This is a genomic window from Acinetobacter sp. GW821-FHT09D10 (assembly GCF_059416285.1).
In genome coordinates this window covers 57,672-115,342 of sequence record NZ_JBWKOW010000004.1, presented here as the reverse complement: position 1 = coordinate 115,342, position 57,671 = coordinate 57,672, and the positions used below count along the sequence as shown (strand labels likewise).

53 protein-coding genes and 2 pseudogenes (2 of these 55 cut by a window edge) are annotated in these 57,671 nt (G+C 38.9%); 26 read left to right on the top strand and 29 right to left on the bottom strand.

Annotation, left to right across the window (positions count from 1 at the left end):
• From purD to AC07M3_RS11275, 6 genes are all read right to left on the bottom strand, one after another.
• Positions 1 to 216 carry the 5' portion of a phosphoribosylamine--glycine ligase gene (gene purD / locus AC07M3_RS11300; RefSeq protein WP_307008951.1) on the bottom strand. Its footprint begins 1,068 nt before the window's first position, so only the first 216 of its 1,284 coding nucleotides appear in the window; its start codon is at positions 214 to 216; its stop codon lies off the left edge, out of view.
• Positions 217 to 342: 126 nt separating this feature from the next.
• Entirely contained in the window at positions 343 to 1,917 is a 1,575-nt protein-coding gene (gene purH, locus AC07M3_RS11295) for a bifunctional phosphoribosylaminoimidazolecarboxamide formyltransferase/IMP cyclohydrolase (protein ID WP_494567321.1), read from the bottom strand.
• A gap of 85 nt (positions 1,918 to 2,002) precedes the next feature.
• Positions 2,003 to 2,272, bottom strand: a complete 270-nt coding sequence (gene fis, locus AC07M3_RS11290) for a DNA-binding transcriptional regulator Fis (protein ID WP_001086304.1) — start codon at positions 2,270 to 2,272, stop codon at positions 2,003 to 2,005.
• Positions 2,273 to 2,648: 376 nt separating this feature from the next.
• Positions 2,649 to 3,494: a DUF3426 domain-containing protein gene (locus AC07M3_RS11285; protein WP_375038065.1), complete on the bottom strand. Its 846-nt coding sequence runs from the start codon at positions 3,492 to 3,494 to the stop codon at positions 2,649 to 2,651.
• Between the two features lie 22 nt (positions 3,495 to 3,516).
• A complete protein-coding gene (gene prmA / locus AC07M3_RS11280) occupies positions 3,517 to 4,413 on the bottom strand; it encodes a 50S ribosomal protein L11 methyltransferase (protein WP_133746918.1) in 897 nt (298 codons plus the stop codon).
• A gap of 155 nt (positions 4,414 to 4,568) precedes the next feature.
• Entirely contained in the window at positions 4,569 to 4,862 is a 294-nt protein-coding gene (locus AC07M3_RS11275) for a hypothetical protein (RefSeq protein ID WP_494567320.1), read from the bottom strand.
• Between the two features lie 233 nt (positions 4,863 to 5,095).
• On the opposite strand from AC07M3_RS11275, the gene mnmG reads away from it, so the two are divergent.
• Positions 5,096 to 6,976, top strand: coding sequence for a tRNA uridine-5-carboxymethylaminomethyl(34) synthesis enzyme MnmG (gene mnmG / locus AC07M3_RS11270; RefSeq protein WP_005046288.1), 1,881 nt, complete (start codon positions 5,096 to 5,098; stop codon positions 6,974 to 6,976).
• Between the two features lie 376 nt (positions 6,977 to 7,352).
• Here the strand turns inward: mnmG and AC07M3_RS11265 are convergent, their stop codons facing one another.
• Complete coding sequence (locus AC07M3_RS11265) at positions 7,353 to 8,360, bottom strand: helix-turn-helix transcriptional regulator (protein WP_307008959.1); 1,008 nt, start codon at positions 8,358 to 8,360, stop codon at positions 7,353 to 7,355.
• 227 nt (positions 8,361 to 8,587) lie between these two features.
• On the opposite strand from AC07M3_RS11265, the gene AC07M3_RS11260 reads away from it, so the two are divergent.
• The 4 genes from AC07M3_RS11260 to AC07M3_RS11245 are packed head-to-tail and all read left to right on the top strand — an operon-like array spanning position 8,588 to position 12,290.
• Positions 8,588 to 10,138 carry a circularly permuted type 2 ATP-grasp protein gene (locus AC07M3_RS11260; protein WP_092706745.1) on the top strand — a complete coding sequence of 517 codons (1,551 nt, stop codon included), beginning with the start codon at positions 8,588 to 8,590 and terminating at the stop codon, positions 10,136 to 10,138.
• Between the two features lie 22 nt (positions 10,139 to 10,160).
• A complete protein-coding gene (locus tag AC07M3_RS11255) occupies positions 10,161 to 10,757 on the top strand; it encodes an alpha-E domain-containing protein (protein ID WP_494567319.1) in 597 nt (198 codons plus the stop codon).
• A 2-nt stretch (positions 10,758 to 10,759) separates the two neighbouring features.
• Entirely contained in the window at positions 10,760 to 11,539 is a 780-nt protein-coding gene (locus AC07M3_RS11250; protein ID WP_494567318.1) for a transglutaminase family protein, read from the top strand.
• A 16-nt stretch (positions 11,540 to 11,555) separates the two neighbouring features.
• Positions 11,556 to 12,290 carry a proteasome-type protease gene (locus tag AC07M3_RS11245; protein ID WP_004643330.1) on the top strand — a complete coding sequence of 245 codons (735 nt, stop codon included), beginning with the start codon at positions 11,556 to 11,558 and terminating at the stop codon, positions 12,288 to 12,290.
• 59 nt (positions 12,291 to 12,349) lie between these two features.
• Here the strand turns inward: AC07M3_RS11245 and alr are convergent, their stop codons facing one another.
• The 12 genes from alr to ppsA form a co-directional block, all read right to left on the bottom strand.
• Complete coding sequence (gene alr / locus AC07M3_RS11240) at positions 12,350 to 13,420, bottom strand: alanine racemase (RefSeq protein WP_307008965.1); 1,071 nt, start codon at positions 13,418 to 13,420, stop codon at positions 12,350 to 12,352.
• Between the two features lie 32 nt (positions 13,421 to 13,452).
• Complete coding sequence (dnaB, locus tag AC07M3_RS11235; protein WP_003652486.1) at positions 13,453 to 14,898, bottom strand: replicative DNA helicase; 1,446 nt, start codon at positions 14,896 to 14,898, stop codon at positions 13,453 to 13,455.
• Between the two features lie 197 nt (positions 14,899 to 15,095).
• Positions 15,096 to 15,542 carry a 50S ribosomal protein L9 gene (rplI, locus tag AC07M3_RS11230; protein WP_004643328.1) on the bottom strand — a complete coding sequence of 149 codons (447 nt, stop codon included), beginning with the start codon at positions 15,540 to 15,542 and terminating at the stop codon, positions 15,096 to 15,098.
• A gap of 8 nt (positions 15,543 to 15,550) precedes the next feature.
• Positions 15,551 to 15,778 (bottom strand): 30S ribosomal protein S18, encoded by a 228-nt coding sequence (gene rpsR / locus AC07M3_RS11225; RefSeq protein ID WP_003652483.1) that lies wholly within the window; start codon positions 15,776 to 15,778, stop codon positions 15,551 to 15,553.
• A gap of 11 nt (positions 15,779 to 15,789) precedes the next feature.
• Positions 15,790 to 16,173: a 30S ribosomal protein S6 gene (gene rpsF / locus AC07M3_RS11220; RefSeq protein ID WP_003652481.1), complete on the bottom strand. Its 384-nt coding sequence runs from the start codon at positions 16,171 to 16,173 to the stop codon at positions 15,790 to 15,792.
• Between the two features lie 183 nt (positions 16,174 to 16,356).
• Positions 16,357 to 17,235, bottom strand: a complete 879-nt coding sequence (gene cyoE / locus AC07M3_RS11215; protein WP_092706751.1) for a heme o synthase — start codon at positions 17,233 to 17,235, stop codon at positions 16,357 to 16,359.
• A 10-nt stretch (positions 17,236 to 17,245) separates the two neighbouring features.
• Positions 17,246 to 17,575 (bottom strand): cytochrome o ubiquinol oxidase subunit IV, encoded by a 330-nt coding sequence (locus tag AC07M3_RS11210; RefSeq protein ID WP_004643325.1) that lies wholly within the window; start codon positions 17,573 to 17,575, stop codon positions 17,246 to 17,248.
• Complete coding sequence (cyoC, locus tag AC07M3_RS11205; protein ID WP_005306751.1) at positions 17,575 to 18,195, bottom strand: cytochrome o ubiquinol oxidase subunit III; 621 nt, start codon at positions 18,193 to 18,195, stop codon at positions 17,575 to 17,577. Before cyoC ends, AC07M3_RS11210 begins: the two co-directional genes overlap by 1 nt.
• A gap of 4 nt (positions 18,196 to 18,199) precedes the next feature.
• Entirely contained in the window at positions 18,200 to 20,191 is a 1,992-nt protein-coding gene (gene cyoB, locus AC07M3_RS11200) for a cytochrome o ubiquinol oxidase subunit I (protein WP_003652474.1), read from the bottom strand.
• A 3-nt stretch (positions 20,192 to 20,194) separates the two neighbouring features.
• Positions 20,195 to 21,229 (bottom strand): ubiquinol oxidase subunit II, encoded by a 1,035-nt coding sequence (gene cyoA, locus AC07M3_RS11195; protein WP_092706753.1) that lies wholly within the window; start codon positions 21,227 to 21,229, stop codon positions 20,195 to 20,197.
• Between the two features lie 316 nt (positions 21,230 to 21,545).
• The gene (locus AC07M3_RS11190; RefSeq protein WP_133746915.1) at positions 21,546 to 22,301 is read right to left on the bottom strand and encodes an RDD family protein; all 756 of its coding nucleotides are present in this window, start codon (positions 22,299 to 22,301) and stop codon (positions 21,546 to 21,548) included.
• A gap of 64 nt (positions 22,302 to 22,365) precedes the next feature.
• A complete protein-coding gene (gene ppsA / locus AC07M3_RS11185) occupies positions 22,366 to 24,753 on the bottom strand; it encodes a phosphoenolpyruvate synthase (RefSeq protein ID WP_170834047.1) in 2,388 nt (795 codons plus the stop codon).
• A 147-nt stretch (positions 24,754 to 24,900) separates the two neighbouring features.
• On the opposite strand from ppsA, the gene ppsR reads away from it, so the two are divergent.
• From ppsR to pgaD, 5 genes are all read left to right on the top strand, one after another.
• Positions 24,901 to 25,737, top strand: coding sequence for a posphoenolpyruvate synthetase regulatory kinase/phosphorylase PpsR (ppsR, locus tag AC07M3_RS11180; protein ID WP_003652470.1), 837 nt, complete (start codon positions 24,901 to 24,903; stop codon positions 25,735 to 25,737).
• Between the two features lie 386 nt (positions 25,738 to 26,123).
• Positions 26,124 to 28,565, top strand: a complete 2,442-nt coding sequence (gene pgaA / locus AC07M3_RS11175; protein WP_494567317.1) for a poly-beta-1,6 N-acetyl-D-glucosamine export porin PgaA — start codon at positions 26,124 to 26,126, stop codon at positions 28,563 to 28,565.
• On the top strand, positions 28,565 to 30,391 hold the full coding sequence (gene pgaB / locus AC07M3_RS11170) for a poly-beta-1,6-N-acetyl-D-glucosamine N-deacetylase PgaB (RefSeq protein WP_494567316.1): 1,827 nt from the start codon (positions 28,565 to 28,567) through the stop codon (positions 30,389 to 30,391). The genes pgaA and pgaB overlap by 1 nt, the downstream gene beginning before the upstream one ends.
• Positions 30,391 to 31,638 carry a poly-beta-1,6-N-acetyl-D-glucosamine synthase gene (pgaC, locus tag AC07M3_RS11165; protein WP_494567315.1) on the top strand — a complete coding sequence of 416 codons (1,248 nt, stop codon included), beginning with the start codon at positions 30,391 to 30,393 and terminating at the stop codon, positions 31,636 to 31,638. The genes pgaB and pgaC overlap by 1 nt, the downstream gene beginning before the upstream one ends.
• Positions 31,635 to 32,093: a poly-beta-1,6-N-acetyl-D-glucosamine biosynthesis protein PgaD gene (gene pgaD / locus AC07M3_RS11160; protein WP_133746912.1), complete on the top strand. Its 459-nt coding sequence runs from the start codon at positions 31,635 to 31,637 to the stop codon at positions 32,091 to 32,093. Before pgaC ends, pgaD begins: the two co-directional genes overlap by 4 nt.
• 38 nt (positions 32,094 to 32,131) lie before the next feature.
• Here pgaD and AC07M3_RS11155 read toward each other — a convergent pair whose 3' ends face one another.
• From AC07M3_RS11155 to AC07M3_RS11135, 5 genes are all read right to left on the bottom strand, one after another.
• Positions 32,132 to 32,695: an NAD(P)/FAD-dependent oxidoreductase gene (locus AC07M3_RS11155; RefSeq protein ID WP_494567314.1), complete on the bottom strand. Its 564-nt coding sequence runs from the start codon at positions 32,693 to 32,695 to the stop codon at positions 32,132 to 32,134.
• 148 nt (positions 32,696 to 32,843) lie between these two features.
• A complete protein-coding gene (locus tag AC07M3_RS11150; RefSeq protein ID WP_494567313.1) occupies positions 32,844 to 33,848 on the bottom strand; it encodes an LLM class flavin-dependent oxidoreductase in 1,005 nt (334 codons plus the stop codon).
• Between the two features lie 131 nt (positions 33,849 to 33,979).
• Positions 33,980 to 34,492, bottom strand: coding sequence for a glycine zipper domain-containing protein (locus AC07M3_RS11145; protein ID WP_494567312.1), 513 nt, complete (start codon positions 34,490 to 34,492; stop codon positions 33,980 to 33,982).
• Between the two features lie 236 nt (positions 34,493 to 34,728).
• On the bottom strand, positions 34,729 to 35,148 hold the full coding sequence (locus AC07M3_RS11140) for a glycine zipper domain-containing protein (protein WP_005039626.1): 420 nt from the start codon (positions 35,146 to 35,148) through the stop codon (positions 34,729 to 34,731).
• A 195-nt stretch (positions 35,149 to 35,343) separates the two neighbouring features.
• Positions 35,344 to 36,246, bottom strand: coding sequence for a LysR family transcriptional regulator (locus tag AC07M3_RS11135; protein ID WP_494567311.1), 903 nt, complete (start codon positions 36,244 to 36,246; stop codon positions 35,344 to 35,346).
• Positions 36,247 to 36,365: 119 nt separating this feature from the next.
• Here AC07M3_RS11135 and AC07M3_RS11130 point away from each other — a divergent pair, with 119 nt between their 5' ends.
• The 3 genes from AC07M3_RS11130 (at position 36,366) to prmC (ending at position 39,403) form a co-directional block, all read left to right on the top strand.
• On the top strand, positions 36,366 to 37,205 hold the full coding sequence (locus tag AC07M3_RS11130; protein ID WP_494567420.1) for a type 1 glutamine amidotransferase domain-containing protein: 840 nt from the start codon (positions 36,366 to 36,368) through the stop codon (positions 37,203 to 37,205).
• A gap of 294 nt (positions 37,206 to 37,499) precedes the next feature.
• Entirely contained in the window at positions 37,500 to 38,588 is a 1,089-nt protein-coding gene (prfA, locus tag AC07M3_RS11125; protein ID WP_003652455.1) for a peptide chain release factor 1, read from the top strand.
• On the top strand, positions 38,588 to 39,403 hold the full coding sequence (prmC, locus tag AC07M3_RS11120; RefSeq protein ID WP_199989870.1) for a peptide chain release factor N(5)-glutamine methyltransferase: 816 nt from the start codon (positions 38,588 to 38,590) through the stop codon (positions 39,401 to 39,403). The genes prfA and prmC overlap by 1 nt, the downstream gene beginning before the upstream one ends.
• 2 nt (positions 39,404 to 39,405) lie before the next feature.
• On the opposite strand, the gene AC07M3_RS11115 is transcribed toward prmC, so the two are convergent.
• The 3 genes from AC07M3_RS11115 to AC07M3_RS11105 form a co-directional block, all read right to left on the bottom strand.
• Positions 39,406 to 40,245 (bottom strand): ABC transporter permease, encoded by an 840-nt coding sequence (locus tag AC07M3_RS11115; protein ID WP_494567310.1) that lies wholly within the window; start codon positions 40,243 to 40,245, stop codon positions 39,406 to 39,408.
• Positions 40,246 to 40,248: 3 nt separating this feature from the next.
• Positions 40,249 to 41,223, bottom strand: a complete 975-nt coding sequence (locus AC07M3_RS11110; RefSeq protein WP_494567309.1) for an aliphatic sulfonate ABC transporter substrate-binding protein — start codon at positions 41,221 to 41,223, stop codon at positions 40,249 to 40,251.
• A 237-nt stretch (positions 41,224 to 41,460) separates the two neighbouring features.
• Positions 41,461 to 42,489 (bottom strand): AraC family transcriptional regulator, encoded by a 1,029-nt coding sequence (locus AC07M3_RS11105; protein WP_494567308.1) that lies wholly within the window; start codon positions 42,487 to 42,489, stop codon positions 41,461 to 41,463.
• Between the two features lie 170 nt (positions 42,490 to 42,659).
• Between AC07M3_RS11105 and AC07M3_RS11100 the strand changes: the two genes are divergently transcribed.
• The 3 genes and pseudogenes from AC07M3_RS11100 to AC07M3_RS11090 form a co-directional block, all read left to right on the top strand.
• Positions 42,660 to 43,430, top strand: coding sequence for a 3-hydroxyacyl-CoA dehydrogenase (locus AC07M3_RS11100; protein ID WP_447603838.1), 771 nt, complete (start codon positions 42,660 to 42,662; stop codon positions 43,428 to 43,430).
• Positions 43,431 to 43,449: 19 nt separating this feature from the next.
• A pseudogene (locus tag AC07M3_RS11095) lies at positions 43,450 to 43,575 on the top strand (acyl-CoA dehydrogenase family protein); the annotation flags it as partial.
• 7 nt (positions 43,576 to 43,582) lie between these two features.
• Positions 43,583 to 43,702 (top strand): annotated as a pseudogene (locus AC07M3_RS11090) (acyl-CoA dehydrogenase family protein); the annotation flags it as partial.
• 136 nt (positions 43,703 to 43,838) lie between these two features.
• Here AC07M3_RS11090 and AC07M3_RS11085 read toward each other — a convergent pair.
• On the bottom strand, positions 43,839 to 44,417 hold the full coding sequence (locus AC07M3_RS11085) for a flavin reductase family protein (protein ID WP_133746902.1): 579 nt from the start codon (positions 44,415 to 44,417) through the stop codon (positions 43,839 to 43,841).
• Positions 44,418 to 44,588: 171 nt separating this feature from the next.
• Between AC07M3_RS11085 and AC07M3_RS11080 the strand changes: the two genes are divergently transcribed.
• From AC07M3_RS11080 to AC07M3_RS11040, 9 genes are all read left to right on the top strand, one after another.
• Positions 44,589 to 45,365: a HesA/MoeB/ThiF family protein gene (locus tag AC07M3_RS11080; RefSeq protein ID WP_494567307.1), complete on the top strand. Its 777-nt coding sequence runs from the start codon at positions 44,589 to 44,591 to the stop codon at positions 45,363 to 45,365.
• Positions 45,366 to 45,423: 58 nt separating this feature from the next.
• On the top strand, positions 45,424 to 46,722 hold the full coding sequence (locus AC07M3_RS11075; protein ID WP_005039653.1) for an ABC1 kinase family protein: 1,299 nt from the start codon (positions 45,424 to 45,426) through the stop codon (positions 46,720 to 46,722).
• A gap of 15 nt (positions 46,723 to 46,737) precedes the next feature.
• Positions 46,738 to 47,118 (top strand): dihydroneopterin aldolase, encoded by a 381-nt coding sequence (folB, locus tag AC07M3_RS11070; protein WP_004643300.1) that lies wholly within the window; start codon positions 46,738 to 46,740, stop codon positions 47,116 to 47,118.
• Entirely contained in the window at positions 47,075 to 47,512 is a 438-nt protein-coding gene (locus AC07M3_RS11065; RefSeq protein WP_494567306.1) for a 2-amino-4-hydroxy-6-hydroxymethyldihydropteridine diphosphokinase, read from the top strand. Before folB ends, AC07M3_RS11065 begins: the two co-directional genes overlap by 44 nt.
• Positions 47,513 to 47,770: 258 nt before the next feature.
• Positions 47,771 to 49,480, top strand: coding sequence for a potassium-transporting ATPase subunit KdpA (kdpA, locus tag AC07M3_RS11060; RefSeq protein WP_494567305.1), 1,710 nt, complete (start codon positions 47,771 to 47,773; stop codon positions 49,478 to 49,480).
• Between the two features lie 8 nt (positions 49,481 to 49,488).
• Positions 49,489 to 51,528 (top strand): potassium-transporting ATPase subunit KdpB, encoded by a 2,040-nt coding sequence (gene kdpB, locus AC07M3_RS11055; protein WP_494567304.1) that lies wholly within the window; start codon positions 49,489 to 49,491, stop codon positions 51,526 to 51,528.
• Between the two features lie 13 nt (positions 51,529 to 51,541).
• On the top strand, positions 51,542 to 52,147 hold the full coding sequence (gene kdpC / locus AC07M3_RS11050; RefSeq protein WP_494567303.1) for a potassium-transporting ATPase subunit KdpC: 606 nt from the start codon (positions 51,542 to 51,544) through the stop codon (positions 52,145 to 52,147).
• A gap of 38 nt (positions 52,148 to 52,185) precedes the next feature.
• On the top strand, positions 52,186 to 54,840 hold the full coding sequence (locus AC07M3_RS11045) for an ATP-binding protein (protein WP_494567302.1): 2,655 nt from the start codon (positions 52,186 to 52,188) through the stop codon (positions 54,838 to 54,840).
• Between the two features lie 11 nt (positions 54,841 to 54,851).
• A complete protein-coding gene (locus AC07M3_RS11040) occupies positions 54,852 to 55,568 on the top strand; it encodes a response regulator (protein ID WP_494567301.1) in 717 nt (238 codons plus the stop codon).
• Between the two features lie 100 nt (positions 55,569 to 55,668).
• On the opposite strand, the gene AC07M3_RS11035 is transcribed toward AC07M3_RS11040, so the two are convergent.
• Positions 55,669 to 57,093, bottom strand: coding sequence for a glutamine synthetase family protein (locus tag AC07M3_RS11035; protein WP_494567300.1), 1,425 nt, complete (start codon positions 57,091 to 57,093; stop codon positions 55,669 to 55,671).
• A gap of 403 nt (positions 57,094 to 57,496) precedes the next feature.
• Between AC07M3_RS11035 and AC07M3_RS11030 the strand changes: the two genes are divergently transcribed.
• A protein-coding gene (locus AC07M3_RS11030; protein ID WP_080027388.1) for a DUF2799 domain-containing protein crosses the window boundary here: on the top strand, positions 57,497 to 57,671 show its 5' end (the start). Its footprint extends 374 nt past the window's final position; 175 of the gene's 549 nt are visible here — the first part of the coding sequence; it begins with the start codon at positions 57,497 to 57,499; the stop codon falls past the right edge of the window.

Below are 57,671 nucleotides of genomic sequence, written 5' to 3'. Positions count from 1 at the left end.
TGGACCAACAATAATAAGATCAACATTATTTTCTTTAGCAAAAGCAATGATTGCTGGGTTGTCTAAAATATCAAGCTGAACGTTAAGACATTTGTCTTCTGTTGCAGTTCCAGCATTACCTGGTGCAACCAAAACTTGAGTAACATTGGTATCTTGCGCAATTTTCCATGCTAAAGCATGTTCACGACCACCACTACCTAAAACTAAAATATTCATTTTTAATTTGTTCCTTAACTTTAATCCTTTTTCATCCCCCTCATATCCCTCAAGGTGGAGAGTTAGCTCCATTATTGTGGAAAACCCTCCTGAATGAAAGGAGGGTTAGGGAGGACTAAATTTAAATTAGTGGCGGAAGTGGCGCATACCAGTGAAGACCATCGCAATACCAGCTTCATCAGCTGCTGCAATAACTTCCTCATCACGCATAGAGCCACCTGGTTGAATAATGCATTTAATGCCAGCTTTAGCAGCATTATCAATACCGTCACGGAACGGGAAGAATGCATCAGATGCCATTACAGCGCCTTCAACAACCAAACCAGCATGTTCAGCTTTAATGGCAGCAATACGAGCTGAGTTAACACGGCTCATTTGACCTGCACCTACACCAATAGTTTGGCGATTTTTCGCATAAACAATTGCATTTGATTTTACATATTTCGCAACTTTCCAAGCAAAGATGAGGTCATCAATTTCTTGTTCAGTTGGTGCGCATTTGGTTACTACTTTAAGATCATCTTTAGTAATCATACCTAAGTCTTGATCTTGAACTAATAAACCGCCATTAACGCGTTTGTAGTCAAGTTGTGGTGTACGTGCGTCAATCGCAGGTAATTCGCCACAAACTAAAACACGTACGTTTTTCTTAGCGCCAGTAACTTCAAGCACGCCATCAGCAATACTTGGAGCAATAATTACTTCAACGAATTGACGCTCTACAATTGCTTGAGCAGTTGCAACATCTAACTCACGGTTAAATGCAATAATACCGCCGAAAGCAGATTCTGGGTCAGTCGCATAAGCTAAATCATAAGCAGCTTTAATGCCGTCTAAAGAAACAGCAACACCACAAGGATTAGCGTGTTTTACAATCACACAAGCAGGTTTTGCAAATGATTTCACACATTCAAGTGCAGCATCTGTATCTGCAATGTTGTTATAAGACAATTCTTTGCCTTGTAACTGTTTTGCCGTAGAAACTGACGCTTCTTTTGCATTTTCTTCAACGTAAAATGCAGCAGATTGATGTGGGTTTTCACCGTAACGTAAATCTTGTGCTTTGTTCAATTGAGTATTGAACGTACGAGGGAATAAATCAGCTTCGCCTTCGGTCTTACCAACGCGAGCGCCTAGGTAAGAAGCGATCATGCCGTCATATTGAGCTGTATGTTCAAATGCTTTAACCGCTAAATCGAAGCGTGTTTCATAAGAAAGTGAACCAGCAGCTTTTAATTCAGTAATAACTGTATCGTAATCTGAAGCATTTACCACAATACCGACAGAAGCGTGGTTTTTAGCAGCAGCACGAACCATTGTTGGACCGCCGATGTCGATATTTTCGATAGCATCAGCAAGTGAACAGTTAGGTTTTGCAACTGTTGCAGCGAATGGATAAAGGTTCACAACAACAAGATCAATCGGATCGATGTTGTGTTCTTCCATTACTGCTTCGTCTAAACCGCGACGAGCAAGAATACCGCCATGAATTTTTGGATGTAATGTCTTAACACGACCATCCATCATTTCAGGGAAGCCAGTATATTCAGATACTTCAACAACAGCGATATTATTATCTTTAAGCAACTTGTATGTGCCGCCTGTAGATAATAGTTCTACCCCTAAAGCTGCAAGGTTTTGAGCAAATTCGACAATTCCTGTCTTATCAGATACAGAAATCAAAGCACGTTTAATAGTCATGATGTTTAATTCAACAATTTCAAGTCTACGGATTAAAACCAATAAGCATAAAAAAATGCCCACGACGTCGTGAGCATTTTATCATTTATTCACTCATCAAACCGTGAGCTTTTAACTTTTTGCGTAAAGTGCCACGGTTGAGTCCAAGAATCTCTGCAGCACGGGTCTGATTACCACGTGTATATTCAAGAACTACAGATAAAAGAGGTTTCTCCATTTCTGCTAGCACCATGTCATATACCTGAGATGGCTGCTCACCTTGCAATTGTGCAAAATAATGACGAACTGCGCGATCCACGTGGATGCGAAGAGCAACATCAGATTGTGCAGTAAAAATAGGAGATTTGCTATTCATGCGAGTTAATCCGAAAATCAAATACTAGCTTGGATAAAGTAGTATATAAATGTGGTCTAAAAATACGGAGTCCTGTTTTAGATCCTAAAACAGTGACTCTAAAACATAAGAACAATTAGCTTGCCATATTTCTTCGTATTGAATAAAAAATAAGCGTAACAATAGTTAAATATTTGTTACAGCTCCCTCAAAAACAAAAAAAGTTAGGCTATGTGCTTAATGTAGAAAAGCACACATGCTTAACAGTATTTTTTTTGGATTGAGAGCGAGGAGTATATGAGTCAAAGCTTTCGTGGCGCGTATCATACCATTGTCTAGGAAAAAGTGAGCAAATTAACTGCATTTTTTTTTATTTTTTTTTCACTTTTTTTACATTTTAGGGGTGGACAATTTCTAATCGATAATTTAGTAGGCTTTTTTTGCTTCTGTTTAGCTCAAATTGGAATCGGAAAGGGGTATTTGAGGGAATGCGCTGAATACCTCGTAAGTTTTCAACAAGATATTGTTGAGGCGTCAATATAATTTCTTCTGTTTTCTTTGACTCTGTTGCAAAACTCAACTTTAGATTAGGAAGTTCAACACTTTTATCATTCTGATTAAGCAATATGCCTGAAAATTGCGTATGACTTGTGTCAACTTTGCGGAGTTTTAACTTTTCTATATAAATAAGTTGATATTGTTCAGTTGACTTATTGCAGTGCAGTATTCCACATACATAATTAAATGCATGGCTGACGGTTGGGCTTGCATGCATGAGCTTAGGGTTAAACCAGAGAATTTGAAAAGTGAAGACTAAAATTAAAATAAGGTTGGCAGAGCTCCAGAGCGTGTAGTACAACCAGCTATGCTTTTTATTATTGTCTTGTTCTTGTGAAGATGCTTGTTCAGCTAAATTAAGATTGGGTAGAGCGTTAATAGGTTCGTTGTGAAAATAATTTAAGTTGTTGAGATAGGTTAAAAGATCAATATTTGAATTCTCAACTTTTTGATCAAAGATATCTAACACGTGAGAATGTGTCATATATCTAGTTTGCATTGAACCGTTGACTAATGTAGATGAGTTAACCATAACAGGCTGTTCAATATTAATCAGATGGGTGAGTGCATTAAAGCTCGAATCACATTTAGGGCAACAAACCATACCCTGAGCAACAGTCAATTGAGTAAGAGATACTTTATAGACTGTTAAGCATTTAGGGCAGCGGGTTTGTTTTTCATTCATGAGTTAAAATATTCTCAATTTATTATTTGCGTTTTCCTGAAATGCGACACCAATTTTCTTCGCGTTTTTCGACATCTAATATATCAAAAAATTCAGAATAAACACGTGAAACATCAGCAACTTGCTCTTCAATTACACCTGCAAGTGCGAACTCACCGTCAGATTTAAGTAAATTTGCAAACTCCGGCGCAAGTGCCATTAATGGACCCGCTAAAATATTTGCAACTAAAACATCTGCCTGTTGAGGTTTAAACTCTTGATCGAATTCTTCAGGAAGGCCTACATATAGTCGATCTAATACGCCATTAAGTTCAGCATTTTGTTTTGTTGCTAAAACAGCCTGAGGGTCAATATCAGTGGCATATACTTTTTTAGCGCCTAATAATAAAGCGGCTACACCTAAAATGCCTGAACCACAACCATAATCAATGACGATCTTATCTTTAACGTCAGTTTTACCTAGCCATTGTAAGCATAAGAAAGTACTTGCGTGGTTACCTGTACCAAACGCAAGACCTGGGTCTAGCTTAATATTAGTTGCATCAGCTTCTGGTGGCTCTAGCCATTCAGGTACGATCCAGAACTTTTCCCCAATTTGAATTGGCTCGTAATAGTCCATCCAAGCGCGTTCCCATACTTGATCTTCGAGTTCTTCATGACGGATAGGAGCGTCTGGAAGTTGAGCTTTTAAGAAAGCTTCTAAAGTGTCGACATCAATAGGGTCTTGTTCGTCTTGTTGATAAATGCCTGTCACAATCACTTTATTCCATAAAGGTGTTTCACCTGGTAATGGTTCAAGTAAAGCCTGATCTTCAGCATCATCCAGAGTTACGCTTACCGCACCTAGAGACATTAAAAGTGTTTCTGTGAACTCAACTTGTGCTTGATCAACGGTAATGTGTATTTGTAACCACTTCACGAAAAGGACCTAAAAATTTTATTTAAAGGCGTATTGTAGCTGACTAGACAGTTTTAAAAAAGAAAGCGGCCCATCTTTAATGGGCCGACTTTAAAAATACTGAGGAGGTATAGTGGAAAATAAATTGCTTCTTCTATACCTCGTGTCGAAACAGATTAAGGAGCAGGGGCTTTAAATTGTAACTTACCATTTTCATTTGGTTGGCAAGTACCATTAAAGATTACGCCGTTATGGTTGTAAGCTACCCATTCACCCTGACTTTTTTTAGTACAAGCTCTCAGCTGTTTTTGCATCTCTGATTTGCCTGACTCAGCAGCATGATGAGCTGTTTTGGTTGATTTAGCCATATGAGTCGATTTAGCAGTATGATTGGTCGCAGCGTGGGTCAACGTTACGCCTGAAAAACAAAGTAGAGATGCGGTTAAGATTTTTAACATAGTCGTTTTCATTTTGTATTCCTTCTTGTCGCGTTAATTTTAAAGTTATAGAAGTGCTGTACGTTTTTTATTCTAAGATGAATTTATTTTAATAACATTCACTTTGTATTGAGTTCATGAAACAAAATGTCAAATCATGTGGCGTACCGTAAATTATGTGAAGATGATTTTGTAATTATGTACATCAATAAGCAGATAATTTTGATATAATGTTCCGTCTTTTTTTTTCTGGTGTTTTTGTACTCATGCACTATCCTAAAGTTTATGATGTTATCGTTATCGGTGGCGGTCACGCAGGTACGGAAGCGGCCCTTGCTGCTGCGCGTATGGGACGACAGACTTTGCTTTTGACCCATAACATTGAGACTTTGGGTCAAATGAGTTGTAACCCAGCAATCGGTGGTATTGGTAAGTCGCATTTAGTACGTGAAATTGATGCGCTTGGCGGAGCAATGGCTTTAGCTGCCGATAAAGGTGGTATTCAGTTCCGTATTTTAAATTCACGTAAAGGTGCGGCAGTACGTGCAACACGTGCTCAGGCTGACCGCGTTCGCTATAAAGCTGCCATCCGCGATACTTTGGAAAATCAAGCAAATCTTGATATTTTCCAGCAAGCGGCTGATGACCTGATTGTTGAAGGTGATACGGTTAAAGGTGTTGTTACCCAAATGGGTATTCGCTTTGATGCTAAAACTGTTGTGTTAACTACGGGTACATTCTTGGGTGGTGTAATCCACGTTGGTTTACAAAAATCAAGTGGTGGTCGTGCGGGTGATCCCCCTTCAATTGCACTTGCTCAGCGTTTACGTGAATTAAATTTACCTGTGGGTCGTTTAAAAACGGGTACACCACCACGTATTGATGCACGTTCGGTTGATTTTTCAGTCATGATTCCGCAGCCGGGTGACTTCCCATCGCCAGTTATGTCGTTCATGGGTGATGCTTCTATGCATCCTGAACAAGTAAATTGTTATATCACGCATACCAATGAAAAAACCCATGACATTATTCGTGGTGGTTTAGATCGTTCACCAATGTATACCGGTGTTATTGAAGGTGTAGGACCACGTTACTGCCCATCAATCGAAGATAAAATTCACCGTTTCGCTGATAAAGACTCGCATCAAGTATTTTTGGAACCAGAAGGTTTAGATACACACGAGCTTTATCCAAATGGTATTTCGACTTCGCTTCCATTTGATGTTCAGTTCGAGCTGGTTCGTTCTATTCGTGGTATGGAAAATGCCCATATTTTGCGTCCAGGCTATGCGATTGAATACGATTATTTCAATCCACAAGCTTTGAAATTCACTCTCGAAACTAAAGCTATTAACGGGTTGTATTTTGCTGGCCAAATTAACGGTACAACAGGTTACGAAGAAGCAGGTGCCCAAGGTTTACTTGCTGGCTTAAACGCTGCGCGCCGTGCTTGGGAACAAGAAGAGTGGACACCTAAGCGTGACCAAGCTTACATGGGTGTATTGGTTGATGACCTCATTACTTTAGGTACTAAAGAACCATACCGTATGTTTACCTCACGTGCTGAATACCGTTTGATGTTGCGTGAAGACAATGCGGATCAACGTTTGACGACTGTTGGTCGTGAACTTGGTTTGGTTGATGATGTGCGTTGGGCTGCTTACTGTGAAAAAATGGAAGCGGTTGAGCGTGAAACTTCTCGTTTACAACATTTGTGGGCGGCACCAAATAACCCTATGGGTAAAAAATTCGTTGAGATGACAGGTGCTGACTTAAGTAAAGAATGTAGTGCAATTGATTTGCTTAAACGCCCTAATATTAACTTTGGTCAAATTGCCGAACTTACTGGTTCTGAAGTTTCGGAGCACGTGGGTGAGCAAATCGAAATTGCTGTGAAATACGAAGGTTATATTAACCGTCAGCATGAAGATGTGGCTCAGTTAAAGCGTCTTGAAGAGACCAAAATTCCTACCGATTTTAATTATGATATTGTGTCTGGTTTATCTCGTGAAATTACCCAGAAATTAAAAACGGTTCTTCCGGAAACATTAGCTCAAGCGAGCCGTATTCCTGGTGTTACACCAGCAGCTGTTCAACTTGTAATGATCACAATTCGTAAAAATAATATGATTAAGAAAACAGCTTAATCTTTTAAATGCAAAAAAGCCCAGTTAAGACTGGGCTTTTTTATTTTCTGCTCAAAAATATATGAAAACTTCCTAAGGAAGAAAATAGATTTCGCTTCCTTTTTTTCTTATTTCACATATTTCAAGCAGCCAGTTATATTAAATTCACGTTCAAACAAGAGGGCTTTAACCATGACAATGAAATCAATTCGCTACAATAGAGATGAAATGGCATGCCAATGCTTATGTTCAAAATAGCGCAAAAGAAAGAGCAGGTCAGTTTTGTAGGGGGAGAACACATTGATCTGAAAACAAGTATAAATATAAGAGCCAATATAAAATTAAGAAAATTATAATTCAAAATCTAAAGAGAACCTTATGGTTCTCTTTTTTATATCTATTTATTCTCAGATTCAATTTCTCGTACAGCATTGTGTACTTGTATAGGCTCGATATGCAGTAACTTCTTGCCAAAACTACGCAACCACCACACAAGTTGAGATGTAAAAGGTACGGTAGCGGTAACTTCTACAATATTTTCTTCAAGTGGAACTATAGTTTGGTCCTTACTTAACTGACTTTCATAGAAAGTTCGAGCAGTTTGCTCTGTCATCGTTAATGTGAGTTGAATTGACTCAGTTGGCTGCTTGTAGTCCACTCTAAAGCCTAAAGCGCCTGAATCTATATAATGATCAATATCAAAATTGACAGGATGCAGTGCTCGACTATCTAAGACTTTTGCTGATTTAAAACGGTGCAAGGCAAATGTTTGAACTTCAGTTTTGTCATGTCGTGTGCAAATTAAATAAATTACTGCACCTTTTTGTACCAAAGCCAAAGGATTTAAAATATAAGTTTTATCCTCGCCCTGATTTACTCGTGCCCGATAAATACATTCTATTTGTTTGTCTTGGAGTAGACCTTCATAAATTGCTTGTTGGGCATTTCGGTCCACTACAGGCGGAATAAGAGGTTGGCTTGCTGGTACGATGCGTACTCGGTTAATCCATTGCCTAACATTATTTTGTGTAGAGAGACTGCGTTTAGCCAAATCAAACCAAGGCCCCATCTCATCAAGCAGACTTGGTGGAAGTAAGTGTTTAAGATGCTCCTCAACCATCATAAATGTTACTGCCTGAGAGCTAGTCATGTGCGGTAAGCTCTGAATAGGTGCGTCGGATTGCCACCGCCAGCCTTGAGGTACAGCCTTATTACTTTCTATTGGAAAGCGCTGAGCAATTTGGTTTAAATCACGCTGAATAGTCCTTAAACTGATATCAATACCTTCACGTTCAAGCATTTCCTGTAACTCCCGCGTCCCGATCCATTTACCGGTAGGGAGGCGAGATAAAATCTGCCATTGGCGATATAAACTATTTGAAGTTTCTTTTTCTATTACAGACATAAGCGTAATACATCTATATCCAACTGCTTTGGTGTCAACACAATAAAAAATCTTTACACATTTAGCAAGTTTGTCAGATTCGGTTTATAGGTCCTTTTACAATCGATGTTAAGATTTAGAGGAAGAAAGTTATAACAAAGCACCGTAAAAATATTAAAGATATATAAATGGCACTGAAATTGCTTATTTAAAAATGAAATATAGATAAATGATAAGACGAGGTGGTTATGTCAGAACAAGAGCATGAATTACATATAGATAATGATTTTTTTATACAAGAGCAGACGACTAAGGCGATCATTAACCCAACCTCTTTTTTAGAACATATTTCCGTACAAACCAACCTATTTGAGCAGCTAAAATCACAGTTTTTTAATGAGATGCTTGACGATGTAACATCAAATGGTGCGGCTTCTAAAAAAATTGAGCAATGGTTGAGTATCCGTACTTTAGATGAATTAAAAGAATTGAATGCTCAAGCGAAGCAACATTTTCTTTATCACGGCATTACTTTTAACGTATATGGTGATAAAGAAGGTGCAGAGCGAACAATTCCTTTTGATTTAATTCCAAGGGTGATTGAAAAAAAACAATGGGAGAAAATAGCTTCGGGCTGTGCACAGCGTGTTAAAGCTTTAAATTACTTTTTAGATGATATTTATCATGGACAACATATTTTGAAAGAACAGCTCATTCCCGAAGAGCAAATTATGGGGAATGATGCTTTTCAGCCACATATGCTTAAACATTCTCTGAAAGGTAAAATTTATTCACAAATTAGTGGAATTGATATTATCCGTGATGGTGAAGGAGAATTTTTTGTATTGGAGGATAATTTAAGAACACCTTCTGGCGTATCTTATATGATCGAAAGCCGAAAAATTAGCCAAGAATTGATGCCAGAGCTATGTGCAACCAATAATTTACAGGGAATTGAGCATTATCCAAAACTTTTAAAAGAAATATTGCAGGAGAATTCACCTGCGGACAGACCTTTTATTGTGGTACTAACACCAGGACGTTTTAACAGTGCTTATTATGAGCATGCTTTTTTAGCACGTGAAATGGATGTACCACTGGTTACAAATCGGGATTTATTTGTAGAAAATGATCAAGTTTTTGTTAAAACTATTCGTGGGCGTCAAAAAGTAGACGTAATTTATCGCCGTTTAGATGATGATTTTCTGGATCCGTTAGCATTTCGACCGGACAGTGCGTTAGGTGTGGCGGGTCTTATGTCTGCTTATTTGCAAAAAAATGTTGTTATTGCAAATGCGCCTGGAACAGGTGTGGCTGATGATAAATCTATTTATCCTTATGTGGATCAAATGATTCAATATTATTTGGGTGAAACACCAATTCTAAAAAATGTACCTACTTATCAGTGCCGTAAAGATGAACATTTAGATTATGTACTTTCTAATCTGGACCAGCTAGTTGTTAAAGAAGCACAAGGGTCGGGGGGGTATGGCATGTTAATTGGGCCTCAAGCAAGTTCGTGTGAAATTGATGACTTTAGAAAAAAATTGATCGCCACACCTCATATGTACATTGCACAACCTACCTTGGCCTTATCTGTTGCTCCAACTTTAACTACATCTGGGGTGGCTGAACGTCATATTGACTTACGTCCATTTGTATTGAGTTCACCTTATCGTACAGAAATAGTGCCAGGTGGTTTAACAAGAGTGGCCATGCAGGCTGGCTCTTTAGTCGTAAATTCGTCCCAAGGTGGCGGCATAAAAGATACATGGGTTGTCGAAACATTACATTCCTAATTGTGGGTTAAAGAGGAACTTTATGGTTTTACTCAATTCGAGTGCGCATCAAATATATTGGTTGGGTCGATATTTAATGCGAGTTAAATTTGCTGCCTCTCATTTACCCTTTACGCAAGATGAGAAAGCAACAAAATTTGCAGCAGCATTTGGTTTAGTCATAGAAAATGCTGAATTACTAAATCACTATATGTTAGACAAGAAGCAAACATTTTCATTACTGAACCAGCTCGTTATTGCTAAAGATAATATTCAGGCACTAAGAGGTATATTGTCATCAAATGCTTATGCAGAATTAAATAATGTTATTAACACGCTTCACCCCCAAGCTGAGACTTTGAGAAAAGCTGTTGAACAATGTACTCAAATATTAGAAGCGGAGAATGAAGATATTTGTTTATTTCTGCATTTAGGTCAAAAAATAGAGCAATTTGATATAGAACTACGTTTTGGGCAGGATTTATCAGTGCTCGTGTCAGAGCTAGATGTTGTGGTGCAACGGCTTGTTAGCTTAGGTTGGGAGAATATAGATCAAAATTGGCAAGTACTAAAGCATCAGCTAACTTGGGACGCTTATTATACTTTTACACAGCAGCTGGAAAATATGTTTGAGGTCTGATTATGAAATTGATGGTGAATCATCAAACGCATTATAGCTATACTGAAACTGCTCAAAACAGTATTCAGTATATTAAAATGATGCCTCAAACATCACCGCATCAACATGTTATGAATTGGGCGATTAGCGTGCCGGGTGACAAAACGATAAAAAGGGACATATTTAACAATGTATGGATGACGGCTAGTCAGCGTTATCAATACCAACATCTTACATTTATGGCTCAAGGAATCATTGAACTTCAAAATGTAGAGCTAGGTTGTGTAAATCTATCTACACCGACAAATTTGTTTTTGCAGATGACAAGTGCAACCCGATGTGATTTGGCAATGTTGGACTTTGCCAAAAATATTGTGGAGGTCAAAGACCGACAGCATATTGCATTATTAAGTGAACATATTTTGCAGAAAATACTCTATCAGCCTGAAAGTACTTCGGTTCAGACAACTGCAACTGAAGCATTTCACGCTGGGCAGGGTGTATGCCAAGATCATGCTCATGTTTTAATTGCGATGTGTCGTGCGCTACAATTACCGGCACGTTATGTTTCTGGTTATCTATTTGATCAAAACTATCCGCACCTTGCCAGTCACGCTTGGGCGGAAGTATTTTTAGAAAATCAGTGGTATTGTTTTGATGTAAGCAATCAGTTGTTTACACCCAAACATCATATCTACCTTGCAGTAGGCCGTGACTATCTTGATGTGGCACCTATTCGTGGTGTAAGAGAGCAAGGTGGGGTGGAAAACATGATGTCTGTGGTTCAGGTGTTGGCATGTTGAATGTAAAGAGAATGAAATGACCTATTGTTGTGCGCTTAGATTGGAACAAGGTTTAGTGTTTATTAGTGACACGAGAACTAATGCAGGAGTTGATCATATTTCTGTGTTCCGAAAATTGCATACTTTCGGCGTTACTGGAGAGCGTTTCATGGCCTTACAAACAGCAGGTAATTTGGCGACAACACAAGCTGTTATAGGTCATTTGCAAAATGCTCTCACATTGCAGCAAGAACCTAACTTATATAGTGTCAATACGATGTTTGAGGCGGCTGAACTGATTGGTAAAACCTTAAAAAGTGTTTTAGAAGATATTAGTTCAGACACTCAAGAACAAATGAATTATGCGTGTAGTATTTTAATAGGTGGGCAAATTAAAGGCGGTGAAATGCAGCTTTATAATATCTATCCGCAAGGTAATTTTATTTGTGCAACTACGGATACACCCTATTTCCAAATAGGAGAAAGCAAATACGGAAAACCTATTTTGGATCGTGCTCTATATTATGCGATGCCGCTAGATGATGCATTACGTTGTAGCCTGATTTCTTTTGATTCAACCTTGCGCTCAAATGTTTCTGTTGGATTGCCGCTTGATGCATTGGTTTACAATAAAGATAGTTTCATTATTCCGGTGGGTAAACGAATTACCGAAGATGATCCGTATTTTTCACAAATTAGTAAACAATGGTCCGATACTTTACGCCGTGGTTTGCAAGAATTGCCAAAACCGACTGATGATTACTGGCGATAAAATTTTTAAAAGCTGATAAAAAAATCCAAGCATGCTTGGATTTTTTTATATTTTATTATTTAACTGCTTTTACGAATAGGGCGATTACTTAAGCGACAGAGTAATTCATATCCTATTGTTCCGTTTGCATCGGCGACATCATCAACTAAGCGGTGTGTTCCCCAAAGTTCGACTTGAGAACCTAATTTAACTTGAATAGCTGTAACGTCAATTGCAAGCATATCCATGCTGACTCTGCCCACTACAGGACATAATTGCCCATTAATCGCTACATAATTTTGTTTAATATAAGCTCTCGGGTATCCGTCACCATAGCCAATAGAAACTATTGCAATATCCATTTTTTGTTGCGCACAGAAGGTTGAACCATAACCTACATGTTCTCCAGCTTGAATGTGATTCAATGCAATCACTTCTGCTGTAAAGGACATGACTGGTTTTAGGTCAAGATCATGTACTGTTTTATCTGCAAAAGGCGAAGCGCCGTAAAGCATAATGCCCGGGCGAACATAGTCAAAATGTAATTCTGGCCATTTATAAATAGCAGCAGAATTACAGCAAGATGCTAAAACTGGATCACAAGCTTGTTTAACCTGTAAAAATTGTTGTTTTTGTTGCTCGTTGAGGGGATGGTCCACATCTGCATTTGCGAAATGCATCGCTAGTACACAGGTAAAGCCTTCAGATTTTAAAGTTTTAATGACCTCAATAATTTCAGGAACTTTAAATCCTAAACGGTTCATGCCGCTATTGAGCTTAATCCAGACTTTTAGGCCTTGAGCGATGTATTCTTGCTTATGTTTAATTAACCATTCAAACTGCTGTTGATGGTGAATCACACATTCAAATTTTTGCTCAATTGCAATAGGCATTTCATCTTCAGAAAATGCCCCTTCAATTAAAGTAACAGGTTGTTGAAATCCAAGTTCGCGAATTTCTAAACCTTCTTGTAGGCAGGCGACACCAAAGGCATCTGAGGCATTTAAGGCTGCTAAACAGTCTTTGATTCCATGTCCGTAAGCATTAGCTTTCACCATACTTACAATTTTTGAATTTGCTGCGAGTTGTTTGACACGGTTTAAATTATATTGAAGCGCATGGCGATCAATATAAACTGTTGCTTGGCGCACCCTCATTTACTCCTTTGGGCTAGAGATAGAGTTTATTCTTCATCATCATATTGGCTGTAATACTCAGGAGAGAGATTACTAAATCGAGTATATTGACCTTCAAAGGCAAGACGAACTGAACCAATTGGACCGTTACGCTGTTTACCAATAATAATCTCTGCGGTACCAGCTTCTTTCGACTCTTTGTTATAAACCTCATCACGGTAAATAAACATAATCAAGTCGGCATCCTGTTCGATCGCACCAGATTCACGTAAGTCTGACATTACTGGGCGCTTATTTGGTCGGTTTTCCAGACTTCGGTTGAGCTGGGAAAGTGCGATAACAGGGCAGTGCATTTCTTTTGCTAAGGCTTTCAAGCTACGTGAAATTTCTGAAATCTCACCCACACGGTTATCACCCATGCCAGGAACTTTCATGAGCTGTAAATAATCGACCATGATACAGCCGATTTTACCATCATGCATTTTGGCAATGCGTCGAGCACGGGCACGAAGTTCCGTTGGAGGTAGGGCAGAGGAGTCATCAATATACAAATGCATTTGTTGAAGCTGCAAAATGGTGCCAGTAACTTTGGTCCATTCATCAGCATCTAAGTTCCCCGAACGTAAATGTCCTTGGTGAACTTTACCCATTGCAGAAATAAGACGCATCGCAATTGAGTCTGCTGGCATCTCCATTGAGAATACCAGAGCGGGTAGCTTGTTATATTGTAGAACGCTTTCAACCAAATTCATGGCGAAAGTGGTTTTACCCATAGATGGACGTGCAGCAACAATAATTAAGTCACCAGCTTGCATACCAGATGTTTTATTATCAAGTTCTAAGAAGCCAGTGGTTAAACCAGTAATATTGCCATCTAGTTTTGAGAGTTCATCAAGTTTACTAATTACATCAGCGGTGACAGAGCTAATAGATTTAGGACCTGCATCTTTTTTATTGTTATTGTGCTGTTCTGCTAAAGAGAAAATACTGGTTTCTGCTAGATCTAGAATCTCACTAACACCTCGACCTTTTGTGTCATAAGCATTTTGTAAAATTTCAGTACTGACTTTAATCATACTACGAAGCGTAGAGAACTCTTTAATTTTGGTGGCATACGTTTCTAAGTTATAGAAGCTTGATGGGGAGTCAGCCATAAGCTGCATTAAATATTCTTCGCCACCAATAGCATCAAGTAAATTTTGTTTTAAAAGCCAATCGTTAACTAAGACCGCATCATAAGGTGAATTTTCTTGTGCGAGTTTTTCGATTGCACGGTAAATATATTTATGGCGAGTCGCATAGAAATCATTTTCTTTTAACATATCACTAACTTGCTCGAAAGATTCGGCAACTGTCATTAGTGCAGCAAGTACAGCTTGCTCAATGGCTAAATTGTGTGGGGGAGTGCGAAACTCTTTAAGTTGGCCTGATTCACTCGTCTTATTTTCTGTTGGAGATGAACGGGTTAAAGAACTGGCATTCGCCTGAGACATAATTAGACCTGATGATAAGAAAGGTGTACGCAAATAGCCTGTGAGGCCGAGAACTATCTTAAAACAAAATTAAATAAACTACCTAATTAAAAAACCAATTAAACTAAAGAACTGATCAGGAATTAATATATCTTATTTTAAAAGTAGGGCACATAAAAAAAGAGCATGCAAAAGCATGCTCTTTTTTTGGTGAGAAATTACTCAGATACGATAGTAACGAGAACTTCTGCAGCAACATCATGATGCAATTGGATTGCGATGTTGAATTCACCAGTGTGACGAAGTGCGCCATTCGGTAAACGAACTTCTGCACGGTCAACTGCAAGACCAGCATTCGTTAAAGCGTCAGCGATGTCACGAGTACCGATAGAACCGAAGAGTTTACCTTCGTCACCAGCTTTAGCAGTGATAACGATATTAACTTCATTCAATTGTTCAGCACGTGCTTGAGCAGCAGCTAAAATTTCAGCTTCTTGCTTTTCAAGTTCAGCGCGACGAGCTTCGAAAGCAGCAGTGTTAGCTTCAGTAGCTGCAACTGCTTTACCTTGAGGGATAAGGAAGTTACGGCCGTAACCAGCTTTAACTGATACTTTATCGCCTAATTTACCAAGGTTTTTAATGCGTTGTAATAAGATAACGTCCACAGATCACCTCACTTATGGTTGTCAGTGTACGCAATCAAAGACAAGTAGCGAGCTTGCTTGATAGCAAGTGCTAATTGACGTTGATAACGAGCTTTAGTACCAGTGATACGGCTAGGAACAATCTTGCCGTTTTCAGTGATGTACTGTTTTAAAGTATCGATATCTTTGTAGTCGATGTACACAACATTCTCAGCTGTAAAGCGGCAGAACTTGCGACGACGGTAAAAACGTGCCATTGATGTTCTCCTTATTCAGCTTCGTGAGTAACTTGCTGTGCTTCTTCGCGTTGAGCTTTACGCGCACGCTTTTCTTCAGCACTTTTAGCAAGCAATGACTCTTCAGTGATTGCGTGTTCACGACGGATGATAAGGTTACGAATGATCGCGTCGTTATAACGGAATAATTCTTCTAGCTCATCAAGCGTAGTTTGACCACATTCAACATTCATAAGAATGTAGTGTGCTTTGTGAATTTTGTTAATTGGGTAAGCCAATTGACGACGGCCCCAATCTTCTAAACGGTGAATTTGACCTTCAGCTTCTTTGATCTGAGAGATATAGCGTTCAACCATACCTACAACTTGATCGCTTTGATCTGGGTGTACTAAAAGTACGATTTCGTAATGACGCATTGTCAGCTCCTTACGGTTTAAACAGCCCCTAATAAATAAAACATTAGAAGCAAGGAGTCATAACTTAATAAGTTATGTCGCAAAATTTGCGAAGGCTGAATTATAGGTAAAAATGCGACCAAAAACAAATCTTTTGATGAGAAAAGTAAAACTTCTTTACTATAAGAGAAAATCCTCCCTTATTTAAAAGAGAGGAAGATTTGGAGCAGGGGATTGATAGGTAAAGCTAAAGCTCAAACTTAACAGGGTAATTAATATGACCGAGTAGAGAAAAAAACGTTTAGCCCAAAGTTGGTCATTTTCAGCTTTAAATCCAATAATTGATAAATATAACCAATACGCTGTTAGTGCATTAAAGGTTATTAGAAAAAATATATTGGTATAGCCAAAACAATATAAACCATTCAATACGGCTGCAAACAACAGAATATAAATGACACATTCTACTTTCGTGCGATAAATAGAGCGTGCAACTGGCAGAATGGGGATTCCGGCATTTTTGTAATCGTCAAAACGATAAATAGCAATTGCCCATGAATGTGGCATTTGCCATAGCGCATAAGCCAAAAACAAAAGTAAGGCGGCTACATCAAAATGATGAGTTACTGCTGTATAACCAATAACAGGAGGACTCGCCCCGGAAATACTACCAATTACGGTTTGATGGATTGAGGTACGCTTTGTCCACAAACTATAAAAACCGACATAGACAATAAAACCAATCATTGCAAACAAAAAAGCGTAAGCATTTACACCGAACCACAAAATACTAAAACCGATAAGTCCAAGAACAAATGCATATATAAGTGCAACAGTAGGAGAGATGGTTTTTTTGACCAATGCGCGGTTTTGCGTACGCTGCATTTTGATATCGATGTCTTGGTCTATAACATTATTTACAACACAACCGGAAGCTACAACTAAAGTTGTTCCAAGTAGGGTGAGTAGTAATAATAAGATGTCTATAGAGCCTTGGGCGGCTAAGAAAAAGCCGCCCAAGGTGGTAATGAAATTACCGAAGAGAATTCCTGGTTTAGTCAGGAATAGATATTTTTTCAACATGTCAATCAGTTTAGATCATCATGTTGTAGTGAAGGTAATTCATAATCCACACAGAACCGATTAAAAGTACCGCGATACATAAGATTGTGTAGATGAATGCAATCATATTCCAGCGTTGTTCAGATGATGTATTCATGTGTAGGAAGTACACAAGCTGTACAAGAACCTGAGCAACAGCAGCGATTGCAATTACTGTAACTAAGATGCCACGACTGAAACCACCCGCCATCACCATCCCGAACGGGATGATGGTGAGGATAACAGAAAGGATAAATCCAACAGTGTATTGCTTAAAGTTACCGTGTGACGCACCTGCAGCATTATGGTCATGACTACTCATTAGAGAACTCCCAGTAAGTAAACGACGCTGAATACACAGATCCAAACGATGTCAAGGAAGTGCCAGAACAAGCTTAAGCAAGCTAGACGACGTGTATTCGGTAATGTCAAACCTTTAGTTTTGATTTGATACATCAAGACCAACATCCACACTAAACCAGAAGTTACGTGGATACCGTGTGTACCAACCAAAGTAAAGAACGATGATAAGAATGCACTGTGAGTTGGACCATGACCTTCTTCGACAAGGTGATGGAACTCATAAAGTTCCATTCCAATGAACGTTGCACCAAAAAGGAATGTAATAAATAACCAAGTGATGACTTGATTTACATTCTTTTTATAAGATGCAAGTACAGCAAAACCGAAAGTTACCGATGAAATCAATAAGGCAAATGTTTCAGTTAACACGTAGCCTAATGAGTCATGGAACAGGTCATATGCACTTGGAGTTCCTGGTGGAATATGACTGCTTAATACAGCGAACGCAATGAAGAGTGATCCGAAAAGAATCAAGTCACTCATCAAGTATGTCCAGAAACCAAAGACCGTTAAGTCGGTATCATCATGTTCATGATGACCATCGTGGCCGTGGTTGTCGTGATGAAGTACTTCAGCCATTTCCTTAGTCCTTCTTCAAGTGTTTTTCAAGTAAAGCATAGCGTTCGTTTTCAATACGCTCAACTTCAGCAGCAGGAACATAGTAATCAACATTCTTAGTGAATGAGCTTACGATCAAGCTAACAACAGCTGAAACGAATGAAACAACAACGAGCCACCAAATATGCCAGATGAGAGCAAAGCCAAGGATCGTAATGAACATTGCAATGACAAAACCAGCAGCACGATCAGTCGGCATGTGGATGTCTTCATATTTAGTGTTACGTGCGTATGCTACACCATTTTCTTTGTCAGTCCAGAAACGGTCAATACCGCTTGCATCTGGTTCATGCGCAAAGTTATAGAACGGAGCAGGGGAAGAAGTCGCCCATTCAAGCGTACGTGCATCCCATGGATCGCCTGTAAGGTCCATGTTGTCCTTACGTTGTAAGAAACCAACAATGATTTGCATTAAGAAACATGCAATACCAATCGCAACGAGAACAGCACCAAATAATGCAATTGCAAGGTAAGGATCCCATTCTGGGTTGTCATATGTATTCAAACGACGAGTCATACCCATGAAACCAAGGATATAAAGTGGCATGAATGCAAAATAGAAACCGAAGAACCAGAACCAGAACGCAGCTTTACCCCATGCTTCATTGAGCTTCCAACCAAACATTTTTGGCCAGTAGTAAATGATGCCGGCAAACATACCAAACACCACACCACCGATAATTACGTTATGGAAGTGAGCGATCAAGAATAATGAGTTGTGTACAAGGAAGTCCGCAGGTGGAACAGCCATAAGTACACCAGTTAAACCACCAATACCAAATGTGATAAGGAAGCCAAGCGTCCATAACATTGGAGTAGTAAAGGTGATGCGACCTTTATACATGGTGAATAACCAAGAGAAGATTTTCACACCAGTAGGAATCGCAATAACCATGGTCATTATACCGAAGAACGCGTTAACGTTCGCACCAGCACCCATGGTAAAGAAGTGGTGAAGCCATACAACGAACGCAAGAACAGTAATCGCGATAGTTGCATACACCATAGACTTATAACCGAACAACGCTTTACGAGAGAAGGTTGCAACGATTTCTGAGTATAGACCAAATGCTGGTAATACTAGGATATATACTTCAGGATGACCCCATGTCCAGATCAAGTTCACATAAAGCATTGGACTACCGCCAAGCTCATTTGTGAAGAAATGGAAGCCGAAGTAACGGTCTAGAGTTAACATTGCAAGTGTACCTGTTAATACAGGGAACGATGCGATGATTAATACAGCCGTACAAAGTGAAGTCCACGTAAAAATAGGCATATCCATCAATTTCATGCCAGGTGCACGCATTTTGATGATGGTAACGAAGAAGTTAACACCAGATAAAAGCGTACCTAGACCAGAAACCTGAAGTGCCCAGATATAGTAGTCAACACCTACACCAGGAGAATATTGAATGCCAGACAGAGGAGGGTAAGCCATCCAGCCAGTCGCAGCAAATTCACCTAATACAAGTGAAAGCATCATCAAACCAGCAGCACCGGCGAATAACCAGAAGCTTAAAGAGTTCAATAATGGGAAAGCAACGTCACGAGCACCAATCTGTAAAGGTACAGAGATGTTCATCATACCAACAACGAGACCCATTGCTACGAAGAAGATCATAATTACACCGTGTGCGGTGAAGATCTGGTCGTAATGGTCTGGATGTAGATAACCTTCGCCGCCGCCTTTAGCGAGGAAAAGTTGTAGACGCATCATAATTGCATCGGCGAAACCACGCAAAAGCATGACTACAGATACAAGAATGTACATGATACCAATCTTTTTATGGTCTACCGTAATAAACCACTCATTCCACAAATATCCCCATTTTTTGAAATAGGTGATACCGCCAAGCACAACAATTGCACCAAGTGCCATAAGGACCATGGTGACAAGCACGATTGGCTCTGTCGGGATAGAGTCCCAACCCAGTTTACCAAAAATCATATCCATGTCTTATTCCCCTTGAGCAGCGTGTTCAGCTGTTGCATGCGCAGCAGAGTGGTCAACACCATGATAGTTACTCATATAGTGGTTGATAATTGTTTCAAACAATTTTGGTTCAACTGAAGAGTAATAAGTCACAGGGTGTGGCTTAGTCGGGAACGGTTTCATAGCTTCAGCTTTAGCAAGCGCTTCTTGATCACCAGCGGCTTTAGCACGATTTACTAAATGCTCGATTTGGTGCTTAGAACGGTCACCATCACGTAAGGTTGCCAATTCAGCTTGGTCAAGCGTAGTTTTTTGAACTGCTTCTGGGTTAATGGTAGAACCATTACCTGCTTTAACAGCTGCTACCCATTCGTTGAATTGTTGCTCTGTAACACTATGCGCCTTGAAACGCATTTGAGAGAAACCGTAACCTGAGTAGTTAGAAGAGAAACCACGATATACACCAGGTTCATTTGCTAACAAATGAAGGTGAGTTTGCATACCTGCCATTGCATAAATCTGGCCGCCTAACTGTGGAATGAAGAATGAGTTCATTGTAAAGTTAGAAGTGATTTTAAAGCTTAACGGAGTTTTTTCAGGGAAACGTACTTCGTTAACTGTTGCAATGTTTTGTTCAGGATAAATAAAGATCCACTTAAACTGCTCAGCAACAACTTGAATAGTTAAAGGTGCTTTATCTGATTCTAAAGGACGGTATGGGTCATACTTGTGGGAACCCCACCAAGTTAACCAAGCTAAAATACCAATAATAATGACAGGGATACCCCATACTACAACTTCAATTGTAGTTGAGTGTGCCCATGTAGGTTTATAGTCTGCATCTTTATTTGACGCGCGATATTTCCAACCAAACCATAATGCCATGATGATTGAAGGAATCACCACAAGTAACATTAAATAGATCGCAGTCATCATAAGGTCACTTTGACCTTGACCAACTGGACCTTTAGAGTTTAGAAGTACCATATCACCACCACACCCAGTCAAAAGTGCGGCAAGCGTTGATAAAGACAATACAGCTAAAATCGTTTGTCTCATTTTACAACCTCGGTGAAGAGTCCCATTCCCTAATTAAATATGGGATAGCGATTAAAGTGTCGCATGATTGAGAACGCTAATCCTTAAATTTAGACTTCTCAATTATATGACACCGCTACGTTGTAGGGCATTATGCCTCATATCGACAAACTAAGCTATACATAAAGCAGCCTGAAATAATTGTTTTAAAACCCGATTTTTTTTGTAGGGTATTTAATCTGTATGGAGCTTTTATTTAAATATCAACTCTCTATAGAAAAAATGGAGGCGAGGTGCCTCCATTTTTTTAGACTTTAAATCAATGAGTCATTTGCTATCATTTGATCACTTTTGTTCTTGCAATTTTGTCATGTAGCGCTTGGCGTTTTTGCCCTAATGCAAATGCATAGTCAATAATTGTACTAATAGGCATAAACAGTAAATTTAAAATGATAAAAACAATACTTCTTAATAAGAAGATGCGAGTTAAATTAACTTTACCATTGCTCTCGGCATCTACAATTTTAATTCCAACAATTTTCTTACCTATGCTTTGCCCAAACTTTGTTAAAAGAAAGGCTTGAATTGCAAGCATGATTACTACGTAAACAAGCATAGAATGCCAAGCTTCTATAGGGATTAAAGTGAAAAGCTGGTGTTGTAGTTCTGCTGCTTTAGTTGAAGCAACTTCAGTTGATTGCATTTGTTTTTGCAATTCAAATAATTGCTTATACTGAGATTCATTAAAGAAAAAAGACGGAATTGCAGCTATTGGTAACCAAAGCAGTAAATCAATAATTTTTGCCAAAGCTCGAGATGGAATAGAGGCAAGTTCGTGAATTTTAGGCTCTACACGAATTTGACGAATCGTTTCATTAGATGAGCTATTTGTGTTTATGACAGGTGCAGAATAACCGATAGGTTGATATACAAGTTTACCTTGGGTTAATTCTCCTAAAGCTTTCCATTCTGTCATGCCTTCATGCCAAGCTAAATCAGTTAACAAAATTTGTTGGCTAGCCAACATTTGATTTACTTGCTCTAAAGTGTAAGGCCCAGCTTGTTGATTATTACGTGCCAAGTAAATTTGCATAAATAAAAATTCTCTGTTCTAAAGATGAAAAAAGACCCACGGATGGGCCTTTTTTTATAACATATTAGATTTGTTTGATTTTTTCTTCAGCAAGGAAGAACCATGTATCTAAAACTGAGTCTGGGTTAAGAGAAACAGACTCAATACCTTGTTCCATTAACCATTTTGCAAGATCTGGATGATCTGAAGGACCTTGACCACAGATACCTACATATTTACCAGCTTTACGGCAGGCATGGATTGCCATTGAAAGAAGTGCTTTAACTGCTGCATCACGCTCATCAAATAGATGTGAAACAATACCTGAGTCACGGTCAAGACCTAGTGTTAACTGAGTTAAATCATTCGAACCGATAGAGAAACCATCGAAATGCTCTAGGAATTGTTCAGCTAATAGGGCGTTAGTTGGTAATTCACACATCATGATTACTTTTAAGCCGTTCTCACCACGTCTCAAACCATTTTGTGCTAGTAACTCAATAACGCGTTTTGCTTCAGATACAGTACGTACAAAAGGAATCATGATTTGAATATTGGTTAGACCCATTTCATCACGAGCTTTCTTGAGTGCACGGCATTCTAATTCGAAACAGTCACGGAAGTTATCAGATACATAACGGCTTGCACCGCGGAAACCGAGCATTGGGTTTTCTTCTTCAGGCTCGTATAACTTACCGCCAATCAAGTTTGCATATTCATTTGATTTGAAGTCAGACATACGAACAATAACTGGCTTGTCACCGAACGCAGCAGCAAGAGTCGCAATACCTTCAACCAATTTTTCAACATAGAAATCTACAGGTGAAGCATAACCAGCAGTACGAGTCAGAACTGCAGCACGAGTTTCACGAGGTAGGCTATCAATGTTGAGTAACGCTTTAGGATGCACTCCGATCATACGGTTAATAATGAACTCAAGACGAGCAAGACCAATACCTTCATTTGGAATTTGAGCAAAGTCAAACGCGCGGTCTGGGTTACCTACATTCATCATAATTTTGAACGAAAGCTTAGGCATAGATTCAATTGAGTTACGTTGAACTTCGAAATCTAAAGCGCCTTCGTAAATGAAGCCAGTGTCACCTTCAGCACAAGAAACAGTTACTTCTTGACCATCAGTCAATACTTCTGTTGCGTTACCACAGCCTACAATAGCGGGTACACCAAGTTCACGTGCAATAATTGCCGCGTGACATGTACGACCACCACGGTTAGTAATAATTGCCGCGGCACGTTTCATTACCGGTTCCCAATCAGGGTCGGTCATATCTGATACAAGAACGTCGCCTTCTTGAACTTTGTCCATTTCTTTAATTGAGCTAATAATGCGGACTTTACCAGAACCAATACGTTGACCAATTGAACGACCTTCACAAAGAACAGTGCCTCTTTGTTTAAGAAGATAGCGCTCCATTGTGCCTACATTTTGACGGCTTTTTACAGTTTCAGGACGAGCTTGAACAATATAAATTTGACCATCATCGCCATCTTTTGCCCATTCGATATCCATTGGCGCACCGTAGTGCTGCTCAATAATAAGCGCTTGTTTAGCTAGCTCTTGTAACTCATGATCATTTAAAGCAAATTGTTGGCGCTCTTGTTTCTCAACATCAACAACTACAACAGATTTACCAGCAGAACCTTCTTCACCATAAATCATTTTCTGGTGTTTTGAACCAAGGTTACGGCGTAAAACTGAATGTCTACCAGCATTTAATAGTGGTTTAGATAAGTAAAATTCATCTGGGTTAACTGCACCCTGTACAACCATTTCACCTAAACCATAAGATGCTGTGATAAACACAACTTCGCGGAAACCAGACTCGGTATCAAGTGTAAACATTACACCCGCAGCGCCAGTTTCAGAACGAACCATACGCTGAACGCCTGCAGAAAGTGCAACGACGTCATGGTCAAAACCTTGATGTACACGGTAAGAAATTGCACGGTCATTATATAAAGAAGCAAATACTTCTTTAATCGCAATAAGAACGTTATCAATACCGCGAATATTCAAGAAAGTTTCTTGCTGACCTGCGAATGAAGCATCTGGTAAATCTTCAGCAGTTGCAGATGAACGAACGGCAACCGCGATTTCTGGGTTGCCGTTAGAAAGTGTTGTAAAAGCGGCGCGAATTTCTTGTTCTAGGCTTGCAGTGAGTGGAGTCTCTACAATCCATTGACGAATTTTAGCACCTGTTTCTGCAAGAGCATTTACGTCATCAACATTGAGTTGAGCAAGTTCTGCTTGAATTCGAGCGTTAAGACCGCTTTGATCTAAGAACTCACGATAGGCATCAGCAGTAGTTGCAAAACCGCCTGGTACCGATACACCAGCATTTGCTAAATGACTGATCATTTCACCCAAAGATGAGTTTTTCCCACCTACGAGTTCGACATCGTGTTTCCCTAATTTTTCTAGACCGATTACGCGCGCTTCCAAAGTTTTCACTCCACTTTTGCAGTATTAATGTCTATCTTGGCATGAAATTATAAAAATAAAGTGCTTAGTTGAGAATTATACTAAGCGACAGTCATGTAAGATCAGTTTACTATAAAGATTATATAGTACTAAGACAAATGTTTAAGGAGAATTTTAATGTCAGAAAGTAAACAATTTAAGCGAAGCGTTTTTTTTATTTCTGATGGAACTGCGATAACTGCAGAGACTCTTGGACATTCGTTATTAGCACAATTTCCCAATGTAGATTTTGATATTCATATCATGCCGTATATTGCAACCGAAGAGGCTGCAATGGAGATTGTAGTCGAGATTAATCGATGTCAAACCAAAGATGGTTGTCTGCCTTTAGTATTTGATACTTTAGTTGATCCACATGTGCGAGAAATCATTAATACTGCTAAAGCAGTTAATCTTGATGTATTTGAAGGTTTAATCAGTAAATTAGAACAAGAACTAGGTACGCCACCCACCACATTAGTTGGACAGACACATGCTGTGACTGATTCTGAGTCTTATAAAGCCCGTATTGATGCTGTTCATTTTGCGCTTGATAATGATGATGGAGCGCGTACTCGCCATTACGATAAAGCCGATTTAATCTTAATTGGAGTTTCTCGTTCGGGGAAAACGCCGACCTCTATTTACTTATCGCTTCAATTCGGTATTCGTGTTGCAAACTATCCATTAACAGAAGAAGATTTGGATGATAACCGTTTACCAGCAGTACTAAGACCACATCGTAATAAATTGTTTGGTTTAATGATTGATGCTGAGCGATTAGTTGCGATTCGTAGTGAGCGTAAGGCTAATAGTCGTTATGCAAGTTTTAGTCAATGCCAAATGGAACTTAGAGCAATTGAAGGAATCTATATTTCAGAAGGGATTAAATATTTAAATGTGACTGAAATGTCGATTGAAGAAATTTCAACGCGTGTTTTGCAGATGACAGGATTAAAACGTCGTATTGGTTAATTTAATCAACTGCTTATTTTAACCATTCGATTTATGTATATTAATTTATAAATAAATTGAGTGGTTTTTAAAAATATAAATACAATAAAAATAAAAGTTTTAAATATAAAACCAAACATTATTAAATGTTTTTATTGGTTACAAACCTGTACTTCTTTTGCAATTCATTTGTAAATTTAAATAATACTATTGAAAAGAAGTGTATGTATTTTATTGTGCTGAAAAATAGTAATTATTTAATTTTACTAAATATTTTTAAAAAACAACCAAAAAAAATCCATATTTAAAAAATGTTAACTAGATCACACTATTTTGCTGTTGTGTGATTATTTATTTATTTTTAATTATACTTTCCCACCTCGATATGGGACTATCCGATTATCAAAATGCTAAAAAAATGTGTTTTTTCATTGGTATACATCTTGCCTCTCAATTTATATGCTGCTCAAGTGGATGAATTGAGAGAGCAAGCTATTCACACTTATAAAACTGGACAAACTCACCAAGCAATATTTCAACTGGATCAATTGCTAAAAACTTATCCGCATGATCAAAAATTGCTAGCTGATTATTTAGTTGTAATGTCAAATGAAAAAAAAGATCTAGTAAGTTTTTCTCAGCATTTAGCCAATATTAATTCGGTTACTTTTCCACAATATGGACAGTTACCTTTAATACGTAATTTTCGTGATTTTAAACACTTTAAAAATGCGATTGATTGGTCGAATAAATTTAATATTCAAAAAACACTTGATGGGCAGATTTTGTTAGCGGTTTTATACGCTGAAGCTCAGGATGTTGTAAATGCCAAAGCACAGTTAGCAAAAATTAATAGTAAAAATCTGAAGACTGATCAGCTGGTGCAAATAGCTTACGCCTATCGTCTTATCAATTTACCTGTAGATGCTTTATCTGCAATTGAACAAGCATATAAGCAACAGCCCAAGTCTTTTGCAGTTTTGCAAGAATACAGTTATGACTTAGCGGCTGTGGGGGCTTATAACAAGGCTCAGCAGTTATTGCTTGCCAGCGATAAAAATGCAGAAATAGAATCGTTACAACACTGGCTACAAGTCAGTGAGTTTTCTCAACGTGTAAATAATGCAATTGCTCGTTATAAATATCTAAATCGAGAAGGCATGTCAGATAGCGAAGGCTTTGCTGAGCTTGATGCTGTGTTGAAGCAAGGCGAGCAAATGCAGCCTTTGATTCAACCTTCAGATCCTAATTATTTAAGATTCCATTATGACTATATATATGCGTTAGATTTCCGTGGGCGTACTCGTACAGTCCTGGATCAATTTACTAAATTAAATATACCTTTAGAAAAACTACCTGCCTATATTCGCCATGCAATAGCTGATAGTTATTTAGCTGAAAGACAGCCACAGCAAGCTGAACTTGCTTTTAAAACCTTGCTTACTGAAAAAAACTATCCAGATATGACGGTATATACTGGGCTTTATTATTCGTATATCGAACAAGAAAAATATAAACAAGCTGAACAATTTTTGAGTGAGGTTGATCGACTTGTTCCAATGTATAAATATAGTCAGGCAAAAGGGGTAGACAAAACAAGTCATCCCGACCGTGATGACTATATTACTTTACAGGGTATGCACTTAGCTTATGCAAATCATCTTGATCAAGCAGAAAAGCATTTTCAAAAACAAGTAGATCTTGCACCTGCCAATGAAGGTCTAATTAATAATCTGGCTCGTGTTGAGCGTTGGAGAGATAAACCTCTACAGTCCAAGCAAACTATTTCTCGTTTAAATGGTTTAACACCAGTTGCCAAAGACACCCGAATTAACCAGATGCAAAATGCTCAGGCTTTAGGGGATATTCCGGAATGGCGTAAAAATACTGAAAGTCTTTTGGAATATTACCCTGAAGATGGTGGAGTAATTAAAAGTCGGAAAGAATTAGATGACCGCAATAGACCGACAATTTCTCACTCAACTACTTGGGGACAAAGTAAGGCAGATAGTAGTAGCGATTCTGTGAGTGGTCAGAATGGTTTAAAAGACCGTGAAATGGAAACTCGTCTTAATAGCCCATGGATCAAAGATAATTATCGTTTATTCGCTTGGCATCAAGATCGTTACGGAGAGTACCGTTTTGGTGATGTGCATGACCAACGCTATGGTGTTGGGGCTGAGTGGCAAGCAAATCGTAAGGCATTGTCTGCAATTTTGTCGCAAAGTACAGATGGTGGACAAGCAGGTGTTCGTCTCGATTGGTCGCAATGGTTAAGCGACCACTGGCAGTATCAATTGCAATATGACAGCCAAGCTAATATTCCATTACAGGCAATTGATGCTGGTGAAGATGGACAAGCCTACCGTGCTGCTTTGACATGGCAAAAAGATGAGTCACGTCAGATTGGGGCGAGTTATGGTCTAACTGATATTAGTGATGGTAATAAACAACAAGAATTTTCGACTTTTTGGCGCGAACGATTATTTGATGCGCCGCACCATATTACCTATGGGACCGTTCGTGGATTTTATGGCAGCAATAGCCAAGATCAGACTGCCTACTTTAGTCCCAGTAACCATTACAGTGCTGAGTTAAATTTAAGTCATGACTGGGTAACTTGGCGAGAATATGAGCGCTCATTTAAGCAGCATTTTGAAGCTGGAGTGGGACTCTATAAACAAGCAGATTACTCGGCTAGACCAACATACTCTCTGCAATATCAGCATCAATGGCAGCTCTCGCGGACTTGGCAACTTAATTATGGAATTGGTTGGCAATATCACCCATACGATGGTCATGATGAACAGCATACCTATGGTATTTTCGGATTTGAAGGGCGCTTTTAATGAATAATATGATGTCAAAAATGTTGAGCTTTGTGTTTGCTTCAACATTATTACCCGTACAATTTTCCCATGCCCGCATTGAAACTGAACTACCAAAAAATCATACGGTTTCTTTAACTTTTCATGATGTGCGAGATGATGTGTTAAAGGAAGGTGACAGAGATGTTTATGCAATTCAGACAAATAATCTGGCACAGTTTCTAGATTGGCTGAGTCAATCTGACTGGAAGCCGATTCGTTTAAAAGACATTGAGGAAGCTCGTAAGCAAGGTAAAGAATTGCCTCATAACTCTATTCTACTTACTTTTGATGATGGGGCTTTAAGTAGCTATAGCCGAGTATTTCCATTACTTAAGCAATATCAGATTCCGGCAGTTTTTGCTCTTCCGACCAGTTGGATAAATGGCAATACACAGGCAGGTTATGAAGCTTATGGTCAGGGTAACTTGATGAACTGGGCTCAAGTGCGCGAAATGCAAGCGTCAGGTTTGGCCGAATTTGCAAGTCATAGTGATGATTTACATCATGGCATATTGGCTAATCCTCAAGGCAATGAGCAACCTGCTGCGACTTCTTATGCATATTTAAAATCGCTGTCTCGTTATGAAACAGATGCAGAATATCAACAACGTATTTTGCAAGATTTGAAAAAATCCTACGCCGTTTTGAAAAAAGAAGTCGGTGTTAGTCCCAAAGCAATTATTTGGCCTTATGGTGCCGTGAATGAGCAATTGGAAAAACTAGCGCAGCAGGCAGGCTTTGAATTTTCTTTCAGTTTGGGGCGTGATGGTATGAATCGGGTGAGTGATTCAACGTTTAAACGAAGCTTGGTTATAAATAACCCTACAGCTGAGCAGCTCACTGAAGGCATGTTAAATATTCTGAACTTCGAAGAGTCAGATTTATTTAAACAGCCTCGTCACTTTGTGAGTATGGATTTAAAGCAGTTAGCAGCCCCACAAAACACCCAAACAGATGAAAAATTAGGGCAGCTATTATCAAAACTGTATAGCTTAAAAAACAATGCCTTAATATTAAAACCTTTGGAAGACAAAGACGGGGACGGGCAATATGATGTTGCTTATTTCCCTACAGATAAAATGTCTGTTCAACAAGATATTTTAAACCGTAGTTTATGGCAGGCTCAAACTCGTGCGGGTCAAGCAGTAATATTAGAATTACCAGCTTATCCACAAAAAAGTAAGCCGTTTTTAGCAGTAGATTTGGCTAAAGATATTGCAAGCTTAAATAGTAATTTAAGTGGTATTCAGCTTAATGCGGGCACATCTTTAAATTGCGAAATGCAAGCAGTAACCGTTCAAGAGAATAGCTGTATTGAACAATCAAAACATCTTGCTCAACTTAGCCAACTTACCAAAAAAGCTGTAAAGCCTTATTTAAATATGAGTAACCAAGGGCAGTTTATTTTATTGCTTACTCCTGATTTAGATCATGTAGAAAATCTACCAGCGCTTTTAAAAACACTTTTATCGCAACATGATTTAGTCAATTTAAAGTTCGATATGATTGGTAAGGAAAAGCAATTTAATCAGGTGTTAGCACTTTTAAACACGCTTGATGAAAAAGATAAGCAAAGAATTATGCTGACTTTAGTGTTGCCAGAAAATGCCTCAAAGACGAGTTGGGAAGAAGTACAGCAAGGGCTTTTTTCGATTCAGCGAACAGGGATTCAGAAGTTCGGTATAGATGGTTATAGTTTTGAAAAATCAAAAGATGTACATCAGTATTTATATAATCCACTTAGTTTGAATTATAGCCCTGTCATGTATCAGCCTTTTGCTGGATTAGTAGAGGGGAAAAAGTAATGAGAGTATTACTCGATATTCTATTTGCTTTTGCCTTTTTATATCCTTTACTCATGGCTTGGACATGGATGGTGGGAGGACTTTGGTTCTTTTTTAAAAGGGAATATCGCGAACAGACTCTTCCTGAACCAACCAGTGAAGGGTGCAGTATCATTATTCCGTGTTTTAACGAAGAAGCGCAGGTGCGACAAACTATTCGTTATGCACTGCAAACTAAATATCCTAATTTTGAAGTGATTGCCGTCAATGATGGGAGTAGTGATAGAACAGCTGAAATCCTTGATGAATTGGCAGCGCAAGATTCACGACTTCGGGTTGTACACTTAGCAGAAAATCAGGGTAAAGCCGTAGCGTTAAGATCGGGAGTACTGGTCAGTAAATACGAATATCTTGTTTGTATTGATGGGGATGCATTGTTACATCCGCATGCTGTACTTTGGTTAATGCAACCATTTATTAACTTCCCGCGAATTGGTGCTGTAACGGGTAATCCACGAATTTTAAACCGATCAAGTATTTTAGGAAAATTACAGGTTGGCGAATTTTCTTCGATTATTGGTTTAATTAAACGTGCACAGCGTACATATGGTCGTATTTTTACAGTGTCTGGTGTTATTGCAGCATTCCGTAAAACAGCGCTCGTTCGCGTTGGGTTTTGGTCTGACGATAAAATTACCGAAGATATTGATATTTCATGGAAGCTACAACTGGACCATTGGGATATCCAGTATATTCCACAAGCGCTTTGCTATATCTATATGCCTGAGACATTTAAAGGCCTATGGAAACAGCGTCTTCGCTGGGCACAAGGTGGGGTAGAGGTTCTTTTAGAATATATTCCACAAATGTTCAAATTGCGCGTACGTCGTATGTGGCCAGTGATGCTTGAAGCTCTTGTGAGTATTATCTGGTCTTATGTCATGATTCTAATATTTATTCTGTTTTTTACAGGGTTATTTATTGAATTACCTTTGCAATGGCAGATCAAAACGCTTATGCCACAGTGGTACGGTGTAATATTAGGCGGAACCTGTCTGATACAGTTTTTGGTGAGTTTGTGGATTGATCAGCGTTATGACCGTGGTCGCTTCTTTAGAAACTATTTCTGGGTAATCTGGTACCCGCTGTTTTTCTGGTTACTTACTTTATTTACAAGTGTTGTCGCGGTACCAAAAACTTTATTTAACACTAAAAAACGTGCCCGCTGGGTGAGCCCAGACCGCGGCTTCCGTGGAGATAACCCATGAAACCTGAAGAAAATAAGGATATAGAGCCTTTAGATATCCCTGAATATATTGACCAGCCGGAATACGTCAAAAATAAAACAGCAAACTATACCTTACAAACCATTGGTTGGTTTTGTTTGATGTGGTTGCTTTTCCCGTTGGTTTCACTGTTCTTATGGGTTTTTGAAGGGCACCTAATTTATGATTATGTCTGGGTCGATCATTTATCAGAAGTTAAGACCTTACTTCATTTAGCATTACTCATCGGGATTAGCGCGCTCATTTTAATTTTGTGGGCGAGTTATAACTGGATTCGGTTCAGTGGTGAAGACCGTCGCGCTAAAGCACCGAATAGTTCTGTTGAACTGTTAGCAGCGCAATTTTCGGTTAGTCCCGAGATCTTAAGTGAATTGCAAAAAAAACAACGCATCATTTTGCATTACGATGATCACGGCAATTTGCAAAAATATGAGTAAAAGAGAAAAAGCATGGTCTAAAACCATGCTTTTTATTTTTATGCAGTTATTCTGATAATGATGTCGATTGGTTGTTCTATACCATCCATGCTGTGAATTGATGTATTGGTAACTTTAACAATGGGCCAAGTTTGTAATTTACAGTTGGCTTTTTGGAGAGCTGAATAATAACTATCAGATTTAAAAAATACTTTTTTAGTCGTTGCAGTATTGGGTGTTAAAAGGCGCTTAAGCCATGTTTCATTTACTTGAGTCTCAAGAAAACGTAAGGCCAAAATACTTTTTATACGATTGTTAAATAATCTCCGGTTTTTAATAATGAGTGGATGGGTAATTAACTTGTGTGTGCCCATTTGACTATGGGGCAAAATAAAGTGAGGTGTAATTTGAAATACAGTCACAAATTTTGCTTGTTGGCAGATTTTTTCAAGATGGGTCACGGTATCTTGATTTGTACCAATAATCGCGACAGATGAATGTGAAAAATCAAACTCTTTAATTGAGGTTGACGGAATAACTTGACCAGCAAAGTCTTCAAAATCTTGAGCCGTATTTTGAAAAATTACTGATTTTGAAGCGTTATTTTTAATATTAATACTCATTTTCCAAAAGTCCTTTTGGTTTTTCAATCATGATGTTTTTATCGTTTTAATATAAATAACCAAGCAGGAAGTTGGGGTAAAGTCTTTTCAGATAGATGGTCACCCCATACTCGAAATCCATTCAAGTATGGGAAAGCGAAGCAGAGTTTTAATGTTCTGTTTTTACATTTATGAGTTGCGTAAAACTATCTAGACGCTTCGCTGTGTCGTATATATCACATGTAAAAATAAACTCATCAACATCGTATGTCGCTAAAAGTTTTTGTAAACCAGTGCGAACAGTCTCAACCGAGCCAATTTGTGCCATTGCATAGAAGTTTTCAACAGAAAGCTGTTCTGCTGTATTCCATAGTCCCTGCATTGATTCAACTGGCGGTTTAAGTTTTAAGCTTTCGCCACGAATTAAGCCTAATACACGTTGGTATGCACTTGTTGCTAAAAACTGTGCTTCTTCATCCGTATTTGCGACAACAACAGGTACACCCATAGAAACGTAAGGTTTATCTAAATAAGTAGAAGGCTCAAAGTTCTCACGATAGAGTTGGATGGCTTGGCCTAGCATACGTGGTGCAAAATGCGACGCAAATGAGTAGGGTAGACCAAGTTTTGCAGCCAATTGCGCACTAAAAAGGCTAGATCCAAGTAACCAAACAGGAACATGTGTATTTTGCCCTGGAGTTGCAATAATCTTTTGTCCTGCTTGAGGTACATCAAAATATCTTAGGATTTCGACAACATCTTTTGGAAATTGATCTTCTGTTTCTTGATGCCCACGACGTAAAGCTCGCATGGTGAGTTGATCTGTACCAGGAGCACGGCCTAAACCTAGTTCAATACGATTTGGATATAAAGTAGCAAGTGTTCCAAATTGTTCTGCGACAACTAAAGGAGCATGGTTAGGAAGCATAATCCCGCCTGAACCTAAGCGAATATGCTGTGTATGTGCTGCAATAAAACCGAGTAAGACAGCCGTAGCAGAGCTCGCGATTCCATCCATGTTGTGATGTTCTGCAAGCCAGAAACGTTCATAACCTAATTTCTCTGCATGTTGTGCTAATTCTAATGCGTGACGTAACGAAAATTCGATGGTTTTATCATTACGAATAGGAGCAAGTTCCAAAATTGAAAACTTGGTATCTTGAAGTGATCGCATGCGATATTCTCGAATAAGGGTATATCGAAATACTACGATATATAGGGATTAATGTATATCGTTTTTTTTCGATATTAGGTCTTATCTTTCAATAAAAAAGCACCCGAGGGTGCTTTTCATGCATGTACAAATTAGCGATTTTTATACCAGCCACGATGTAAACCATTGTCATGACGGCGATGGCCACCTTTACTATAGTAACGACGGTCACCATCGTCATATCTACGATCATCTCGATCATAACGGCTACCACGATCATAGCGATCATTGTAGTCACGATCTTCAGAAACTTTACGACCTAGCGCTGAACCACCCGCAGCACCTACCGCAGCACCGATGTAACCACCGTTGGTACCGCCCATGTTTTTACCGACTGTATAACCAGCGCCACCACCTAAAGCACCACCCAAGGCAGCTTCAGTACGATTGCGACGGTCACTCGCTGCGGCTGCACCACCAGCACCACCTAAAGCAGCACCAATTGTTGCGCCTGTTGTACCACCCATGCTTTTACCAATTGCCGTACCCACAACACTACCTAACGCAGAGGTTGCAGCAACACGGGTACCATTATCTGCATGTGCAACTGTCACTATAGACGATGTTGCAATTAATGCACTAGCTAACCAAATATTCATTTTCATCTTGCAGCTCCATGTCCTTTTTACTGAAAGGACAGTATTTTTATCTTGAGATAAATGTAATCAAAAATTTCGTGATAATTATGGAGAACCCCAAAGGCGATACGCTAGTTTTGTGTCTGTTTGTATTGTTTCTATTAATTTGTGGATAAATCCTGAGCAAAAGAGAGGTGGTGAATATTTGTTGGTCCTAATAAAAAAGCACCCGAAGGTGCTTAGTGACGTTTCATCAAATTTGATTAGTGATGACGACGGTGTTTTTTCTTCCAGTGCTTAGAAGATCTGTCAGCATCGCGGTCTTTAGAAATCTTATTACCTAAAGCAGAACCACCCGCAGCACCTAGAGCAGCGCCAACGTAACCGCCATTTGTACCGCCCATGCTTCTACCAACGGTATAACCAGCACCACCACCTAAACCACCACCAATTGCAGATTCTGTACGGTGACGACGGTCACTTGCAACTGCTGCACCACCAGCACCACCTAAAGCAGCACCAATTGTTGCGCCAGATGTACCACCCATGCTTTTACCAATTGCAGTACCAGCGACACTACCTAAAGCAGAAGCGGCTGCTACATGTGTTGTATTGTCTGCATGAGCTACAGTAACCATAGAAGTTGCTAAAACAGCGCTACATAACCAAGCATTTAATTTCATTTTTTACTCCGTGTCCTTAGCAGCAGGACCCTAATCTTTTGTTACGGCAAATGTAACAAAACACGTTTCTTAAAATATGGAGAACCATCAATTCATTATTGTAGTTTAGTGTCAGGTTTGTATGTTTTCTATTAAAATAGAATATTTAATACTCATATAGATAAATATGAGTCTCATTTAGTTTTAATGAGTTCATTATTCGTGAACTGAACATAGAAAATTGATCAAAGCTCTGGTGGCAGAAGACATATGTTTATGTTGTACGTACAGTAAAGAGAAGGGACGTGAGTGACCAGCATAAGTCTCAAGTAAAGGTTGTAATTTTCCTTGTTGAATTTTTTCGTTAACAATAAAGCTGTAACTCTGACATATCCCTAATCCACTTTCAGCAAGAGAAACTACGCCTAAAATATCTTCTTTTACTAAAATCTGATTTGTTGGTGTCCACTGAATTTGGTGATCACCATTTTTAAAGAACCATGGGGTTATCTTGCCACTACTCGGTAATTCAAAGGCAATACATTGGTGATGATTTAATTCTTCCAAAGTTTGAGGGACGCCCATACGTTTTAAATAATTAGGTGAAGCAACAAGTTGAAGCGGAGCCAGTTCGAGCGGTCTGGCTACAAGAGAGCTATTAGGGAGATGGCCTTGACGAATGGCTAAATCAAAACCCTCAGCAATTAAATCGACGTTTCGATTAGATATACTCATTTCAATTTGAATGTCTGGATATTGCAAAAGAAATTTTTCTAATAAAGGTGGTAAGCGATAGTGTCCATAAGTTGTAGGAACGCTTAATTTGATTTTTCCAGAAATTTGCAGTTGTTCACCTTGAACCACACGTTCTGCATGGTCGATTAGCTGAAAAGCGTGCTGCATTTTCTCATAATAAAGTTGACCTGCTTCAGTCAAGCTTAAATGACGAGTAGTCCTTCTAAAAAACTGAATACCTAACTTTTTCTCCAGCCGCGTAATTGTTCTACTAATGACTGAAGGCGTTGTGGACAAATAAATTGCAGCTGCACTAATAGAAAGCTTTTCGGCCACAATTAAAAACACTTCAACATCGGCAAGATGGTCAAATTGACGAGACATTTTGTCCTCAAACGCAAAAAAGATTTGTAAATGTGGTTGTTTTTCTACCTTGCTGGCAAAAATAGAATATATCCATCCTAGTTATAAATCCAGCACAAGGCCGGAATGAAGGTTGAATGATGAAATCTCTAAATAAAATAATGCTCGCAGTAGTGACCGCTTCGGCAGCATTGAGTGCAAATGCTGCTCATGTATTGGTTGTATTGTCTGATGAAGGGCAGTTAGAGCTAAAAAATGGTCATATTTTTAAGACTGGTTTTTATTTAAATGAGTTAATGCAGCCTACAAAAATGCTTTTAGATGCAGGGCACACCGTAACTTTCGCTACACCAAAAGGGAAAGCCCCGACGTTAGATGAGTCATCAAATAGGGCGATGTATTTTAATCAAGATGAAAAAGCATTAAAGCAATATGAAGGCTTATTGCATGATCTAAAGTTAACGTCGCCTCAAGCATCTCCAGTTTTGAGTCTGTCGCGTATTGAGCAAATTGGGGTTGATCAATTCGATGCTATTTATATTCCAGGTGGACATGCACCTATGCAAGATCTATTAAAAGATAAACAACTTGGGAAAGTTTTGACAGCTTTTCATAAAGCTAGAAAACCTACAGCGCTGGTTTGCCATGGCCCTATTGCATTGATGTCAACGTTACCTAATGCTTCTGAAGTCGTTCAGCAACTTGAGCAAGGCAAAACCGTAAAAACTGCAGAGTGGATTTATAAGAACTATCGGATGACTGTGATTAGTAACCAAGAAGAAGAACAAGCGAAGGCTTTGTTAAAAGGTGGTGAAATGAAGTTCTATCCACAAACGGCATTACAGTCAATTGGTGGTAAATATCAAAGTAATACGAATGCTTGGACTCCAAATGTCGTGGTGGATCGTGAACTTATTACAGGACAAAATCCAGCCTCGGCTGTTCTGGTGGGTAAAACATTATTAGAAAAATTAAAATAAATAGAGATGGTAAAGAGGTTTTATGAATAAAGCCTCTATTGCCTTATTGGGTGAAAAAGGTGACGTGTATTAATTTCTATAAAAAAGCTAAATTATAGGCGAGTAAATAAATCTCATCTGAAATCATTATATTTATAAGTTGTTACTTACTGTGAAAGTTGATGAATTGGCTGATTATATATGTCATTTGAGCGGCATAATCTGTAAACTATGCGCTATTTTTACGATTTTGCTTATCTTCTATATTTACATAGCGTTCGATAAGCTTTTTGGACTTTTGAGATATTTCCTCTTATGAAAGCGTCACTCCGTTTACGACTTGATCAACTCTGTGATCGACATGAAGAACTTACCGCGTTGCTTGCAGATGTGGAAGTGATTTCCGATAACAAACGTTTCCGTAAATTGTCTCGTGAACATAGTGATTTATCTGAAATTACCGAAGTTTGGGGCAAATACCGTCAAGCAGAAGAAGATATTGAAACTGCTGAATTGATGAAGTCTGACCCTGACTTTAAAGATATGGCAGAAGAAGAAATTCAAGCGAATAAAGCGTTGCTTGGAGAGTTAGAAAGCCAGCTCAATATTTTGATGATTCCAAAAGATCCAAATGATTCTAATGCAGCTTATTTAGAAATTCGCGCCGGAACGGGTGGCGATGAGGCTGCAATTTTCTCTGGTGACTTATTCCGCATGTATAGTAAATATGCCGAGACACAAAATTGGCGTATAGAAGTACTTTCTGAAAATGAAGGTGAGCATGGTGGCTTTAAAGAAGTCATTTGCCGTGTGGACGGTGATGGAGTATACGGTCGCCTAAAATTTGAAAGTGGTGCACATCGTGTGCAACGTGTGCCTGCAACTGAGTCACAAGGTCGTGTGCATACATCGGCTTGTACAGTTGCGATCTTGCCTGAGATTGATGTCGATACAAATGTCGAGATTAACCCAGCAGATTTGCGTATTGATACTTACCGCGCATCTGGTGCAGGTGGTCAGCACATTAACAAAACCGATTCTGCGGTACGTATTACTCACATTCCAACAGGTACAGTTGTTGAATGTCAGGAAGAACGTTCACAACATAAAAACAAAGCCAAAGCGATGGCATTATTAGTTTCACGTTTAGAAAATGCGAAACGTGCGGCGGCAGATGCAGCGACTTCTGAAATGCGTCGTGACTTAGTGGGTTCTGGTGACCGTTCTGAACGTATCCGTACTTATAACTATCCGCAAGGTCGTATGACTGACCATCGTATTAACCTCACTTTATATAAGTTAGATGCCATTATGGAAGGTGATTTAACTGAATTACTTGATAGCTTGCATCGTGAATATCAAGCAGATCAGCTTGCAATGCTTGCTCAGGAAAATGGCGGCTAATGAACATTGCTCAAGCGCTTGCAATTCGTGGTGAGCCTGACAGTTATGAACGTCAGGAAAATGCTTGGTTACTTGAGCATTTTCTAAAAATCAATTCGCTTGAATTAAAGTTTAAACTTGAGCAAGAGTTAACAATTCAACAAGAGCAAGACTACTTGGCTGGGCTTGAGCGTATTCAAAATGGTGAACCTTTAGCTTATGTAACAGGTTCACAGCCATTTTGGACGCTCGATTTAAAAGTAACATCTGATACTTTAGTACCACGACCTGATACTGAGGTTTTGGTTGAAACCGTTTTAAATCTAAATTTGCCAAAGAATGCAAATATTGTGGATTTGGGAACGGGAACAGGCGCGATTGCACTTGCATTAGCGAGTGAACACCCAGATTGGCAAGTAACGGCAACTGATATTTATGCACCGACTTTAGAAGTTGCAAAAGAGAATGCGCAAACCCATGGATTACAACAAGTGAAATTTGCTTGTGGTGCTTGGTTTGATGCTTTAGACAAACAGCAATTTGATTTAATTGTTTCTAATCCGCCGTACATTGACCCTGAGGATGAACACATGCAGGCTTTGGCGACAGAGCCACGCCGTGCATTGGTTGCAGATCATCAGGGACTGGCTGATATTGAAATTATTATTACTCAAGGAAAAAACTGGTTAAAACCACAAGGCTGGATTGTTCTTGAACATGGTTATGATCAGGGACAGGCTGTTCGAAATATATTTGCTGAGCATAGTTTTAGTGAAATTAAAACCATTCAAGACTACGGCCAAAATGATCGAGTCACTTTGGCGTGCTGGATTTAAAGTTATTTTTGTAGTGTATCGCGCCAACGTAACAACCAGTTTTCTATAATTTTCATTAAGGTATCGGTCAATTTGCCCAATAGGGCTAATAAAATAATTGCAATAATGACAATATCAGGGCGGGATGTTTCTCGACCATCACTGAGTAAATAACCGATTCCTTGAGTGGCTGCAATCAGTTCAGCTGCAATCATAAACATCCACGATAAGCTTAAGCTGTTGCGTAAACCGGTTAAAATTCCCGGAGATGCTGCCGGCAAAATAATAGATACAATACGCTGAAAAGCATTAAGCCGATAAACTTTTCCAACTTCAATCAGTTTTTTATCGACGTTATGAATCGCTGCAACCGTATTGGTATAGGTTGGAAAAAAAGCGCCGATTGCAATCAGCGTAATTTTAGAACCTTCATCAATTCCTAACCAAAGTAATAACAATGGAATCCATGCAAGACTTGGAATTGATTTAATTGCTGAAAAAGTTGGTTCCAAATACGCTTCGGCTTCTTTACTTAATCCAACCCAAATTGCAAAAATTAACCCTAAACCACTCCCTACAATGAAACCTACTAAAACACGCCATGTACTAATATAAATATGGGCAAAAAGATCACTGTGAGCTAAATCCAAAAAAGATTGCCACAAACTACTTGGCGCGGGTAGTAAATAAGCATCGACGTAGCCATTTCTGACTAAAAACTCACAACCCACTAAAAAGATTACGGGAATGAGCAGTGCTTTAAACCAACGTGTAAATTTATTGTTTAAATGCTTTTTTTGAGATTTTAAAGCTTGCTGAGCTAAGAAGTGATTTAGCTCAGCTTTGTTAAATGAATCACTCATATACTATTTCACGACTTTTTGAGCAAAGCGAGGATCTAACAACTGATCAACCACTTGATTGACGTTGGTGCCTTTTCTGACCAAGTCTTCTTCTGTCAAAATTTTCCCCGAACGTTTCAGTGCTTGTGCTTGAGTTGCCGATGGAATGCCTTGATCAAAGTTGGTTCGGCTCAATTGTAGTTTAGCTACAGGTAGAGGGAGTTTTGATTCTTGAGCTAAAAGTGCTGCCACTTTATCAGGATTAGCTTTTGCCCATTTTCGGGCTTGTTCATAGGCTTTAATCACTGCTTCAACCGCTTCAGGACTTTGCTTTGCAAAATCTTCTTTAACACTCAGTACGCTATAGCTGTTAAATCCAATATTACGATAAAGTAATTTGGCGCCTGACTGAATTTGAGCCGCAGCCATTAACGGATCAAGCCCAGCCCAAGCATCTACTTGACCACGTTCTAAAGCAGTTTTTCCATCAGGATGTTGTAAATGAACCAGTTGCACATCGCGTTTACTTAGGCCTACTGTGTCTAATGCCTGTAAGGTAAATAAAAACGGATCTGTGCCTTTGGTTGCTGCAATTTTCTTACCTTTTAAGTCTTTTAGATTTTTAATTGGTGAGTCTTTTGCTACCACAAGAGCGGTCCATTCTGGCTGGCTTTGTACATAAACAGTTTTAATTGGGCTGCCATTCGCTCGACTTAATACAGCTGCTAACCCCGCGGTAGACGCAAAATCGATGCTATTGCTGTTGAGATATTCTAGCGAGCGGTTACTGCCTTGGCTAAAAACCCATTTAATTTGAGTATTTGGAAGTGCTTTTTCAAGAAGTTTTTGATCTTTTACGACTAAACTGGTTGGTGCATAGTAGGCATAATCAAGTTTAAGTGTGGTTGGAACTGCTGCAAATGCAGATGAAACAAATACAAGCCCCAATGTTGATGCCAACAAAGTGTCTGGTAGAGAAAATTTTGATTTTAAAGACATAATAAAAATATAACTGGAATAAATAATAGATCATCCTTCCATGGCTTTGATGGCTTACAAACTTAGTTATTTTGATTTATAAATCAGATTGAAAGATAAAAGTTTAGATAAAATTATAACTCACTGTTTTTATAGTGATTGTTGAATTTTAAGTAATGTACTTATCTGAAATATTGAATTTAAAAGATATAAATATCATAAGCTTAATCATTATTTTTTAAGCTTGCGATATTTATATTATTGCTTGTGTGAAGTTAAATTATTTCGATAAGCGCCTGGGCTGACGCCAGTCCATTTTTTAAAGGCACGGTGAAACGCACTTGGATCTTGGAAGCTTAAGTCTTCACTAATATCTTGAATTGAATCGTTGGTTTTACTTAAACGTTCAACAGCAATATCACAGCGAATTTCATTTTTAATTTGCTGGTAGCTGACGCCTTCATGTTTCAGTCGGCGTTGAACTGTAGCTTCAGAAATATTGAGCTGTTGTGCAACATCTTTAAGTTCGGGCCATTGAGCAGGATGAAGTTTCAATAAATGGCGGCGAATAAGAACACTTAATGCATTTTCATTTTTAAAGCGAACTAAAAGATTTTGCGGAGTTTGCTCTAAGAAATCATAAAGTGCTTTTTTATCTTTTTTAATTTTAATATCTAAATAGTGAGCATCGAATTCAACTTGATTTATCTCGGCATTAAATTTTATATCTTCACCAAAACGTACTAAATAGTCCTGAATATCTTGGGGTTTAGGGCAACGTAGCGATATATTATTCAAGCCAATTCGCTGATCCACTAACCAGCACATGAGTCCATGCACCAACATTAAAAAGGTCGCGTAGGTAAACATACGTTTGGGTTTTTCACGATCACGAATGACCAAATAGGCTTTTTGCTTGTCCCGAATTAATTCACCCTGTAGATCATCCAGAATAAAATTAAAAAATTTCAAAATATCGTAAAGGGCCTTTTCTAAAGTTTCCGCCGTACTGACAAGTTTAGTAAGTAATTTATAGCTACCTCGACGCATAGGATGACTATCCATACCAAAAAATTCATCGTTCATGGCATTGGCAAGTTCTATCCATAATTGTGCATATGTCGTAACAGGCACACGAGCCTTGGGAGACATCAGCAATTCGGCAGGAATTCCTGCTTTATTTAGAATTATTTGAGTATTTAGCCCTTTGGCATAAGCAGCACCCAGTGCTTCATGTACCAGTGCAATCGAAATAGTTCCTTTACTTAAAGAAGATTGGACAACCATGTCAAAGACTCATATTTTCTTCATATATTTCGAGTGAAATATTTCATATTTAAAATTCGGATTGATCAAAAGCTGCAAACATTTTGAGGCTTTTTGAAATTGTATCGGAAAACAACAACTTTTACTCTCACTACTAAGTTTAAAGAACATTTCTATTAGGACGTTACATAATGAAAATTCAAGGGAAACATTTCGTGATTACAGGTGGTGGCTCTGGTTTGGGAGCTGCAACTGCTGAATATTTGGTGCAACAAGGTGCCTCTGTCACATTGGTAGACATGAATGTAGAAGCAGGCGAGCAGCAAGTAAAACAATTAGGATCAAAAGCTGACTTTGTAAAACTTGATGTAACCGATGAAGCTGCTGCTGAACAGTTCTTTAAGGATGTATTGGTCAAGCATGGCAGTTTGCATGGTTTGGTTAACTGTGCGGGTATTGGCCCTTCGGCTAAAGTTGTGGGCCGTGAAGGTGTACATGATTTGGCGTTATTTTCAAAAACTCTGCAAATTAATGTGACAGGTACATTTAACATGCTGCGCTTTGCGGCAGATGCGATGAGTAAAAATACAGTTGAAGCAGGGGACGAGGACCGAGGTATAATTGTAAACACAGCCTCAGTTGCAGCATTTGATGGTCAAATTGGTCAGGCAGCTTATTCAGCATCTAAAGGCGCTATTGTTGCCATGACATTGCCAATTGCTCGTGAGCTTGCGCGACATGGCATTCGAATTATGACGATTGCACCGGGAATTATGGAAACTCCGATGCTTAAAGGTATGCCACAAAATGTTCAGGATGCTTTAGGACAAATGGTGCCGTATCCGTCTCGTTTAGGAAAGCCAGAAGAGTTTGCTCGTTTAGTTGGGCATATTGCTGAAAATTCATATTTAAATGGTGAAGTCATCCGTTTGGATGGTGCAATTCGTATGGCAGCAAAATAGTAAAAATAAGGACGTTGAAATGATTTTAAGTGCTGAACAAAGTATGGTTCAGGAGATGATGCGTAACTATGCACAAAATCAGTTAAAACCTACAGCTGCTCATCGGGATAAAACCCATGAGTTTCCTGCTCAGGAATTAAAAGATTCATGGTGGCTATGTGAGTGATTTTCAGGTAGAGCGAATTTATCGTGATGTTCGGGTGAGCCAGATTTATGAGGGGGCTTCCGATATTCAAAGTTTAGTGATTGCTCGTGAAGTTACCCAAATTTAAACAATAAAGATATTTAGTTTAAGTGTTAATGCTGCAAGAAACCGCAAATACCATGCGGTTTTTTGCAATCGAAATTTTCTGGTTTTAATTCGATTAAATACACTTCAGAAAGTTAAATAAAACTATATTTTGATGATTAAAGCTGAGCTTTAACTTGCTCACCAATTAAATAAAACGTTCCGCCAGCAATATAGTGCAGGCTTCGAAGTTCTTTTGGTGCATCTTGAAAGTGCCAGTGCCCGTCTTTAAATACTCGAGTGTCGGCCCAAGCACCGACAACAGAACCAATAAATAAATCATGAGCTGACTGATTGTGAGGTTCAGGAATGAGTTTACATACGAGCCATGCGATGCAACCAGATACTAATGGGCTGGTAAGACCTTCTTGATAAAAGAGCTCGGCACCACAATGTTCAAGTTTTTGTGGATCATCTAATTTGCTAATTGTACCAAGTTGATGGGTCATATCGAGCTGCGCATAGCAGGGAACTTGTAGGGTGAAATAACCACTTTGTTCAACAAGCTGACGAGTTTTAGTACTTTTGTCGAGAACAACAGTTACTTTGGCAGGAGTGAGTTCTAATGCACATGCCCAAGCGGCTGCCATTACATTTCGGTCATCTCCATGCTGAGCAGAGACAAGTACAGTTGGGCCATGATTTAACAAACGATAAGCTTTTTCTAACTCTACAGGTGCAATATATGATTGGGACATATTTAGCCTAAGTAATAAAGAAAATAGATATTTCTATTGTTGCAGAAAGCTTGAGAGAAGTAATGTGGTGGATAAAAGTTTAAAGAATAAAATGCCGTTTTTATTTTATACCTTTCCTAATGCCTGACTTAGTCATAAAATCATTTGGCTTCTAAGTGAAAGGATTAACGCGTGACCGAGCTTCAAGATATCGATTTTGTAGAGTTAAGTGATGAAGAAATGCATCTCTATAGCCGTCAGATTTTACTTGATGGATGGGATATAGAAGCTCAGGAAAAACTCAAACTTGCCAATGTGCTTATTGTTGGGGCTGGTGGAATAGGATGTAGCAGTGCAGAGTTACTAGCGCGAGCAGGGGTTGGGAAAATTACACTCATTGATGCCGATACCATTGAGATAAGTAATTTACAACGTCAAATTGCATTTGGTCATGAAGATATTGGACGCTATAAAGCTGAAGTTCTGGCAAAGCGGTTACAGAAAATTAACCCTTATATCTGCGTTGAATACTATAACGAACGTTTAGATGAACATAACATTGATAGACTTGTTGAACACCAAGATGTGGTATTGGATGGGTGTGATAACTTTACAACACGCTATTTGGTAAATGCCGCTTGTAAGAAGCATCAGGTTGCATTAATTAGTGCTTCAGCAATTGGTTTTCAGGCACAAATGTTTATGGTTGAAGGTGATTCAGCTTGTTATGAATGTTTATTTCCTAAAGAACAGCATAGCAATGAAGGCCTACGCTGTGCGGAATCTGGGGTGCTTGCGACTACTCCTGTAATGATAGCGTCATTACAAGCACATCACACTTTGCTCTATTTAGGGCTCAATTCTACCCCTTTAAAACAGAAACTATTACTGTGGGGTGGCTTAAACATGACACAACGCATTGTTAATTTTGATAAAGATATAAATTGCCCAGTTTGTCAGGCAAGTTAATCAGTAAATGAAATAAAATTTGCTACACTCAACCTGAATGATTTGGTTTTGAAGAAATATGAAAAAAAATATTTTGTTTGATGGGCTACGTTCTGTCGCCCGTATTGGTGAAACAGCAGTGGTTGCCGCCAAAGCTGGGATTAAATACGCAACTGAAAAACCAAGTAATGCCAAACTCATGCGGGAAACCTTTGAATCGCTTGGCTCGACTTACATCAAACTTGGTCAGTTTATTGCGAGTACTCCATCGCTTTTCCCTCGTGAATATGTAGAAGAATTTCAAGGTTGTTTAGACCAGACACCAACACTGCCATTTAGTTATATTCAAGGTGTACTTGACTCTGAGTTTGAAGGGCGCGATTTAAGTCAGATTTTTAGCTATATTGATGAAAAACCATTAGCTTCTGCTTCAATTGCTCAGGTTCATGCAGCTAAACTGACTACAGGCGAAGATGTCGTTATTAAAGTACAAAAGCCGGGTGTAGAAACCATTTTATATACTGATTTAAGTGTGGTGCATTGGGCTGCCAAATTGCTTGAACGTGCAGTACCTAAAATCAAATTTGCTGCACTTTCTGAAATTGTCGATGAAATCAAAAGTCGTATGGTGCGTGAAGTTGATTTTATTGAAGAAGCACAAAATCTAGATGACTTTATTGAATATTTGAATATTTCTCAAAACCATGCTGTGACTGCACCTAAGGTTTATCACCAATTTTCAACACGCCGTGTTTTGACCATGCAACGTCTATATGGTGTGTCTTTGACAGATTTTAGTGTGGTGAAACAATACGCAAAAGATCCATCACAAGTGCTGATTACTGCAATGAATACATGGTTTGGTAGTCTCATGCTATGTAAGAGTTTCCATGCGGACTTACATGCTGGAAACCTGATGCTGCTCGAAGATGGTCGAATTGGTTTTATTGATTTTGGTATTGTGGGGCAGTTAAAGCCAGAAGTCTGGACAGCATGTATTGCGTTTATGGATGCGTTGCAAAAGACTGATTATCAAGCGATGGCCGAAAACATGCTGAAAATGGGCATGACACATAACAAAGTTGATGTGGAAGTATTGGCACAAGATTTGGAGCGTTTATTTAATGGCGTATTAATGGCTGACCCACAGCAAATTCTGTCTACCAATCCTGCCGATTTAAACGACATTATGATGGATATGGTGGGTGTCGGTGAGCGCCACGGTATTAAATTCCCACGAGATTTTGCTTTATTATTTAAGCAAATGCTTTATTTCGATCGTTTTATGCGCGTACTCGCACCATATACCGATATTTATGCAGACCAGCGTTTGAAAATGGTTCAAAATATGGAACCTGCTTCGTTGTTAAAGCACTAAGGTCAGTTTAAATTTATGGATGCCATTATTATTGAAGGGTTAAAGGTTGAAACAGTCATTGGTTGTTTCAACTGGGAAAGACAAATCATTCAACCTTTAATGTTGGATTTAACCATCCATAATGATTTGAGCCGAGCTGCACAGTCTGACAAACTTGAAGATACACTCAATTATGCACAGATTTGTGAGTTATCGGCTCAAACTATTCAACAAGCTAAGCCTGAATTAATCGAACATGCAGCACATCTCGTCTTGGAATGTTTGTTCGAAACTTTCCCAACGATTGAAAAAATTACCATTACCATCCGTAAGCCCGCCATCATTGCAGAAGCTAATGCTGTAGGAATTCGTCTTGAACGCACCAGAAATAATTTTTGCGCTCGCTCTAGCGAGTAATTTAGACGCAGAACAACACTTTACTTTTGCTTATACGCAATTGGCAACATTGGGGAAAGTGCAGTTTTCATCGGTTTATCAAATTCCATGCCGAGATGGCATTGGAGATGATTACTGGAATTCAGCATGTCTATTAAAAAGTTCTTTAAATCCTTCACAAATAGAAGCTTTCTTAAAAAAACTTGAATCAGACACAGGGCGTATTCGTCCATCACATCATATTTCTTTAGATGTAGATTTGATTGCATGGGGAACTGATCTAGACCATATGCAATTTAATTCTAAAAAATTACCTTTGGCACTAGACGTAAAAATTCCTTTATATGAATTATGGAATTGTGAAACCCTAAAGTCTAAAGCAGTACTTTATCCGGTAGTCAATTTTAAAGTTTAACGTCTTTTACTCTATATTTTACGCAAATTTTACGCGGGCTTTGAGTTCCTCAATAGAGAATTTACGAGCATTTTACCGATACTGAAATTCACTAAATTAGTGTTATTTCAGGACAATAAAGATGCTTATAAATTCTCAAATGCGCATCTTGCATCAGTCTGGCATTGTCTTATGCGGACTTAAAAAAAATGATATTTCTTTATTTCTCCTTATTTCCAGTTTGGCAAGTCAAGCCATGGGATTTAGAGGAGAATAGCCATGTTAGAACTTATACTTGTTTTATTTATTGCTATTTTTCTAGCATGGTGTCTCAGTAAATATCTATCCAAAGTGATGGCAAATCAGCCGATGTGGGGTGATGGATTATTTCGTTGGATTGAAAATCCTGTTTACCGCTTGTTAGGTGTATCTCCACAACAACAAATGAACTGGAAACAATATTCTCTAGCATTTGTTGTTAGCTGTATTTTTCTTGCAGTGGCTATTCTTGCTATTTTTATGACGCAAGCATGGCTACCATTAAACCCAAATCATGCACCAAATATGAGTTGGGATTTAGCGCTACACACTGTTATTTCATTTTTAACAAACACCAACCAACAGCATTATTCTGGTCAGGCTCAGTTATCTTATTTGTCGCAAATGACAGGTATTGTGGGCCTGCAAGTCATTACACCCATGATGGGGTTGGCTTTGGTTGTCGCGACTTTAAGAGCGTTCTTTTATCAGCGTCCAAGCCATATTGCAGCTGATGTTGCCGAGCAACCAGATCAAATTTTAATTGGTAACTATTGGGCAGATGTAATTCGCCCTACAGTACGCTTTTTGCTTCCACTCTGTTTTGTCTGGTCATTATTGCTCAATAGCCAAGGTGTCCCAGCAACTTTCCAAGGCGGGCCGGAAGTACAGCTTATTGATAAAGCCAACACTGTAGAAACTCAAAAAATTCCTTTAGGGCCAGTCGCACCGATGGTGGCCATTAAGCAATTGGGTAGTAACGGTGGTGGATGGTACGGTCCAAATAGTTCTGTACCTTTAGAAAATCCAACACCACTTTCTAACTTACTAGAAATGATTGCGATTTTACTCATTCCACTTACCGTGATTTTTATGGTCGGGCATTTTACTCAGCGTAAAAAGTTTGCCTACTTTGTTTTTGGTAGCATGCTTTTTATGTCGGTTATTTCAGGTGCAGCAGCCGTCTGGTCTGAGAGTATGTCATCTACAGCATCTCAACTTGCTGTAATGGAAGGTAAAGAGCAACGTTTTGGACCAGCAGCATCAGCGGTTTGGGCAGCTGTCACAACTCAAGTGAATAATGGTTCGGTCAATATGATGCATGATTCTTCTGCGCCGCTTACCGGTCTGGTTGAACTCATTAATATGCTGATTAATGCCATTTGGGGCGGTGTAGGCTGTGGTCTGCAACAGTTTATGATTTATCTATTACTTGCAGTATTTATTGCTGGTTTAATGACAGGTCGTACCCCTGAGTTGTTTGGGCGCAAGATTGAAGCCGCAGAAATTAAGTTACTCGCGATTATTATCTTGATTCAACCTCTCATTATTCTTGCCTTTACTGCATTAACCCTCAGCATTCCTAGTCTATCAGGCATCAGCAATCCGGGACCTCATGGCATTAGCCAAGTATTTTATGAATATGTCTCCGCATTTGCCAACAACGGCTCAGGTTTTGAAGGCCTTGGAGATAACACCGTATGGTGGAACGTCACTTGTAGTATGGCTCTTCTTTTAGGACGTTTCCCGACATTAATTTTACCATTAATGATTGCTACGCGATTAGCTGCAAAAAGGAAAGCGCCTGAAACAGCAGGTAGCCTCCAAGTTGAAACTCCAACTTTCGCCTTAACGCTGATCACGATTGTGGTGTTGCTTACCTTATTACAATTTATGCCAGTTCTTGTCCTTGGGCCAATTGCTGATCAACTTTTGTTGGTTAAAGGCTAAGGAGGCGAGTGAAAATGAATACACAAACTCATGTAAATAGCCATAAAAAAACCATGACGGTACCAAATTTTGAAGTTTGGAAAAATGCATTTGTGAAATTGCTACCACAACATGCAATTAAAAATCCTGTGATGGCAATTGTATGGCTTGGGACAGTGGTTACTGGAATCAGTACCATTTTGGGTTACACCACACTGTTATTTGGTTTGGCAGTAACAGTTATCCTGTTCATTACCATTTTATTTGCCAACTATGCCGAAGCTGTTGCAGAGGCTAGAGGTCGTGGTCAAGCATCTTCATTGCGTGCAGCAAGAGAAAACTTAACCGCTCGAAGACTAAATTCTTTGACCGATCGTCAAGCGACTCAAGTTGCAGCAAGTGAGCTTCATTTAAATGATTTTATTGAAGTTCATGCAGGTGAGCTTGTTCCAGCCGATGGTGAAATTGTAGAAGGTTTTGCCACTATTAATGAATCAGCTGTTACAGGTGAATCGGCACCCGTATTACGTGAAGCTGGAACTGACCGTTCAGGTGTGATTGGCGGGACCAAAGTACTTACAGATCGTATTATCATTCAGGTTACTGCTGAGTCCGGCCAAAGTTTCTTGGACCGTATGATTGCTTTGGTTGAAGGTTCAAATCGTCAAAAAACACCGAATGAGATTGCACTTGGCTTCTTGTTAATGGTGATGACACTCACGTTTTTAATTGTCGTGATTAGCTTGCCGTTTATTGCCAATTATTTGCATGTTGAACTTGATCCAGTCGTGCTCGTGGCGTTATTGGTCTGCCTAATTCCAACAACCATTGGTGGCTTGTTACCTGCGATTGGGATTGCAGGGATGAACCGTGCACTCAAAGCGAATGTCTTGGCTAAATCAGGTAAAGCCGTAGAAGTTGCTGGTGATATCGATGTGCTTTTACTCGATAAAACTGGAACTATTACCTATGGCGACCGTCAAGCGACATCATTTTATCCTTTAACTTCGGTAACTGAGTCTGAATTGAGAGCTGCTGCTTGGGTAAGTTCGCTTGCAGACCCAACACCAGAAGGAAAATCGATTGTTAAATTAGCAAAAGAACAAGGGCTAAAACAGCAAGAACCTGAGCAGGCTGAATTTATCTCTTTTAGTGCATCAACCCGAATTTCTGGTGTGAATTTCCCTAATGGTGATCAAATTCGTAAAGGTGCGTTAGATGCTATTTTGAAATTTGTCGATGAAGATTATTCTCAAGATTTAGAGTTAAAAGCACGTGTTGAACAAGTTGCCAAAAAAGGTGCAACCCCATTGGTTGTCGCAAATCAACATCATGTATTAGGTGTAATTGAACTCTCCGATGTGATTAAACACGGCATTAAAGAACGTTTTGCCCGTTTAAGAGAAATGGGCATCAAAACCGTTATGGTGACAGGTGATAACCCATTAACTGCTGCCGCGATTGCTGCTGAAGCTGGGGTAGATGACTATATTGCCGAAGCAAAACCTGAAGACAAGTTGGCTTGTATTCGTACTGAACAACAACAAGGTCGTTTAGTTGCGATGGTCGGTGACGGAACCAACGATGCACCTGCATTAGCTCAGGCAGATATTGGCTTAGCCATGAATTCTGGTACGCAAGCTGCGAAAGAAGCAGGCAATATGGTCGATTTAGACTCAGACCCGACCAAACTACTGGCTGTGGTTGAAATTGGTAAACAACAGTTGATTACTCGTGGTGCTTTAACAACGTTTTCTTTAGCAAATGATGTGTCGAAATACTTTGCAATTTTGCCTGCATTATTCGCTGCAGCGATTCCACAAATGCAGGTTTTAAATGTGATGCATCTGGCGAGCCCAAGCAGTGCGATTTTATCGGCATTAATCTTTAACGCGATTATTATCCCGCTATTAATTCCAATCGCTCTTCGAGGCGTGAAATTTAAACCTTCAACTGCAACTCAGTTACTACGTCGAAATATGTTGATTTATGGTGTGGGTGGTGTGGTTCTACCATTTATTGCCATTAAAGCGATCGATGTGGTGATTGTTCATTTATTTGGTTTGTAATCTGGAGTTTGAAATGAAAACTTATGTACAAAATTCAGAAGCAAATTTGGGTCAGACCTTAAGAGCATCTTTAGGATTATTAATTTTTACTCTAGTAGGGTGCGGTGCTGTTTACAGTGCTATAGCTACTGGTGCTGGGCAGGTTTTATTCAACGATCAGGCCAATGGTAGTTTGATCGAAATAGATCAGAAAGTTGTTGGGTCAACTTTAGTGGCTCAGCCATTTGTCGGGAATGAATATTTTCATCCACGCCCTTCGGCAGCAAATTATGACCCCATGGCAATGGCGGGTACAAACTTAGCTCGTACTAATCCTGAGTTACAAAAGCAAATCGACGCTCAGATACTCGCGGTGAAAAAACAAGATCACACTGGGAATACACCTATTCCAAGTGATTTGGTGACTAAATCTGGTAGTGGTATAGATCCGCATATTAGCCCTGAAGCTGCTCAGTTACAGGTGGCTCGAGTGGCTCAAGCGCGCCATTTAGATCTTAAAGTTGTGGAAGGGCTATTGCAAAAGCATATTGAACCGATGCAATTTGGTGTATTGGGGCAAGCTCGTGTTAATGTATTAGAGCTCAATATCGCTTTAGATCAATTACAATCTACATATTAACTTAAAAATAAAGTTGTTAGTTTACCGGATGATATCAAGTGCAAAGCAATCGCGAAAATCAGGCTGAGGCCTTATTAAATCATGTTAATAGATATCAAGCCGGTCGACTAACGGTCTTTCTCGGTGCGGCGCCTGGTGTTGGAAAAACCTATGCCATGCTTGCTCGTGCCAAAGAATTGTTTCAACAAGGTACAGATGTTGTTGTTGGTATTGTTGAAACCCATGGAAGAATAGAAACTCTAAAAATTCTAGAAGGCTTGCCCCAAATTGATAGAAAGGAAATGCAATATCAGGGGCATAGTTTAGAAGAAATGGACTTGGATGCTATTTTACTTAGGCATCCCGAAATCGTTTTAGTTGATGAGTTGGCTCATCGAAACATACCAAATAGTCGTCATGAACGACGTTGGCAAGATGTTAATGAGTTGCTAGATGCAGGTATTGACGTATTCACCACCATGAATATTCAGCATTTAGAAAGCCTAAATGATGTGGTGTACCAGATTACTGGCATTAGGGTAAGTGAAACTGTACCAGATAGAGTGTTTGATCGTATTCGAGACATTCGTTTAATTGATTTGCCAGTCAGTGAACTTATTGAAAGGCTCCATCAAGGAAAAGTCTATGTGCCCGATCAAGCAAATCTGGCATTACAAGGCTTTTTTAGCATTTCAAACTTAACTGCACTACGTGAACTAGCAATGCAATGCGTTGCTGAGCATGTCGATTCAGATTTAAAAGAGAGTTATGCCTCTAAAGGTTTGAAGTCTATATCGTTGCAAAACGAATTAATGATTGCGATAGATGGGCAAGGTTCGTCAGAGTATTTAGTACGGGCAGGTTGTCGTTTAGCAGAACGTTATGGGGCTGCGTGGACTGTAGTAAATGTTGCTAAAAGTTTGGACTTTGGGCAGAGTTTAGAAAGTTCATATAAAAAAGAATATATCGAGATTGACCGTGCATTTGAACTGGCTCGACAACTCGGTGGCCGCACAGAAGTAATATATGGCCATCAGGTTGCATCTGTTTTAATGGATGCTGCTGTGGATAGGGGAATCTCAAATCTGGTCATTGGCAAAAGTATTTCGCCGTGGTGGTTAAAGCTATTTAAGAAAAATTTAGCTCAACAATTATTGAATCAAGAAAACTCAATTGCTTTAACCATTTTGCATCCAGAACAGGGCACCAAAAAGACAACTCAGCTTGAAAAGCCATCATTTTTATCACTCAAAGAAAGTATTTTTGTTTTAGTTGTTACGTGTGCCAGTATTTTTATAGCGCACTTTGCTGAAGTATTATTTGGTATTGAAGACTTTTCTGTCATTTTTATTATTTCAGTTTTAATTGTTGCAACTAAAACCAGAATGCTCGTTGCTGTCGTGGCAGCTTTAATCTGTTTCTTGGCTTACAATTTTTTCTTTATTGCACCACGTTTTACCTTGCAGATTTCAGCACATCAAGGTGTGGTTACCGTTGTTGCTTTTTTTGCAGCAGCGTTAATCGCTGGACGCTTGGCTTCTCAATTACGTCAGCAGGTTTTGTCTTTAAAAGCTGCGAATGCCTACACTACGGTGATGCAAGATTTGGCGCGTAAACTTTCTCGTGCAGTGAACCTTGAAGAAGTCATGCAAACAGGACGTATCACCTTAGAAACACAACTTCAAACTAAAGTATGGATTTCTATTCAAGATAGAGTGATTTCATCTGACATAGAGCTAAACGACAAAGAAAATGTCGCAGCAGATTGGTGTTTGAAGCATCAACAACCATGTGGGCGTTTTACCGATACGCTTAGTCAGTCAAACTGGTGGTTTTTACCACTTTTAGAACAAAAAAATAGCCTAGGTATTGTGGGAATTTACTTTAAAGATGAAGTTGTTTCTTTAAATTTTGAGCAAAAGAAGCTGACTGAAAGTGTAATTGAATATATTGCGCAGGCAGCACTTCGAACCCAACTGGTTAATGAGCTTGAACAAGCAAAAGTAACCAGTGAAACAGAGCGATTACGTTCTGCTTTATTATCGTCGGTATCGCATGATTTACGCTCACCACTTGCTTCTATTATTGGAGCTGCTGATACGCTTGCCCATTTTAAAGCAGATATGTCAGAGCAAGACCAGCAAGATTTACTCGAAACCATTCATTTAGAAGGTGAGCGCTTAGATCGTTATATTCAAAATTTGCTTGATATGACACGTTTGGGGCATGAAGGCTTATCTTTAAAAAGAGACTGGATTGGTGTAGATGAATTAATTGGTTCGGCAACCCGCCGTTTGAAGCGTTATAAACCAGATACTCAAGTGTTGGTCGAATTACCTGAACAAACCATTAGTTTATATGTTCATCCAGCACTGGTAGAGCAAGCTATTTTTAATGTTTTAGAAAATGCTGCAAACTTTTCACCTCCAGATGAACCAGTCATGATTCGGGCTTCTCTTTTGTTTGAAGATGAAGTGAAAATAGAAATTGAAGATAGAGGAGCGGGAATTCCTGAAGATGAAAGAAACCGCATTTTCGATATGTTTTATACTATGGAACGTGGAGACCGCGGAAAATTCGGTACAGGTTTAGGACTGACAATTGTGAAAGCGATTATTGGTGCTCATATGGGTACAATAGAAGCATTTTCAGGTCGCCAAAATAAAGGTACTTTAATTCAAATCAAACTACCCATTCATCCAGTAAAAGAATAAGTTGTAAAGTCATGATAAGTTCAGAAACATCACCTGTAGAAACACGTATTGTGATTATTGATGATGAGCCTCAAATCCGTAAATTTTTAGACATTGCTTTAAGAACACAAAAATACAAAACCACGCTCTGTGAGACTGGTTACAAAGGTTTGGAGGCTTTGGCAACACAAGGGGCTGATTTGGTTATTTTAGATTTGGGTTTGCCAGATTTAGACGGTAAAGAGGTGCTTCAAGAGTTACGTAGTTGGTCGAATGTTCCTGTGATTGTTTTATCTGTACGCGCAGATGAATATGAAAAAGTTACCTTGCTAGATGCGGGTGCAAATGACTACATGACCAAGCCTTTTAGTGTGCAAGAGTTATTAGCGCGCATACGAGTCATTTTAAGAAACCAACCCATTCAGCAAGAAGCTCATGTTTATGATGATGGCTACCTTAAAGTTGATGTCATGCAACGTTTAGTATGGATCGAGCAACAGCCAATTACTTTAACTCGCAAAGAGTTTCAACTGTTGACGCTGTTAATGCGCTATCAAGGGCAGCTTTTAACACAACCTCAACTGTTAAAAGAACTATGGGGGCCAACCCATCAGGAAGATACTCATTATTTACGTATTTTAGTGGGCAAGTTGCGCGGTAAACTTGGAGATAATGCAATTCATCCACGTTATATTGCAACTGAACCAGGTGTTGGGTTGCGTTTTTTAGCTAAACAAAATAATTATTAGGTTTATATTAATTAAATATAAAAAAAACCTTAGGGAATTTCTCCCTAAGGGTTCGCTAAATACAGTGTTTCTTTATTTTTATGTCATAGTATTTTTTTAGTTATATATCCCAATGTTGTTCTGCTTCGGTCATTTGACTATAAATATTTTGATATTCAGCCTGTTTAACTGTGTACCAATGCTCTACAAAGTCAGCTCCCAAATATCCTTTTAAAATAAGACTCCCTTTAAATATTTTTAATGCTTCTGGCTGATTGTTGGCTAATAAAATGTGCTCATCAGGAAATTTTAAAAGATGTGCAGGTTTTGGTAGCGGTAACTTATGAGATAAGCCGTAAGACATACCGGCTAAAATCGTAGCTGTAACCAAATAGGGGTTACAGTCCGCTCCTGCAACCCGATATTCTAGACGTTGATTTCTCAAATCTGAGCATGGAATTCGGATTGCGACATTACGATTATTGGTACCCCAATTTGCTTCTAATGGCACATGGTGTCCAATTTTAAAACGTCTATAAGAATTAATATTGGGCGCTAAAATCGCCATAGATGCAGGCATTAATTCAATTAGGCCACTAATCGCGCTGAGTAATTTGGCCGAAAGCTCATCTTCTTCTACTTCTGAACTAAATACATTTTCATGGTATTGATTGAGCATGCTCATATGAAAATGCATGCCACTACCAGCCTTTGCCAAGTTCGGTTTCGCCATGAAACAGGCAGTTAAGTCATGTTTTCTTGCGACTTGTTTTACAATTCTTTTTAAAGCATTAATTTGATCGCACAGCTTTAAAATATCATGAGTGTGTTGAAGGTTTAGTTCGTACTGTCCAGGTGATGACTCTGCAACAATAGCGGTAATTTCAATAGATTGTAGTAGGGCGGCTTTTTCAACTTCTTCTAAGACTTGTTGATAGTTATTTGGTGCATCTATGTCAAAACATTGGTTTTCCAAACATGTTTCAGTGTGATGGTTAGGTGAGAAAAGATAAAACTCCAACTCAGCAGCCATAACTGGAAAATAATTGTCGGCGTGTAACTGATTTAATAATTTTTTTAATATATTACGTGGTTCATATCGACAATCTGAGCCATGTTCTTCTTGCATTGTGAGGAAAAGCTGAGCATTCAATTCAGGGAATGAGGCACTTGGTTGCAAGCTGCCTAAAATGGGCAGGCAAAGTCTGTCTGGTTCACCAATATATTTTCCTAGGCCTGTCTCTTCAATAACTTTTCCATCAAGACTCATTGCATAAACAGAAAGTGGAAAATAACATCCGTTGGAGAGATTTCTCAAACTTTTAACATCAATTCGTTTCCCACGAATATGTCCGTTTAAATCATGTAGACAAATATCAATATGCTGAGTATGAGGGTATGAGTTTAAATATTCATGGACTTCTTTCAAAAATAAATCGGGTTGGAAAGTATCGGCTTGTGTTGGTGGAGTAAAATCGTCTGATATTTTAAAAGCCTTAAGGTGAGAGTCTTGTAAGTTTAAGTTTGGATAAATATGCGTACTCATTATAAAAACCTTGGTGGTTATTTAGCTAAAATCCTACCGCAAGCTGTGAGGTTAATAGCATAAAAAAAGAGTAAAATGATTAAAGAATGATTTTTGGAGTATTTAGATTTTTTGTATGAAAAATCAATTATTTGAGTCTAATTTTTATAATTAAAAATTTAAGTAAAATTAGCGTATAAGGGAGGCTAAGAGTTAGCAAATTTCTTCGAATTTTATTTTTAAATTAAACAATGTTAGGAATTATGGCCTTTCAATTTGGTGAGATGGTCAAACTGATTTAAACTTAAAAGCTTATCCAGTGAGTCGCTTATTTTTGAAGTCTTGAATAGAGCAAGGCCTTTTAGGGTATTTACTGGAATTTTATTTTTGCGTTTTTTAAATTTATTTTTTGAGTTCTCTTAATATGAAAAATATCGGTTTAGCCATTCTAGCCATCAGCCTTTCAGGTTGTGCTGCAATGAGCGTAGAAGAATGTAAGACTGCGAATTGGTCATTAGTGGGTGAGAAAGATGGTTCAAAAGGTTCGTCGCCACGTTTAGATCAATATTACAAAGCATGTGGAAAAGCCAATATTGTTC

Coding starts and splice junctions, on each gene's coding strand:
- folB (WP_004643300.1), top strand. CDS start 46,738: ATGGATGCCATTATTATTGAAGGGTTAAAGGTTGAAACAGTCATTGGT.
- AC07M3_RS11265 (WP_307008959.1), bottom strand. CDS start 8,360: ATGTCTGTAATAGAAAAAGAAACTTCAAATAGTTTATATCGCCAATGG.
- AC07M3_RS11245 (WP_004643330.1), top strand. CDS start 11,556: ATGACCTATTGTTGTGCGCTTAGATTGGAACAAGGTTTAGTGTTTATT.
- fis (WP_001086304.1), bottom strand. CDS start 2,272: ATGAATAGCAAATCTCCTATTTTTACTGCACAATCTGATGTTGCTCTT.
- prfA (WP_003652455.1), top strand. CDS start 37,500: ATGAAAGCGTCACTCCGTTTACGACTTGATCAACTCTGTGATCGACAT.
- AC07M3_RS11210 (WP_004643325.1), bottom strand. CDS start 17,575: ATGAGTAGTCATGACCATAATGCTGCAGGTGCGTCACACGGTAACTTT.
- rpsF (WP_003652481.1), bottom strand. CDS start 16,173: ATGCGTCATTACGAAATCGTACTTTTAGTACACCCAGATCAAAGCGAT.
- AC07M3_RS11150 (WP_494567313.1), bottom strand. CDS start 33,848: ATGCGATCACTTCAAGATACCAAGTTTTCAATTTTGGAACTTGCTCCT.
- cyoB (WP_003652474.1), bottom strand. CDS start 20,191: ATGGATATGATTTTTGGTAAACTGGGTTGGGACTCTATCCCGACAGAG.
- purH (WP_494567321.1), bottom strand. CDS start 1,917: ATGACTATTAAACGTGCTTTGATTTCTGTATCTGATAAGACAGGAATT.
- AC07M3_RS11075 (WP_005039653.1), top strand. CDS start 45,424: ATGAAAAAAAATATTTTGTTTGATGGGCTACGTTCTGTCGCCCGTATT.
- AC07M3_RS11040 (WP_494567301.1), top strand. CDS start 54,852: ATGATAAGTTCAGAAACATCACCTGTAGAAACACGTATTGTGATTATT.
- cyoA (WP_092706753.1), bottom strand. CDS start 21,229: ATGAGACAAACGATTTTAGCTGTATTGTCTTTATCAACGCTTGCCGCA.
- cyoE (WP_092706751.1), bottom strand. CDS start 17,235: ATGTTGAAAAAATATCTATTCCTGACTAAACCAGGAATTCTCTTCGGT.
- AC07M3_RS11145 (WP_494567312.1), bottom strand. CDS start 34,492: ATGAAAATGAATATTTGGTTAGCTAGTGCATTAATTGCAACATCGTCT.
- kdpA (WP_494567305.1), top strand. CDS start 47,771: ATGTTAGAACTTATACTTGTTTTATTTATTGCTATTTTTCTAGCATGG.
- cyoC (WP_005306751.1), bottom strand. CDS start 18,195: ATGGCTGAAGTACTTCATCACGACAACCACGGCCACGATGGTCATCAT.
- dnaB (WP_003652486.1), bottom strand. CDS start 14,898: ATGTCTCAGGCGAATGCCAGTTCTTTAACCCGTTCATCTCCAACAGAA.
- mnmG (WP_005046288.1), top strand. CDS start 5,096: ATGCACTATCCTAAAGTTTATGATGTTATCGTTATCGGTGGCGGTCAC.
- AC07M3_RS11135 (WP_494567311.1), bottom strand. CDS start 36,246: ATGTCTCGTCAATTTGACCATCTTGCCGATGTTGAAGTGTTTTTAATT.
- AC07M3_RS11260 (WP_092706745.1), top strand. CDS start 8,588: ATGTCAGAACAAGAGCATGAATTACATATAGATAATGATTTTTTTATA.
- AC07M3_RS11035 (WP_494567300.1), bottom strand. CDS start 57,093: ATGAGTACGCATATTTATCCAAACTTAAACTTACAAGACTCTCACCTT.
- AC07M3_RS11155 (WP_494567314.1), bottom strand. CDS start 32,695: ATGAGTATTAATATTAAAAATAACGCTTCAAAATCAGTAATTTTTCAA.
- AC07M3_RS11255 (WP_494567319.1), top strand. CDS start 10,161: ATGGTTTTACTCAATTCGAGTGCGCATCAAATATATTGGTTGGGTCGA.
- AC07M3_RS11130 (WP_494567420.1), top strand. CDS start 36,366: ATGAAATCTCTAAATAAAATAATGCTCGCAGTAGTGACCGCTTCGGCA.
- AC07M3_RS11110 (WP_494567309.1), bottom strand. CDS start 41,223: ATGTCTTTAAAATCAAAATTTTCTCTACCAGACACTTTGTTGGCATCA.
- kdpC (WP_494567303.1), top strand. CDS start 51,542: ATGAAAACTTATGTACAAAATTCAGAAGCAAATTTGGGTCAGACCTTA.
- pgaD (WP_133746912.1), top strand. CDS start 31,635: ATGAAACCTGAAGAAAATAAGGATATAGAGCCTTTAGATATCCCTGAA.
- AC07M3_RS11100 (WP_447603838.1), top strand. CDS start 42,660: ATGAAAATTCAAGGGAAACATTTCGTGATTACAGGTGGTGGCTCTGGT.
- AC07M3_RS11285 (WP_375038065.1), bottom strand. CDS start 3,494: ATGAATGAAAAACAAACCCGCTGCCCTAAATGCTTAACAGTCTATAAA.
- AC07M3_RS11105 (WP_494567308.1), bottom strand. CDS start 42,489: ATGGTTGTCCAATCTTCTTTAAGTAAAGGAACTATTTCGATTGCACTG.
- pgaB (WP_494567316.1), top strand. CDS start 28,565: ATGAATAATATGATGTCAAAAATGTTGAGCTTTGTGTTTGCTTCAACA.
- rpsR (WP_003652483.1), bottom strand. CDS start 15,778: ATGGCACGTTTTTACCGTCGTCGCAAGTTCTGCCGCTTTACAGCTGAG.
- pgaA (WP_494567317.1), top strand. CDS start 26,124: ATGCTAAAAAAATGTGTTTTTTCATTGGTATACATCTTGCCTCTCAAT.
- AC07M3_RS11250 (WP_494567318.1), top strand. CDS start 10,760: ATGAAATTGATGGTGAATCATCAAACGCATTATAGCTATACTGAAACT.
- AC07M3_RS11140 (WP_005039626.1), bottom strand. CDS start 35,148: ATGAAATTAAATGCTTGGTTATGTAGCGCTGTTTTAGCAACTTCTATG.
- AC07M3_RS11085 (WP_133746902.1), bottom strand. CDS start 44,417: ATGTCCCAATCATATATTGCACCTGTAGAGTTAGAAAAAGCTTATCGT.
- prmC (WP_199989870.1), top strand. CDS start 38,588: ATGAACATTGCTCAAGCGCTTGCAATTCGTGGTGAGCCTGACAGTTAT.
- pgaC (WP_494567315.1), top strand. CDS start 30,391: ATGAGAGTATTACTCGATATTCTATTTGCTTTTGCCTTTTTATATCCT.
- AC07M3_RS11115 (WP_494567310.1), bottom strand. CDS start 40,245: ATGAGTGATTCATTTAACAAAGCTGAGCTAAATCACTTCTTAGCTCAG.
- ppsR (WP_003652470.1), top strand. CDS start 24,901: ATGTCAGAAAGTAAACAATTTAAGCGAAGCGTTTTTTTTATTTCTGAT.
- AC07M3_RS11275 (WP_494567320.1), bottom strand. CDS start 4,862: ATGAAAACGACTATGTTAAAAATCTTAACCGCATCTCTACTTTGTTTT.
- AC07M3_RS11190 (WP_133746915.1), bottom strand. CDS start 22,301: ATGCAAATTTACTTGGCACGTAATAATCAACAAGCTGGGCCTTACACT.